The organism is Paraclostridium tenue (assembly GCF_039521565.1).
Classification (GTDB): Bacteria; Bacillota; Clostridia; order Peptostreptococcales; family Peptostreptococcaceae; genus Paraclostridium; species Paraclostridium tenue.
The window spans coordinates 1-46,619 of record NZ_BAAACP010000017.1; the positions used below are offsets into that span (position 1 = coordinate 1).

A 46,619-nucleotide genomic window follows, 5' to 3' on the forward strand; every position below is an offset into this window, starting at 1 on the left:
AAAAAATACTCATAAGTTATAACTTATGAGTATTTTTTATACACTTTAGTTCCTTATTAATTATAAGTATTTTATAAATATATATCATTAAATAATTTTTCTTTTATATTTTCAGTATTATCCAGTATATTTTTCATTCCAAAAAATATACTTCCTTTAACTTCTTTATATTTTCTATTTATATTTATTTGTTTATCTATTTGATTTACTATATCTATATTACTTATATTTTGACCTATATACAGCTTAACATTTGTACATTTTACTACATCTGACCACCATTTTACTAAAACTTCATATGGACTATTCTTATCTTTTATAGTCCAGTAAATTTGTGGCGCTATATAATCTACAATCCCTTCCTTTATCCAACTCAAAGTATCTGCATATAAACTATAGTAACTTTCTAAGTTGTTAGTTTCTGATCCCTTAATATCACTACTTTTATTTTTCCATACTCCAAAAGGACTTATTCCAAATAAAACGCATGGCTTTGTTGATTTTATAACTTTATTTACTAATCTAATCATATTATTTACAGCTTCACGTCTAGAATTTGCAAGTACTCCATCCCTATCTTCTCCTTGTGGTAATGGATAGTTATATGGATAAAAATAGTCATCAAAGTGAATCCCATCTATATTGTAATTTGATATTATTTCAAAAATAGTTGTAGCTATATAATTTATGACTTCTAAATTTTTAGGATCATAAAAAAGTGAATTATTATATGACAGTACCCAACTTGGATTTAATTTTGCTGGATGATAATTTGATAAATCATCTAAATTTATTCCTTGCGTAGTTATTCTGTATGGGTTTAGCCAAGCATGAAACTTCATATTCCTTTTATGTGTTTCTTTTATAAAAAATTCAAGTGGATCATATCCAGGATTTTTTCCTTGTGTTCCTGTAATATATTTTGACCATGGGTTTATTTTTGATTTATAAAAAGCATCTGATGCAGGTCTAATTTGGACAAATACAGAATCAAATTTTAAACTTTGTAATTTATCTAAAATTTCTATGAATTCTCGTTTTTGAGCATCTATATCATTTTGTGTTTTTGGCCAATCTATACCGTATACTGTCGCTATCCATGCACCTTTAAGTTCACATAATTTATAGTTTTCATTCATTTTATAGCACTCCTATTATATAGTACTTTAAACATTTAATACATATCTTAAACTGTGCTTGTTGTTAAGATTTGTGACTTTGTATTTTCTTCATTTAAGTTTCTAAACGAAGTAGACAGCATCAGTTTAATTCTATTTAATTGGTTAACCTCACTAGCTCCTGGGTCATAATCAATAGGTACTATGTTTATATTAGAATAAACTCTCTTAAGCTCTTTTATTACACCTTTTCCAGTTATATGATTTGGTAAGCAAGCAAAAGGTTGCATACATATAATATTTTTCACATCACTTTCAATAAGTTCCATCATTTCTGCTGTTAAAAGCCATCCTTCTCCTGCTTGATTTCCAAGAGAAATAACTTTTGAAGCTGTTTTACCTAAAGCTTCAATATTTTTGGGCATACTAAATCTTTTACTATTTTTTAAAGCTTTCATATAATGTTTTTGATACATTGCTATAGCATTTATAGTAAGCTTTCCACAAAGTTTTTTATACTTTTTATCTAAATAATTATCGGCTTTATAATAAGTATTAAATGCACAACTTAAAAAGAAATTTATAAGTTCTGGAACAACAGCCTCAGCACCTTCTTTTTCTAATATGTCTACAATATTATTATTTGCTAATGGATGGAATTTAACTAAAATCTCTCCTACTAATCCTACTCTAGGTTTTTTCTCATCTGTTATAGGTAATTCATCAAAATCTTTAACTATATTATATATATTTTCTTTAAATTGAGATAAGCTTCCTTTTTCTAAACTTCTCTTGCAAATATCTAAGTGTTTTTGATAAAGTTTATTAGCACTTCCTTTTTCTACTTCATAAGGTCTTACTCTATATAAAACCTTCATAAGTAAATCACCATAAATAGCTCCCATTAAAACTTTATTTATAAGACTTAATGAAAATACACTATATAAATTGCTTTTTTCATCTCCATTTACTGATAATGATATTACAGGAATATCTTTATAACCAGCATCACTTAATGCTTTTCTTAAAAAACCTATATAATTAGTTGCTCTACAAACTCCACCTGTTTGAGTTATTGCTACAGCAGTTTTGTCTAAATCATATTTTCCACTTTTAAGAGCTTTAATTATTTGGCCTATAACAATTATTGCAGGATAACAAGCATCATTGTTTACATATTTTAATCCTTCTTCAATAGCCCCTTCATAATCTTTAAGTAAAATCATATTATATCCACAAGATTTTACACCATGTTCTACTAATTCAAAATGTATAGGTGACATTTGTGGAACTAAAATATTATAGTTTTCTTTTATTGATTTACTTAAACTTCCTTTTGTATATGTTTTTTTAACTTTTATACCTTCAACATTGTTATTTTCTCTTTCTTTTATAGCTGCTTTTAAAGATCTTAACCTTATTTTTGCTGCACCTAGGTTATTACCTTCATCAATTTTTATGCAAGTGTATATCTTACCTTCGCTATTTAAAATTTCTTGTACTTGATCAGTTGTAACTGCATCTAATCCACACCCAAATGAATTTAATTGTACAAGAGATAAGTCATTTCTAGAACTTACAAAATTTGCTGCTCTATATAATCTTGAATGATATGCCCATTGGTCAACAACTCTTAAAGAATTATCTAATTTTCCTAAATGACATATGCTATCTTCCGTTAAAACAGCCATATCTAAAGAGTTTATAAGATCTGGTATTCCATGATTTATTTCAGGATCGATATGATATGGTCTTCCAGCTAAAACAATTCCTTTTATATTATTTTCTTCAATATGTTTTAAAGTTTTTTCTCCCATTTCTTGCATATCTTTTTTAAACTTATCATACTCTTTAAATCCTAATTCTACACTTTTACTTATTTCTTCCTTACTTATTTCTATAAATTCTTTATCATAATTTTTAATCTTATTTAGTTCTTCATATAATTTTTTCTTTAATGCGTTTTTATTGTTCATAGGTAAAAATGGATTCATAAAGTTAATATTATTTTCTTTTATTTCACTAATATTATTTTTTATGACTTCTGAGTAAGACATAACCACTGGACAGTTAAAATGGTTATCTACATTTTCAAATTCTTTGTGTTCATGTCTTATGCATGGATAAAAAATATTTTTGATACCTTTTTCTATTAAATCATTTATATGACCATGTACCATCTTTGCTGGGTAACAAACTGATTCTGAAGCAATTGAGTCCATTCCTTTTTCATATAATTTTTTAGAAGATTTACTAGAAAGTACTACTCTAAATCCTAAATTTGTAAGTATTGTATGCCATAGTGGATAATCTTCATACATATTTAAGACTCTTGGTATCCCTATTTCTTTTCGTTTTGCTTGATTTGCGTCTAGACTTTCGTAATTGAATACTCTTTTATATTTGTATTTAAATAAATTAATATTTTTCTTTTCTATTTTTTCTAATCCTACGCCTCTTTCACATCTATTTCCTGATATGAATTTATCCCCATTTCCAAAACTATTTATAGTTAATAAACAGTTGTTAGAACATTTTTTACATCTAGTAGTAGTTATTTTTAATTTTATTAAATTAATAGATTCTTTGTTTAATAAAGATGTTTCATATCCTTTTTCATATTTTTCTTTTGCAATAATACTAGCTCCAAAAGCTCCCATTATTCCGGCAATATTAGGTCTTACGACTTCTCTATCAGTTAATATTTCAAACACTCTTAAAACAGCATCATTATAAAAAGTTCCACCTTGTACTACAGGAAATTTACCTATATCTTCTTTTGATTTTACTTTTATAACTTTATATAATGCATTTTTTATAACTGAATAAGAAAGCCCTGCACTTATATCATTTACTGAATTCCCTTCTTTTTGCGCTTGCTTTACTCTTGAGTTCATAAAAACCGTACATCTTGAACCTAAATCTACTGGATTTTTAGAATATAGTGCCTTTTCTGAAAATTCTTTTATGTCTAATTGTAATGATTTTGCAAAAGTTTCTAAAAAAGAGCCACATCCAGAAGAACAAGCTTCATTTAATATTATTGTTTCTATAACTCCATTGTTTATTTTAAGGCACTTCATATCTTGACCACCGATATCTAATATAAAATCTACATTAGGTGAGAAAAATTTAGCCCCTTTATAATGTGCTATTGTTTCTATTTCTCCGATATCGATTTTTAAAGCTTTTTGAAGTAATGATTCACCATAGCCTGTAACTGCAGAGTTAACTATTTTTGCTGTAGGTGGTAATATATCGTATATTTTATTTAAAATGTTTATAGTAGAATCTAGTGGATTACCTTCATTACTTTTATAATCTGAATATAATAAATTTCCATCTTCATCAACTAATGCAACTTTTGTAGTAGTTGATCCTGCATCAATTCCTAAAAAACAATTTCCACTATAATTAGATATATCCTTAGTTTTTACAATATTTTTATCGTGTCTTTCCTTAAAGTCTATGTAATCTTTTTCATTTTCAAATAAAGGATTAAGTCCACTACTATCTTTGCTTTCATCATAATTTGAATTTTTTAATTTTAATATTAAATCACTTAGCATAATAGTTTCATTTTTGCATGATAGCGCGGCTCCTATAGCTATATATAATTGAGCGTCTTTTGGAAATACAACATCTTCATCTTTTAAATTAAGTACATCTATAAATGCTTTTCTTAATTGTGATAAAAAGTATAGTGGTCCTCCTAAAAATGCAACTTTCCCTTGTATCTTTCTTCCGCAAGCTAAAACACTAATTGTTTGAACTACTACAGCGTGGAAAATACTCATTGCTATATCTTCTTTTCTAGCACCTTCATTTATAAGTGGTTGTATATCTGTTTTTGCAAAAACTCCACATCTTGCAGCTATATTGTATATATTTTTATAATTTTTTGATAATTCATTCAATCCACTAGCATCTGTTTTTAAAAGTGTTGCCATTTGATCTATAAATGACCCTGTTCCACCTGCACATATTCCATTCATTCTTTGTTCTATGCCATTTGTTAAATAAATTATCTTTGCATCTTCTCCACCTAATTCTATAACTACATCTGTTTCCGGGTTATAGTTTTCAATAGCTTTTGTGCTAGCTATTACTTCTTGAACAAATTCCACACCTAAATCATTTGCTAAATTCATTCCACCTGACCCAGTTATAACTGTAGATACTCTCTTATTTCCAATAACTTTATAAGTATCATTTAATACTTCTGTAACAGCTTTTTTTATATCTGATAAATGTCTTTTGTATTGTTTAAATACTATGTTTTTATTTTCATCCAATGCAACTACTTTTACTGTAGTTGACCCAACGTCAATGCCTATATTAAAAGTTTCCATCATACTTATCACCCCATTATTTTTTGTTGTATTATTATCTATATTTGTCTTTTTAGATGGATTTTTAGGATTAATTATTATTCCTTGTTATATTTTACCATAAAAGAAATGTATTATCTAATATTAGATAATACATTTCTTTTATGGTAAAATGTAACACACAATATAAAACATCCATTTTTACTAATTATATGCTTTGTATTGTGTATTTTATTATTTATATTTATTTTTTTATGAATTTACCTAACCTTATTTTAATATAATTTTACTTTTTTAAACTTTATAAAAATTTTGTATATAACTATTCCTATAAATGATCCTATAGTATTTAAAATAACATCATCTATATCACATACATTTCCCATTGTAAATATTTGTAGTACTTCTATACTTAAAGATACAAAAAAGCCTATCAATGTAACTTTAACTATTTTATTTAAATTAGGCTTTATTGTAGGTATTAAAAACCCTAAAGGTGTAAAAATCAATATATTTCCTACTATATTTCTTATAGGATTCATTATAGGTATTGAATTATCACTTAAAGTTTCTATAGTTTCTTTAAAAGGTATTATATTTATTAAACCTCTTAAACCTTCTATCTTATACATATATGTGTCAAATGGATTTATAAATTCTAAATATGGGAATTTAAATAATGTAACAAATAATAGTATTAATATATACAAAGTAAATAAAGTAATTTTAACTTCTTTAAAAACTTTTAGACTTCTATTTTTTATAAATTCATAACTCCTACATACAATTAAGCTAGATACAATGAATATTGAAAATACTTTAAAACTTAATGCCATGGTATTATATCTCCTTTATATGCTATACTTTCTAGACCGTTTAAATAATACCATATTATTCCATATAATAATTTACAATATAGTTAAAATTTATATATTATATTTATTGATAATTTAAATTTGAAGTCCATACAAAGTTTATAGGAAATACTGATTCAATAAACTTACTTATATTTTTTAGATTTTTAAGTTCATTTTCAATAACTTCTTTACCTTCTAAAAATAGTTTATTTAATTTATCAATATCTTCTATAACCAATTCTTCATCCTTGTATCTGATAATATACTTTTTATCTATAGTTTTAAATTCAATTTCATCTACAAAATCTTCATCTACATATTGTTTAAAATAACCATTTAAATTTCTGCATAACTTTTCATAATTTATTATCTTTATACTTCCATCTAAATAAGATAATTCTTTTTTATCAAAATTATCAGGTTGATTTATAAAATCTTTTATATGTACACTTTGAACTATATACTCTAAATTATACTTATTTGCAATATATTGGACTACGTCATAATTATATTTAGAATCTATATATATTTCTCTAATCTCTCCAATCAAAATTTCTTCATTTATTATTCTTAAAACTATATATCCAATTAATTTATTTTCTTTTAAAACTACTAACTTTTTATAAGTAAAGTTACCCCAAGGTATTGTTGCACTTCCTAATAAAACTTCAAATTGATTTTTTGTTCTTAAAAACCTAGTGCTATTTTGATTATATATTTCAATCATTTCATTTAAGTAGGTTTCGTCATATTCTTTTACTTCTAAATCAATAACTATGTCTTTAGGATAAGTTGTATACTTGTAGCAGTTTTTAACTAAACTACAATTTCTTCTTGTGTATAAACTTCTTGTCCCTGAAATGCTAACTATATCTACTCCCTCATTAAACATTTTTTCTTCAACATAATCTAAAATAGTAGATGAATATCTATTTCCTTCATAATTTGGATCTGTACATACAGCTCCTATTGCTGCAACTTTTATGTCATTCCCTTGAATAGTTACATCTTGTATAAGATAATTTACATCTGAAACAATCTTATTGTCTTTTGAAATTACTATCATGTTATCTACATTATTTTTATTTAGTAGTAACGGAAACTCTTGTTGCATAGTTGGTTTATGTCCTCTTAAATCTCTAAAGACTTTATTTATAAGATTTATAACACTTTCAAATTCTTCTAGCCTTGCACTTCTTGGATTAACTTTATTGATTAAATTTTTTCTTAAAGTCATATACTCTTCATGGTTTATAGAGTAATTCATTTTAATATCTCTTTCACCTAAAAACTTCATTTCAGATTTTTTTCCTAATAAGCTTTCTATTTCTTTATTTATAACTTCTTTGCCTAATTTAGCTTCCATACTTTTAAGTATTTCAAAGTCTTGTATTCCAAATAATAAATTTCTGCATCTTACAGAATCCATAGGTTTCATATCTTTACCTGGATAAACTAAAAACATATCTCCAGCTTTCCATTTTTCTTTTTTATAAGTGGCATTGTTAAATAAATCGCCTGGCCAAACACCATAAGACCATCTTAAAAATCCATCTAAATTAAAATAATATGTAAACCATCCTTTAAGCCTTGATTCTATCAATTGTGAATCTAAAAATACATTTAACTTATCAGGAAAACAACAAGAATACCAAGTAAAATATCCGCCTCTATCTTCTAATTTCTTTTTAATTTCATCTAACTTATTTATGTTATTTATAAGCTCACAAGTGTTTAAAGATAAGTTTTCTATGTTTATCTCACACTTTTCAAAAAACTCTTGGTGATGTATTGCACATTTATATTTTATATCTTTATTTCCTGAACTTTTCTTTATAAAATCTACATTTTCATTAAATACTTCTATGTTGTCTGGCTCATCTACTATGATTTTGGTTATATCTAGTAAACCTCTAGATTCTAAGTGACTAAATAGCAAATTTAAATATTTAGCAAAATCAGTTTTATCTTTTATATAATCAAAAACTTTTCTATCTTCATCATAATAGTTGATTCTTATAGCATCTTTGTAATCCTCTAGCGGACTTCCAAATTTAAAAGCATCCCAGTTTCCTACAAGTCCAAATAAATTTATTTCTTTATTTATTTTATGCTTAAAGCATAAATCTATATATTTATCTAAATTTGAAAAATCACATATTACCTCTCCATCTTGTTTTGATACTTTAACTATGTTCATTTCAAATAAATTGTTTGCATTCTCATGTACTTCATAACATCTTTGCCCTGCCCATGGGTAATCAGTTACTATTAAGTCTATTACTTTTTGTCCTAAGTCTGAAATTTTTTCTAAGAAGTTATCTAATATAGTAAAATGTTGTTCACTGTAGTATGGTACTTCATAGTAACGAGCCCAGTTACATGGATGTTGCCATAAATCTAAGAAAAATCCACTCTCTTTTACTGGCTTTAACGTGTGATTTAATACTTCTATTTTTACAGTTTCTTCTTTTAATAAAGTTTCTGTTTCATACCCACTTGTATAGTAAGCTTTTACCTTTACTTGTATATAATCTTTGTTGAAATCTTTAGGTATTTTACCATCTATCCATATCATTTGATCTTCTTCTATATACATATAGTTTTGATTTAATATTTGATCACCTATATATTCTTTAGTGTCATTTTGTATATATCCTAGAAAAGAGATTTTAAAATTGTTTTTTAAGCTTTCTTCAATTTCTATAGCTATTCTTATTTTATTATTAAGCCCTAGATAGTGAATGTCGTTTATATTTCCTAACTGGCAAAAGAATTTTTCATCACTTTTTAACATAGCTTGAAATGCAAAGGCCTCTTCTCTTACTACACATAGTTGTGTAGTCCTTTTATATAAATTGTTTTCAATGTTTTTTATATGTTTAAATGAGCTATCGTATATATCTAATTTTAATTTCATCCCTATCTCCCTTTATATTATTTATTTGAACAAATTTTTCCAAATTTTCTTGAATTTATTATATTTTAAATTTATTAAAGTGTAAAATAGATAAAATCTATAGTTGAATTTCCAACTATAGATTTTATAAATAATTTTATTTATCATATTCATCTTTATATAACTCATATATATCTGAAAGTTCTAATTGTATTCTTTGTAAATCAACATGATAATCTTTATGCACTTTTTTATCTTCTTCTTCAACTAATTTATTAGGAAGTAAAACAGTAAACTCTGTACCACTTTTTCCATCACTTTCTAAATATATTTGTCCATCCATTAACTCTACAAGTGACTTAACTAAACTAAGACCTATTCCACTACCTTCTTTTTTCCTTCTCATAGACTTGTCCCCTTGCACAAATCTATCAAATATTTTATCTTGAATATTAAGTGGAATTCCTATTCCATCATCTTTTACTTTTATACCAACCCAAGTTTTATTACTAAAAATTTCAACTAAAATACTTCCACCTTCTTCGCTAAATTTTATAGCATTAGACAGTAAATTTAAAACTATTCTCTCTAGCATATCCGGATCACACTTTATATCAAGTTCTTCTACATCTGTATCAAATAAAACCTCAATGCCTTTTATATTTGCATAGCTTGCAACAGATAAGGTCATATCTTCAACGATTTTTACTATATTGTAATTATCAAATTCTGGATATTTAAATCCTACATCAAGTTTTGTAATATCAACTATATTGTCTATTAATCTAAGCATTCTTTTGCAATTTATATCTAAACAATCTTTATATTTTATATATATATCTTTAAAATTGCTTTTTTGTACACTAACACTTAATAATTGATTGGCTGAATATATTATGTTTAAAGGTGTTTTTAATTCATGACTTATATTTGAGAAAAACTCATTTTTTATTACATCCTCTTGTTTAATTTTTTCATATTCTAATAAAGCTTTTTCTAATTCATATTTTTCTGATACATCTTTTATTGTTAAAACTCTATATTTTTTATTACATATTTCAAATAATTGGATTGAAATATCTAATATCTTATCAATATCTTTAATATATATATCCTTACTATAACATCCAAACTCAGATATTTCACATTCAATCTCATTAATATTTAATTGACCTTTATATACTTTTTCTATATCAAATTTATTGCCTATTGTCATTTCTAAGTTATTAAAATACTTACTTTCTTTCATATCTTTTAAAGTTTTTGTATTTTTATATATTACATTGTAATTATCATCACAAATTATAATATTACTGTGTTTATTTTCATCAATAATTTTTATAAATAGACTTCTCTGTTGATTTAAAATTTTATTTATTTTTATACTTTGACTAAGTTCAATAAATAATCCTAGTATAAAAATTATAAATCCTAAAAATATTGTTGAAGATGATGTTAGAGCTATTTCTTTGCTTGGATTTAATATATAATAAAAGTCATATATAGATTTTATTGAAAACATTAGTGCACTTGATCCAATCACACTATATATATAATCTTTTTTATGTAAACTTTTTGAAAAAAACTTAATTCCTATTATTATATATAATATAGCTAAAAATATATTATAGTACTTATAAAAATTAACTATAACTAAATTATATGGATATATATAATTATACTCTATATACAGAGATACTAAAGTTATTATTATTGTTATTAAAAATGCTTTTACTTTATTATTTATAATAATTCTTTTTAAATTATAAAAATTACTCACTGCTATATACACAACACTTACTCTTATAAAAGATGTTATTATTGCATAATATTCATGTAAATTAGGATATAAATAATTTAATGTATTTGAAATGCATATATCTAAAAAGAACATAGTATACATAAGCGACATTATAAATAATTCTTCTTTTTTATTACTCATATAAGATAACAAACAACTTAAAATACCAAGCATAGATAAAATCGCTATAAATATCCTAATAAAATCAGTATTTGTCAATTCAAATATCGTCTTTGGACCTAAAAGTTCTATAAGTCTTAAAATATATCCTCCAAATACAAATATTGATATTATAAGTATAACTACTATATCAATTCTTTTTTTTTCTTTTATATGTTCTAAAGTATTTGTATGCCCCATATTATTTCCCCTTTATTTGATAATTTATATATTTAAATTATAATGTATAGTTTATTAATTCCCATCATTTAATAGTCTTAAAACACTTAATTTTATTCATTCATTAAACTTCTTTATTTATTTTTAAAAATCTATTTTATTAACGGCTCATATATAAACTTTGGCATAGATGATGCTAGTAATCTAAAATCTTTACTTGTTTTTGGTATTTTAAAATCCTTTATAATAAATCTGTTTACATCGTCTACTACTACTGAAACATCACTTAAATCATTTTTTATGTATCCCATTTTTAGTTTTTGTTTATTAAGTATATATTAACATAAAAAAAGTACTATCTAAAATTTAGATAGTACCTTTAAACTAAATTAATATTCTATTTTACCTCTTACTTTACAGATACTTTTATATTATCATTTTCCTCATCTACTATTATAGTACATCCGTTATATATCTCACCAGCTATTAACTTCTTAGCTATCATAGTCTCCAATACATTGCTTATATATCTTTTTAATGGTCTTGCTCCGTAAATAGGATCGTAACCTTCTTTAACCATTATGTCTTTTGCACTATCCGTAACTTCAACTTTTATATCTTTATCATGTAATCTATTTTTTAAAGACTTCATGAATATATCTATTATTTGCTTGATTCCTTCTTTATCTAATGGTTTAAACATTATAATATCATCAACTCTATTTAAAAACTCTGGCTTAAATCTCATTTTCATTTCATTCATAACTAACTCTTTAGCTTCATCATTTATATTTTCACCAGCTTCTAATAAATATGAACTACCTATATTTGAAGTCATTATTATTATAGTGTTTTTAAAATCTACTGTTTTACCTTTATTGTCAGTAAGTCTTCCATCATCTAATATTTGAAGGAATAAGTTAAATACATCTTCATGTGCTTTTTCTATCTCGTCAAATAATATTACAGAATATGGATTTCTTCTAACAGCTTCTGTTAATTGTCCACCTTCTTCATATCCTATGTATCCTGGAGGTGGTCCTATAAGTCTAGATACTGCATGTTTTTCCATGTATTCAGACATGTCTATTCTTATTATATTCTCTTCACTATCAAATAAGTTGTTAGCTAAAGTTTTTGCAAGTTCTGTTTTACCAACTCCTGTAGGTCCTAAGAATATAAATGAACCTATTGGCTTATTCTCATCTTTAAGTCCTGCACGAGCACGAATTACTGCATTACTTACAGCAGTTACTGCTTCATCTTGACCGATTACTCTTTTGTGAAGCTCATCTTCTAATTTTAATAGTTTTTCTCTTTCTCCTTCTACAAGCTTAGTAACTGGTATTCCTGTCCACTTAGCAACTATTTGAGATATTTCATTTTCAGTAACTTCTTCTTTTAGTAATGCATTTTCATAACTTTCACTAATTTTTTGTTCATGTTCTTTTATTTGCTCTTCTAGCTTTGGTATTATACCGTATTTTAATTCTGCTGCTTTATTAAAATCATATTCTCTTTCATATTTTTCTACATTACCTTTAGCTTCATCAAGCTTAGCTTTTAAATTTCTAATCTCTAATATTTGACTTTTTTCTTTTTCATACTTAGCAGTCATTTCATCGTTCTTAGATTTTAACTCAGCTAATTCTTTGCTTAAGTTTTCAAGTCTTATTTTACTTTTTTCATCATTTTCTTTAAGTAATGCTTCTCTTTCTGTTTCTAATGTTAATAATCTTCTTCTAACAACATCTAATTCTGTTGGAAGAGAATCTATTTCACTTCTTATCATTGCTCCAGCTTCGTCTATTAAATCTATTGCTTTATCTGGTAAGAATCTATCTTGTATATATCTATCTGAAAGTTTTGCTGCTGCAACTATTGCACTATCATGTATTCTTATACCATGATGTATTTCAAATCTTTCTTTAAGACCACGAAGTATTGATATTGTATCACTTACACTAGGTTCTTCAGCCATAACTGGTTGGAAACGTCTTTCAAGTGCTTTATCTTTTTCTATATATTGTCTATATTCATCAAATGTAGTTGCACCTATACAATTTAACTCTCCTCTTGCTAACATTGGTTTTATTAAGTTTCCGGCATCCATGGCACCATCAGTTTTTCCAGCGCCAACTATTGTGTGTATCTCATCTATAAATAGTATTATCTTACCTTCAGAACCTTGAACTTCTTTAAGTACTGCTTTTAATCTTTCTTCAAATTCTCCTCTATATTTAGCTCCTGCAATTAAAGCTCCCATATCTAATGAGAATATTACCTTATCTTTTAATCCTTCAGGAACATCTCCTCTTACTATTCTTTCAGCTAATCCTTCAACTATTGCTGTTTTACCAACTCCAGGTTCTCCTATTAAAACTGGGTTATTTTTAGTTCTTCTTGATAAAATTCTTACAACTCTTCTTATTTCTTCATCTCTTCCTATTACAGGGTCTAATTTATTCTTTTTAGCTAATTCTACTAAGTTAGTAGCATATCTTTCTAATGCTTCATATGTTCCTTCTGGGTCATTAGTTTCAACTCTTTGATTTCCTCTAATCTTTGATAAGACATTTAAAAAATCATTTTTATTTAAATTAAATTGTTTAAATATTTTTCCCACATTAGTTTTAGCTTCTGTCTCCATCATTGCAATCATAATATGTTCTACACTTATGTATGCATCTTTAAATTCCTTAGATATTTCTTCAGCTTTTATTAATACTTCATTTATTTTTCTTGTAGCTGTTACCCCTTGTGAGCTTATTCCTTCACCATGTACTTGTGGTAATTTGTTTAGTTCTGTATTTATACTATTATTTAATGATGCTATAGATATATTCATTTTTTCTAATATATTTGGAATCAGTCCATCTTCTTGATTTACAAGTGCACTTAATAAATGAATTACATCTACTTGTTGATTGTTATTTTTTACTGCTATATCATAAGCTTCGTTTAAGCCTTTTTGTACTCTTACTGTCATTTTCTCTATGTTCATATTAAAATTCCTCCACTATTAAGTTTTATGTTACCTATTTTTTAATAGTAAAATTTAAAATCTATATTTGTTATCACTCTCTTCGGTAGAGTGCTAATAATTTGTTATTAATAATATATACATATATTTACATTTTGTCAATAAAATTTTTAAATTTTTTACTAGTTTTATTAATAGGTATTTAAATTCATTATTTAACTTTTAAATATGATTAATAAGCCAAAAATATTTGAATAGGTTTTCCTCGTGTGGTAAAATAGAAAAAAAAAGGATGTGATTATATGAAGAAGATTTTAGTCCCTATCGATGGTAGTGAAAGAAGTAAAAAATCCTTAGATTTTGTCTTAAGTAAGTATCCAAAAGATAAGTTTAGCATAACACTAATGAGTGTTAATGATGTGAGTCTAACCAATATAACAAATCCAATGCTTATAGATATTAAAATGAAAGAATCTCAAAAGAAAGTAAATTGTCTATTAGAAAGTTTAAAAGATCAGTTAGCAGAATATGAAGTAGAAACATATACAGTATTTGGAGATCCTGGTCCAGAGATTATAAAAAAATCAGTAGATGATGATTTTGATTTAATAATTATGACTAAATCAACAAAAAAACATTTTATAGATTCTATAGGTTCTGTAACTTTATATGTAGTAAAAAAATCTAAATGCACTGTTGTTATAGTTCCTGAATAAATTATTTGTACAATAATAGTTTTAAGAAATAAAATATAGAATAGTTAAAGGAGCATTAATTATTAATGCTCCTTTTTTATTAATATTAATAGACTTCTATATTACCATATGACCCTATTATTATTTACCTATTTTAATACCTAAGTTGTAGGATTCTTCTTTTTATCCTTAGAGCTTATTCCCCCATTTTTTTTAATAAATTCATTATGAACAGTCTTAACAGTTCCAGTAAGAGCTAATAATGCAACTAAGTTAGGAATTACCATAAGTCCATTAAACATATCCGACATTGTCCATACAATAGATACTTCTCCTAATGTTCCAAGTAATACACAAATACATACAAGTACTCCATATATCTTAACAGCCTTTGCTCCAAATAGATATTTTATATTCGCTTCTCCAAAGAAGTACCATCCAATAATAGTAGAAAATGCAAAGAAGAACATACAAATAGCTATAAATATATCTCCAAACTTACCAAATACTGATGAGAACCCTGCTTGAGTAAGTGCAGTACCTATGATAGAACCATCTGGAGTTACTGAACGAGTCGTAATGATAACTAAAGCTGTTAAATTTAATATAACAAAAGTATCTATGAATACTCCCATCATAGCAACAAATCCTTGTTCTGATGGATGATCAACTTTTGCCACTGCATGAGCATGTGGTGTAGAACCCATACCAGCTTCATTTGAAAACAGTCCACGTGCAACACCTTTACTCATAGCCTTTTGGATAGTAGCTCCAATAACACCTCCTGCTATTGATTGAGGTGCAAATGCTCCTACAAATATTTCTTGGAATGCTAAAGGAATATTTCTAAAGTTAACTAAAATAACAATTAAAGATCCTATAATATAAAATAATGCCATTATTGGTACGATTGTTTCTGTAACTTTAGCTATTCTACTAATACCTCCTGAAAACACTACAAAGGATAATGCTGCTAATATGAAACCTATTATAATTGGTTTTATACCAAACGCAGTATCAAATGCAGCTGCAATAGAATTTGATTGTACTGCATTTCCCATAAATCCTAGAGCTAATATAATAAATATTGCAAATAAGCTTGCTAAAATCTTCCCGAATTTACCTTTAAATGCTCCTTCTATATAATAAACTGGACCACCTGTTACTGTTTTATCTTCGCCAACTTGCTTATACTTTTGTGCCATTACAGCTTCTGCATAAATTGTTGCCATACCAAAGAATGCACTAACCCACATCCAAAATATTGCTCCAGGTCCTCCAACTGCAATTGCAGTAGCTGCTCCTGCTAAGTTACCAGTACCAACTTGTGCTGCTATTGCTGTAGCTAGTGACTGAAACTGTGACATTCCGTCTGCACCAGCTTTTTCACTCTTTTTAAATAGGCCTCCAAAAGTTCTTCTGAATCCTTCTCCAAAACCTCTAACTTGAATAAATTTTAATTGAATTGTATACCATATGCCTGTTCCTACAAGTAAAAATAATAGGATATTTTTATCCCATAAGATACCATTTACAGCATCTACAATTTTTGATACTACTTCCATTGCAAACTCCCCCCTCGTTATTGAATTTAGCATGGCTAAGTTTTTCATTTAAATCCACAACCTGACTTATATTTATATCAAAGAATTTTTCAAATATTATTATGGATTTTATATATAACTACTTATGTATGAAAAATTCAGTGATAACATAAAAACTAATATTCTATAACTTAATGGACTTCTTTGACGAGTTTACTTATGAATTATGTCTAAGTTATCTTATCTATAGTTTAACTTAGTGATTGTAATTTGAATTGATATTATTAGAAATAATAAATACTATTTATATCTATATTGTATATATTTTTTTTGATTTTCACAATATAAATATAGTCATTATCAATTTTTATAACATTAAATATAGATCTTATCTATATTTAATGTTATAAAAATATAATTTACATGTGCAAAGTTAAATTTCCTTTTTTAATACTATATACATAAATATAAATAGTATGACTAAATAAAAAAGGTATTGATTATTCATCAAATACCTTTTTTAATTATTTTATTTTTATAAGTTTTATATTTAAAAGCTTGTTTTAATTCTTATCTAATAAAATTAGTTCTTAATCTATCTTCTTTTTCAGGTATATTTATACCATTTGCTTTTCCTAATTCAATACATTTCATTAACCATGCCATGTTATTTCCTAAAACACGCATAGTTTGCATACCTTCTAAATCTTTTCTAACCTCATCTGGATTACTTCCATGAACCATATTCCAATACTGAGAACTTACCACTGGCATATTATTTATTGTAAAATATTTATTAATTTGATCAAAAGTCGCAGTAGTTCCTCCTCTTCTAGCACTTGTTATACATGCTCCTGGTTTATATGCAAGATGTTTTCCTCCACTATAAAATGCTCTATCTAAAAATGAAGTTAATGCACCAGATGCTGCTGCATAGTGAACTGGAGATCCAAATACAAATCCATCTACTTCTTTTGCTTTCTCTGTAAATTCATTTACTACATCATCCATAAAGCATTTTCCATTTTTATAGCATGAACCACATCCTATACATCCACAGATTGGTTTAGTTCCTACTTGAAATATCTCTGTTTTTATTCCATTTTCTTCTAATGATTTAGCTACTTCTGTAAGTGCGGTATAAGTACATCCTTTTAAATGAGGACTTCCATTTACTAATAATACTTTCATGTTTTTCTCTCCCTTTAAAAAATTACTTTTTGGCTTTATACATTACGATTATATCACAAAAGATATTCTTTAAATTATATAAAAATACCTTATTTAGGTATTTTTAATCCAAAAAAGATATTGACATAAAATCATGCCAATATCTTTTCTTAGATTTTAATGATGGGTAAAAAGTTTGATTTTTAAAATCCATAAAATATAATTTAGTTGCTCTTTATTTATTTTCAGACTTTTCTCTTCTTCCAATTAAACTCCAGTATAATACAAATGCTACTGCAGAAATGATTGCTAATACAATTAAAACATTACTATATTGTATACATATTGCATTATTAAAAAGACCAGTAATATTTTTTCCTAAAGGCTTAGCTTCCATAAGTACTGCTACATATGTTATACCAATTGATGTAGCTATATTTAAACAAAAATTATAAAAACCAATAGCAGTTCCTGAGTTTTCTTTAGGTATTGTTTTTATTAATGTATCAATCATAGGTGCATACATAAATGCAAATGAACTAGAAAATAGTATCATTACAAATACAAATACGTATACTGATGTTTGTATAAATAAACTACCAAAAATAAGACTTATTATTATACCTATTATAGCCATTTGAATACATTGCTTGCTTCCAAATCTTTTTGCAACATTTCCAGACATCGCTCCTACAATAGCTGCTAAAACATAAGATGGAACTAAAAGTAGTGAAACTTGATCTAATCTATAATTATATATATATTCAATTAAGAATGGGAACATAAATATAAATGCAAGTTGAACACTATATATAACAAAAGCTACAATTAGTACTGATATAAAATTTCTGTTTTTGAAAAATTCAATACTGATAAAAGCTTTTTTATTTTTACTTATATATGTAATAAATAATACAAGCGCAATTATTAAAGCTACTAAATAAATCCATTCAAATCCTGAAACAAAAAGCATTAATGATGCTGAAACTGCTGAAACTAATATAAATCCTACAAAATCAATTCCTTTGCCTGTAGATTTTTCTTTAGGAATATACTTTAATATAAAAGGTAGTATTAATAAAGTTAATAATGGAATTAAAAATAATACTGTCCAATGTAAGTATGTTGATATATATCCACCTGTAAGAGTACCAATTACTTGTGATATAGCAAAACTACTTGTACTAAACCCTAAATACTTCTTTTGTTCACTATCTTTAAAGTATTTTGCAACAAATATTACATATAAAGTTTCCGCACTTCCTAGTCCTGCTGCTTGAATTATTCTTGAAATGATTATCATAAAAAATGATTTTTGAAAAATAAATCCTAATAATGATCCAATACAAATTAAGAAAACTCCTAGTGTTAGTAAATTTCTAATGCTTATTGAATCTGCTAAAGAAGCATATACAATTGCTCCAATACCAATAACCAATCCAGCTAAAGTTACCTGCCAACTAACAGCAGTAGCAGATAAATTAAAAGCACTTGCTAAATCTGCAGAAATAATTTTAAATGAATTGTCTATAACTAGCGCAAAAATCATTAAAGCCAGTACTGCAGGCACTGCTTTTTTTATTTGTACCTCCTCCATCTCTTTTGAAGTACTAAGTGAATTTTCCATGTTGACACCTCTTTTATTCTTTTTTCATCTTAGTCTTTTTCAAAATCGTTTTCAGATTCGCTATTAATAATCTGTTTATTTTGATTCGACATTTTTAGACGAAATTAATATTAACATATATTTTTCTCAATTGCAATACTTAGTTAAACTGCATATTTTACTAGATTTTAAGTCTTTATTTTGATTTTTATATAATAAGCTTTAAAAAATTATTTTATATTTTAAAAATATTTTAAATTTAGTTTAAATTTTATATTTTAAAAATATAAAAGACCATATTGAATATTTATCAACATGATCTTTTAAAATTTATTATAAAATTGGTGCTTGATTGTTCATTGAGTAACCATCACTTCTAACATCACTCATATCTAATGTATCTTCTTTTATTTTAACCTTACTAAGTTTTTTAACTGCTCCATAAGGCTCTCTTAATGAAAGTTTATCTCCTCTTCCAGAGATAACCCATAAAATTTTATATCCTCTAGGTGTTACTTGTAACTTATCTTCACCTTTACCATCCGTAAAATATACCAATAAATTAATCTTTTTATTATTAGCATATTCAAAAACTGGACTAAATTTAGTTGAACCTCTTCTTTTAAGTCTTTCTTTTATATCCTTTATAGATTTGACTTTATACACACGTCTAATTTCATTATCACATTCTATAATAGTGATTTCATGGTTATAATTTTTTACTATATTAAGTACTTCTTTAATAGCTTGTTTAAATTCTTCATCACTAATACTTCCACTTATATCAATTGCAACCGCTATTTCTGCTTTATGAGACCTTAGCTGACCTCTTAAATCTAATCTATTTGGTTGTCTTCTATTTCTTCTTGTTATAGTCTTCTTTTTATTACTTTCAACTGTTCCCATTAATCTACTTAAGTATAAGTTCCAAGGTAATTCTCCTTTACTATTTTTAAGTGATGCTATCATACCATCTAAATATTCTGGAATTTTACCTTTTTGAGAATTGTTAATAGCTTTTTCTGTAAACTCTTTAAGAGTTTTTTCATCTATATCACTAGAATCTTCCCAAATATCATGAGTTTTTTCTGGATTGTACTCAGTTTCTATATTATCAGATTGACGAGTATCATCTTCTTCGCCTTCTTCATCTTTTTCTTGTAAATCTAATTCAGTTTGGATTTTTTCTACATAATATTCAAAAGGTTCATAAGGCTCAAGTTTTAAATTATATGCTACATTTACATTTTCTAAAGTAGTAGCATATGGTGGTAAATTGTTTAAATATTTATTTACTACTATATCCATTGCCATGTTAATAGCTAAGGTACTGTATTTACCTTTTAATCCTTTTGCTCTTACTAAATGCATAGATATTACATGAAGAATTTCATGCTTGATTGTACTTTCCATTTGTCTCATGTTAAGGTCTAGAAAAATTATTGGATTAAAGTATATAACATACTTAGCACCTTTAAAGTTTATAGCTGTAGGACTACTTATATCAAATCTTATTTCTCTTGATGTTTGAAATAGAAAATATCCATAAAAGTTATCTTTATCTTCCATAAGACTTAAATTAACTTTATCTACTAAACTAAAAAACTCATTTTTGAAATCTTGTGGTATATCTATTTCAAATTTCTCACCCTTGCGATTTGCTTTTAACATAGCATAAGTGTTAATAATTTTTTCTGATTTGTCATAAAGTTCTCTTTTTTGTTTATCAAAATAAGTTTCCATATACTATCCCCTTATCAAACTATAAGATTCAAAGTAAGCTTTGACAAATTCTTCATTTTCTATGGCTTTTTCATATACTTTTTTATAACTATTTTTAATATCCTTCATAATTCCTACCATTAAATCTATAGGATATTCTTTTAAAAATTGTACAAATCTATTTATATAAAAATTTGAATCATAGCTATCATTTTTAATATTTAATTCTAAATCTCTTAAAATATTCATTGCTGCTAAATAAAGTCTTGTATGACTTTCAGTTTTTACTTTTTCTATAACAGATTCACTTAAAGTTTCTCCAGAAAAAACATCTTCATAAGATATTAATGGACTATAATCTGCTTCAATAAAGCTTATAAATTCTTCTGCAATAACTTTTCCTACATTTCCTTTTATAACATTTAAAAATACAGCTTTTGGTATTGATTCTTTTTGTTCTTTGTATACTTTATAACTTTTAGAAACTCTTTCATAACTTCTTGGAGTCGCAGATACATCTTCTTCATTTATTTTGTGTAAGTATTCTGGGAAAGTAGATATAAACTCTATAACTTTTTGTTCAAGTCCTTTATCTATTGACCATTTTATCCATTGATTATGATCTGGTTCCATGTTCAACCAAACAAATCTATTTTCTTGAGCTGCATCCATATCTACAACTTGATAATCAAAATCTGAACCATACTTACTTGATGGATTCATTGCAGCTAATATCTTTACTTCATCACTTAACTTATATCCGTTTATTTCTCTATTTAATATTAAGTTCATAAGTTCTTGTTGTACTGTATGTTCACAACGGTTTATTTCATCTATAAATAAAAGAACCTCTCTTTTTTTAGATAATTCTTCATCAATTTCTCTTAATTTATTATGAACGGCATATACTGTTGTTTTCTTTACTGTTTCTTCACCATTAGAATTACTTATTACATAAGACTCTACAGTTGGTAAACCTCCAATTTCTCCTTCTTTTAGTAAGTTTCCATCAATAACAATTAAACTCCAATCATTTTCATAAGCTAATTTTTTTGCTAATGCAGTTTTTCCTATTCCACTTTCTCCAACTACTAAAGGCACTTCCCCAGTAGCTAGTACTAAGTCAATGCTTTTTAATGTCTCTATAAAATTCATTTTCTCTCTCCTATATCATCTTTAGTTTTTCATCTACAGCTATTTTTTTAGCTTTTTTACTTCCATATTTATAAATAAACATTACCTTATCTATTGGCATAGTATCACTGTTTCTATCTATGATACTACAATTTAAAAAGTCTCTTACGTATTTTTCATCAACATCTTCTTTTGATAAAACTTCTTTTAAAACTTTTTCTAAATCTTCTTTAGTTATTTTTTGTATAATATATTTAATTACTAAAATATTTTCTTTTAAAAACGCTAGCATTTTTTCTTTATCTAATTCATCTATAAAAGTTATAGCTTTTTCATTATTTTTAATAGCTATAAGTTCTGTTTTTAATTTTGGTGAATTTATATCTCTTAATGCCCTATAATTTATTTTTACAGCTTCTTCTTGTACACTTTCATAAGGCTCTTTTATATATTTTATTGCATCGTAATTTTTTCTTACTGCTAATAATTGTAATTCTTCACTTGGATTTTTAGCATATTGTATAGCCCATCCAGATTGATTTATAGCTAATTTTATTACCTTTTCTGTTGGATTTTTTATATATTCTAATAAACTCCATCCAGAGTTTACAGCTTTTATCATCATATCTTCTGTAGGGTTTTTTATATATTTAATTGCTCTAACATTATTGTTCATTGCTAACTCTTGCATCTTTGTAGTTGGATTTTTTATATATTCTAATACAAGTCCATTTTTTTCAAGAGCTAATAATTTCATTTCTTCTGTTGGATTATTTATAGTTGATATAATATTAGGATTATTTGATATCATTTTAATAATTTTCGCTTCTTCCATAATATTCCTTTCCTTTTGTTATTACTTTTCTTTGAATCTAATTTTCCTTATTATATTAATATACTTTTTTTATAAGTTTAAACATAATAATTATTCCAATATATAAAAAAAATGCCTAAAACTATAATAGCATTAAGCATTTTTATGCAAATTATTTAATTTTTATAATTTTTTAACTAATATTAATTGTTAATTTAATAAAATAAAAAATCTTGAAATTAATTATATCATTTTATTTATATATTCTTTTGAGTATTTACTTATTTTGTATATATGAGTTAACGCCATATTTATTAAAGTATTTAACTAAGGTGCTTCCATTTATAAGGGTTATATTGTTATCTGATGCAAATTTTTCGCATTGTGTACTAAAGTTGCTTGTTGATATAAATAAACCCTTCATGGCATCAGAGTTTCTAAGTACAGATTCAAATTCCCTAAGCTTTGATATATCAATATTATTTTTATATCGTTTTACTTGTCCAATAACTTTTCCACCTAAAATAGGATCATTATAATTTAATAAACAATCAATTCCTCCATCATGAGATTTTTTAGTTTCTTCAACTGTATAGCCCATATTTCTAAACAAAATAGTTACTAAACTTTCTAGCTCATAAGGATCAACTTCTAATAAGTTAATACTTTCGTTATTTATAATAGAATTATTTAAATAATCATAATTACATATAGGAACAATACTTTTAAGTTCAAAGTTTGAGTCAATATTTATCCTACTTTGCATAGCTTCCTTCAAACACTTCAACTTATCTACTCTTGTTAAATCTATTTTTCTAAAATCATATTTATCTATCATTGATGATATTATATAAGGATTTATATCTTGCCCTGTAGATAAATCTATATCTTCTATGTATCCATTAAATACAATAGTATATATATTATCATATATATCAGCCTTAAAAACTTCATTCATAGATCTAAGAACTATTGAATATATTGCTTGATTGTATATATCATTTATATCTTTATTTTTTCTCGGAACTTGTCTTATCTCGTCTAGTTTAAGCATATACTTATAACTATGAACATTTTGGACTATATCTTTTTTTGGTAATAAGTAATTTATTACTAACTTTTTAGTATCTTTGCAATATCCAATATTTATATTTTTATTAAATTCAAATGGATAATTTGAATTATTTAATAAGTCTTTTTTATAAGAAGTTATTATACCTATATCTCCATTTATATATAAATCCTTCTTAATAGCTATTATTTCACTGACTTTTAATTCATGAGATTTTTTTAAGTTTTTAATTTCAATTTTTCTTTTTAGCTCATTTTCTTCATACAATTTATATTCTTTTTCATAATTAGTTTCTAGTTCATTTACATAATTATTATATTTTAATTTATGAACTTTAAATAACTTTTCAAATATATTAGCTTTTCTTATTATAGGTTTAATTGGCTTTTCATACTCTAAATTTAGTTCTTCTGGTATTTTAAATTCTTGTATATCTTTTTTTATAAACTCATTTATAGGCGTAGGCTTATAGTTATTGATTCCATTTATGATTAAGTTATTTAAATTATCTAATTCATTGTTTATTGATAAATTTAATTTATTTACTTTTTCATATCTACTTTTTATATAATCTTCTCTTTGTTGTTTTTCTAATTCTTTTTTATATCTTTTTTCTAGTTTTTCGGCTTCTTTAGTTTTTCTTTTTTGTTCTTTTATTGCCATAATTTATGCTCCTTATTTTATTTCTCACTTTAAAATTATTTACATAAATTTAGCATTTTATAATAAAAGATACATAATGAAATTAAAAAAACCATATACATTATAATTTATACTTCTTTTTCATTATCATATCTAATTATCACAAGAAAGATTTTCATTACTCCAATGTATCATATTTTTCATAATAGGAAGTAATTTTAATCCTGATTCACTTAAGTAGTAAGTAGATTCTACTGTGTTTTTATATGTTTTCTTATCATTTATTACAATATTTTGATTAATTAACAAGTCTAGCTGTTGAATTAACATTTTTTTCGTACATCCTTCTACAGCTCTTTGTAATTCTCCAAATCTCATTTTGTTATTTTGAAGTTCCCATATTATTATAGCAACCCATTTTTTACCTAGTATAGTTGATAGAGCCTCTACTGGACAGTCATATATGATTTCATCTATGTTATACATTTTTTCAACTCCTAATTTTATAATTATTTGATTATAAATTATAACATATTGCTTGTAAAAAAATAAATTAAATAAATTGTTGTTGATGAGACAAAATATATTTATGACTACAGTTAAATATAATTTATAAATTAGCTTATTCATTATGTATTAAAAAAGAGATTAAACATATATTGCTTAATCTCTATCTTTATAAAAATTTATATAATTTTAATCATTTTCATCTAACCATTTAGTTAAAACTTCTATATACTTATCATTTTCTTCAACAAATGGCATATGTCTTGAATATTCAAATAACTCCCATTTACTATTAGGAATTCTATCATACATAGTTTTTGCAATATATGGAGAACATAAATCTATTGCCCCACTAGTTATCAAACAAGGTTCTTTTATTTCATGTAACCTATCTGTAAACTCATATCCAGAGAGAGTACCTGTAGGAGAAAATTCATTTTGTCCCCATCCTACAATATAGGCTTCAGTACCTGATTTTTTAGGTCTTTTTAAACATTCTGGAGAATCTTCAGTTATTTTACCTGCACAGTACATTTCCATAAATTTATTTAATGCATCACTGTATTCTTTACTAGAATAATCTCCAGTATTTACTGCATCAAGTAAAGCCTTTTGATCAGCTTCATCCATATATGATATTCTTCTTTTTTGCTCTTTTTCCCAAAGTTTCGCTGAAGACAGAGTAGATGAAAGAATATATGACTTAATACCCTTTGGTTTGTGCTCAATAGCATACCAAATAGCTTGCATTCCTCCCCAAGACTGACCTAATAGATGAATTTCTTCAAGCCCTAGATATTTTCTTAGTTCAATAAGTTCTTTTATCCAAGTGTCAGCATTAAATAATTCAGGATGACCTTCTACAAATGAATTACCACAACCAATTTGGTCATACATTATTACTTGTCTACCACTTTGTGCTATTTTATCTAATACTTCAAAATAGTTATGTGTAGAACCTGGTCCTCCGTGAAGTAGTACTAATGGTTTCTTTCCTTCTGTTTTATCACCTACTATACGGTAATAAGTTTTAAAACCTTCAAAAGGCATGTATCCTTCAGTGATCTTCATGTTTATTCCCTCCAATTTTTATCATAGAAACAGTAAATAATTCCTTGATAAGATTGTTTAAAACTTCCCTTATAAATAGTATAACATAAAAGTAAAAAATCTTCACACCAACTATCCCTCAATTAATCTAAATATACATTTTAAATTGCAATAAAAAAAGCACTGATTTGATAGACTATGCTTTCAAATTCAGTGCTTTTTTAAGGAGTAATATTGATTACATCCTTACCCTCTATGACTATTATTAAATATAGTTTGCAAGCTAGCTTGAACTCTAACCTTTGGGTATTAGACAAAAGCTATTTGCACTCTAGTAGATCGAGGATATCTAGTAGATTCATTATATTTAATATGATATTTTTTCAAATATCTAGTCCCAATCACTTCCAAAGATACTATCAAAAGGTTAGATATAATCTAGCTTTTGCCTAGTAAGTGTTGGTAGATAATTAACTTTCATTAACTATCTGATTATATATTAACCATTCTTATAAATAATATGTATATAATTTAAATTTAACTAAATATTTATATATTTAGTCTATAGCTTTGATATTAATTTTAAAATATTATTTTTTATTTTGATTAAAATAACTGTAAAAATTTAAATAAAACTTGTAAGTCATTAATTTTAGATGCTAAATCAAACTTTGCATTTCTTATAGCTGTAACATTTTTTCCATCAGTTTCTTTTTGCTGAGATGCTTTTTCATAATTATCCCTACTAGTAATTCTTACTTTATCTATTTCCTTATATACTAAATCAAATTGTTTATTTAATTTTTCTAGTTCACTTTTATTTGTAGAATTTTCATTTATAGACTTTTGTATTTTTTCTAGTCTTTTTATAAAAATCACATAATCTTCGTCTAGTGCAACTTCATCTTTCTCCGTAATTGATATTAGGTATCTACTCATTGAATCTATTTCCTCAGCAACTTGAAAACTAACTGAATCAAATTTCTTAGGTTCATATTTAGAATTTTTCTGTGGTTTACTTCCTGCTATAATTTCATTTGAACAAGTCTTTGTTAACTCTTGCATACATATTCTAGCTCTGCCTTTATAATCTAAATATAATGCGTAATTCTTATTATCTAAATTATTTTCTAACTCTTTCATAGCATTTATTGTACTTTCAAAATATGTATCCAGTATACAAACTTTATCTTTATAATTGGATTTTTTACCTAATTCTTGTAATATTATTAATTTATTTATAATCAAATCTAAAAACTCTTTATCTAATTTAGTTTCTTCTATCTGACCCATAGAAGTATATGCATATAAAAACTTAGCATATATTGCATATAGTGTCTTGTCATAATCCTCTAAACTTAGCTTAGATTCTTTGTTTAAACTATTAATTAATCTACAATCATAATCGCTTTCATAAAATTTTTTATTGTCTTCAAGGTATTCTTTCATAGCTTCATTTTTTTCTATATGGTATATAGGTTCATAACCTATCCCTTCATAACCTTTAAAACTATTATTTTCTACTTTTTTTTGATTTTGATTACAACCCACTATTCCAAGTGCAATTATAACTCCTCCCATGATTAAAATACTTTTCTTTTTTAAAATATTCATTTTTTATATTTCTCCTATAAAGTTGTTTACAGAGTATATTGATAATTATCAATTTAATATTTACCATAATATACTAATAACTTTATTATTATATAAAATTTAAAATAAAAATAAAAGCTAATTATATAATTAGCTTTTATTTTTATACAAATTAATATATTTAGTCTATAGAAAAAAGAGTTTGAGATTCTTAATAATCTCATTTAAAATAATCCTCATTGATAAAAGTAACATTATTTTGTAAGAAAAGATTGTATTGATTGGGGATAATAAAATAAATTATATGGATCATATTTTGCTTTTACAAGTTTTAACCAAAATACATTATTACCAAAATAATTATACAAGTAATTTGGTATATTAATATCACAATAATTAAGATATCCAAATCCTGCATATGGAAGTAAGGATTTTCTTAAGCTATTTACCCATCTAATTGTATCATTAGCATACATACTATACTTAGGTAACCACTGAGCATCAATTTGTATTAATACTTTAGCATCTCTATGGGGATAAGCATTAGGTAATTTTTTATTTTCTTTAATTTTTCCTCCCAATAGTAAAAAGCCAATTTGTATAGTTGGCTGTATATTCGGTGAATTATCTAAATAATCAAATATTATTTGACAAGGTTCTTTTCCTAATATTTTATATGCAAGTAATCCTGTAGTTTTAAATCCTGTTGGTGTAGCTACATATTCTGGACACTTCTGTACAGACTCCTTAAAGTCAATATACTTTGTTGTATAATTCATTTTATCAGGAACTTTTAATAAAATACTTAAAGATTTTTCCATTTCTTTTTCTGTGCTTCTTAAACCTATCCCATATAGTTCAATAGAATCTTTAGCCATAGAAATTTTAATCGTATACCTATTATCTAAATATTGCCCTAATTTTTGAAATGCTTGAATTACTTCATACCTACTATTTTTAGGCCATTTAGAAGTCATTACTACTACTTTATCAATTGGATATACTTTAAAAGTAAGGGATACTACTACTCCAAAATTATTACTACCTGCTCCCCTTAATGCATAAAGTAAATCTTGATTTTGATATGAATTAGCAGTTATTATTCTTCCAAATGCATCTACTATTTGTGCTTCTACTAAATTATCACATACTAGACCATATTCCCTTTGTAAGTAGCCAACCCCTCCTCCTAAAGTAATTCCTGAAACACCAATAGATCCACAACTTCCTCCAACAAATGCAAATCCATATTTAGCTATTTTAGGATAAAGTTGCTCTTGGGTATATCCTGCTCCTATTTTTACATAACCTTTATTAGTATCTATTTCAAAATCAAGTAAATTAGAAACATCTATCACAACAGCGTCATTTGCCACAGAAAATGATTCATAATTATGACCACCACTTCTACAACGTACATTTAAACCTCGATTTCTTGCCCAATTTACTGCATTAACTACATCTTTTATATTATTAGGATATACAATTACCCTTGGGTAGTAACTAAAATATAAATTTGCATTTCTACGAACAATATTATAAATATTATCATCTTTAGTTATAACAAGTCCTGTTAATCCCTCTGTCATATTATCCTCCAATCTTATTAGCTATATATTATAACTTTAAGCATAATGTTATATAATATGGTAATAACTTAGAGGCTGTTCTTAATATATTCAATCCAAATTTTCATATTTTAATATTCTATTAAAATTTAAAATCAAAGAATAATTTTCCATAATTTAACTAAAACTAAATTGTAAATAAATGCTGTTGTATAAGGAGGATATATTATTGAAAGCTATTGTATATGAAGGAATAAAAAATGTAAATGTACGTGATGTAGCAGATCCCAAAATAGAAAAAAGTGATGATATTATTATTAAAGTCACATCTACAGCTATATGTGGTTCCGATCTTCATTTAATTCATGGAATGATTCCAAATCTTAAAAAAAATTCAATTTTAGGTCACGAAACAATGGGAATAATTGAAGAAATAGGTAAAGATGTTACTAAATTTAAAAAAGGTGATAGAGTTGTTGTTCCATTTCCCATATCTTGTGGACATTGTTTCTATTGTGAACATGAGTTATATAGCCAATGTGATAACTCTAATGACTATGGTTCATGTGGTGGTATATTTGGTTATAGTGATACTTTTGGTGGATATGATGGAGGTCAAGCAGAATATTTAAGGGTTCCATATGCTAATGTAGGACCTATAAAAATTCCTGAAGAATTATCAGATGATCAAGTTCTTTTTCTTACTGATGTTTTGCCAACCTCTTACTGGGGTGTTGATAATGCAGATGTTAAAAAAGGTGATACAGTTGTTGTACTTGGTTGTGGACCTATAGGTCTTTCTGTTATAAAATGGCTTATATTAAAAAATGTAGGAAGAATTATTGCAGTAGATAGGGTTTCATACAGACTTAAGCATGCAACTTCCTACAAAGGTATTGAAACAGTTAACTTTGAAGATCATGATGATACAGGTGAATACATAAAAGAAATTACTCATGGTGGTGCGGATGTTGTTATAGACTGTGTTGGAATGGATGGTGTAATGTCAAACTTTGAAAAAGTTGAAACTCTCCTAAAACTCCAAGGAGGTTCCAAATCAGCAATTGAAATTTCATCTAGAGCTGTTAGAAAAGGAGGAACTGTTATGATGGTTGGTGTTTATGGTGCAAGATATAATCTGTTTCCATTAGGTGATTTCTTTTCTAGAAACATTACATTAAAAATGGGACAATGCCCTGCTCAAGCTTATATGCCTAAAATTTTAGATATAATAAAAAAAGGTGAGTATGATCCCACTGATATTATTACTCATAAGTTGTCCTTATCTGAAGGAAAACATGCTTATGATATTTTTGATAGTAAATTAGATAATTGTATAAAAGTTGTATTAAAACCATAAATATAAAAAAGCACTGATTTGATAATCTAATACTTCAAATTCAGTGCATTTTTTAAAAGTAGTATTATTAAGTTTTAATGTTTTTTCAATATATATCTGATAAATACTCTACATTTTATTATTATCAAGGGATAAATAATAATCTGTTAAATCTTTATATACTATGTTTCCGTCAGCTTCATAAAGTATACTTAACTTTCCATTATTAAAAGATAAACAAGAATATCCTCCACCACTTGGATTTCCATCTTCAGGATATGGAATACATAATTCTTTAACCCCTTTAGATAAATCATCAAAATCAATCATATAAACAGTTATATTATCTCTAATATATCCACCTTTTGTATTTTTAGGTGCTGAAATAAATCCTAATCTATGTCCATCTTTAGCAGTAACTTTAATAAATGAACCTTGGCATCCTGATCCATTACCAGTTAATATTTTGCCATGTAAAGGCTCATATACTTCCCATGTAGATCCTAAATCATAAGATATATATGATGCTCTATAATTATTTCCATCATTTCTAGAACTCATAATTAAAGCTCCATCTAATTCAATTACCATATTTTCAGAAGTTTTTGAATTAGGTACTTTGTTTCCCATAGTCCACGTTTCACCATTATCTTTTGAATATATAACTGATGAATAGTAGTTATTAGCATTGTTTTCTCTTAGTGCAATTTGTATTGGCATTACTATTGTTCCATCAGACATTACAGTACCAGCTCCAACACCGCCTAACCATCCAATAGTATTACTTGGTTGATTTTTTATTCTTGCTGTATTTGTAGTTAAATCAATTTTGTCAGACCATGTTAATCCATTATCATCAGAATAAACCATTTGAACAGACCAGTCACTTCTCAATGAAGTTGTACTACTTGCCCAGTTTCCATTTTTATTCCATGATCCTGCAATTAATATTATTCTACCTGTGTCTGTAACAACAGTTGTTGAATCCATTACACGAGAATAAGTTGGATCAACACGATCATTTTCCATTACTGTTTTATAATCCCATGTTTTTCCCCCATCAGTACTTCTAGCAGCTCCAATATCTATATATGCATGATCTTGAGCTCCATTATAACGAATATCTGAAAATGCTAGCATTGTACCATCAGGTAACGTTTGCAAACTAGGTATTCTAAAATACTTTGCATTCCACATGTTATCACTTTTATTAAATACAGTTGTTTTATAGGGCTCATTAGTTGTGTTTAAATTACTTGCAAAGACACCATTGATACTACATAATGACAAAACAATTGCCATACTTAATACTTTTAAATTTTTAATAATTTTTTTCATAAGTTTCCCCCTTAATTTAAACTTTTCCTTATATATCTCTTTACATATTAAGTATAGCATAATTTTGTTTATTTTTTATCATAATAAATATTTCATATTTATATTTTTTATATTTTTATTTAAAATATCATATGAAGATTAATATGTTTATAATTTGCCACTTTAATTTTGTGTAACCCCACATAAACATCAACCTTCTATTAACTTAAAATTTTACCATCTTTAATAGTTATAATTCTATCTGCCATATTAGCTATCTCGTCATTATGAGTTATCATAACTAGAGTTTGATTAAACTCCTTAACACACATTTTTAAAATATCCATTACTTCATCTGTAGTCTTTGAATCAAGATTTCCAGTAGGTTCATCTGCAAATATTACTGATGGTTTATTTGCAAGTGCACGAGCAATTGCTACCCTTTGTTGTTGTCCCCCTGATAATTCATTTGGAAATTTCTTAATTTGTGATTTAAGACCTAATTTAATTATTAAATCTTCTATATACTTTTTATCTACCTTTTTACCACTAAGTGAAATAGGTAATACTATATTATCATAAACATTTATAACAGGTATTAGATTAAAGCTTTGAAATATAAATCCAAATTCATCTCTTCTTATCTTAGATAACTTATCATCATTTAAAGTATATAAATCTAAATCATCTATAAACACTTTGCCTAAGGTCGGTTTATCAAGTCCTGCCATACAGTGAAGTAATGTACTTTTTCCTGAACCACTTTGTCCAATTATAGCTGTAAACTTATGAGGTTCTATTTCTAAAGTTATTCCATCAATAGCTTTAACCTCGCTATCACCTTTCCCGTATGTTTTTCTTAAATCTATAGTTTTTAAAGTTTTCATAACTTAACCTCCCAAATTAATCATTATCTTTTATTCCCTCAATAATACTCATATTTTTTAACTCCCTACTGCTTGTAGTTATTGCTATAATACACACAGTAACTGATAAAGCAAAGAATACTATTGATTCTTTAACTGGAAATGTAAAATCCATAAAGTGCTCTATTCCGAAATTTGTATAAGCGTTGTTATTCCAATTTACAAATTTAATTAAGTTTATCATTGATGGAATCAAAGCTATTATGTTGCTTAAAATTGCATATGTTAATGCTTCATAAAGAACCATTTTCTTCATATTTTTAATGCTCAATCCTATTGCCCTAAATGTTGAAATTTCTTTTTTTCTCATTAACAAATTTGTTCTTATTGTACAGAATACATTAATTCCTGCTATTATTAAAACTAATGCTATTGTTGATATTTGAGACTTATAATACTCTCTACTAGAATCTATCCCTCTTTCTCTAAAATTAAATCTACTGTCGAATCTAGATAAATGAATATTATTAGAAATTTTTTCTATTTTCTTATTTACATTCTCATCATATGAATCTTTTAAATTTATACCTATTTTAGTATATTTATCTTTACCTGTAAGAGCTATAGCATGATTTTGAGATGTTATAATCTCAATACTATTACCACCATCTCCAGTAGACATCCAATTTGGTTTTAAAGTTGCACACACTCTTACCTTATTTTCTTTATATACAGTTTCACCATTCTCTGTAGTTTGAACTTTTACTGTTATGATGTCCCCTATCTTTAAATTTTTATAAACTTCTTTGTAGGTATGATCTGTAACTATATCATAAAAATAATTATATATTGCTACATTTGGATAACCATCGGTTGCTTTTCCAATGTCTTCTAAACTTCCATCTTGTATAAAATCTTTTATATTTTTATTTAAATCACTATTGTCATATAATTTTAAAGTAAACTCAGCTTCCATATTATCTTGTTCTTTTACTCCAAAGTATTTTGGAAATTCTTTATTTACTTCATTCTTTTTAAAATCAAACAACCCACTTACTATTTGCATAGATTCTATGCTTTTTACTCCATCTATATTTTTTATCTTATTTATATCACTATCCATATATTCTAAATTATCCACATCTGAAATTGATGGAATAAACTGCATTGTTATATCATATTTATTGTATATATCTTCAATTTTATTATTTACCTCAAACTGCATACTTGAAAATGTAGTTAAATATACATATCCTCCTAGTGCAATTGATAACATAGATATAACTGCTCTAGTTTTATTTCTTCCAATATTTTTAATCCCCATATACCCATAAAATCCAAATATTTTATTTAGAATCTTACTTAATTTATAACTCTTGCCACTACTTTTCATCTTGTCTGTTGTCTTTGTAGATTCAATAAGTGATATATTTCCAATCTTTATAATAGGTATAATACATGAGATAAGTACAGAAATTATACCTGTTATTATAGACGTCATAATAATTTCTTTACTTACATATAAATTTGGTTTAATTAATGCTTCTTGATATAGTGAAAAATTGTATTTGCTAATTCCTACATATGAATATATAACCCCAAATACTAATCCAAGTGTTATACCTAAAGCCATTATAAATAAGCCTTGATATATTATAATACCTCTTACACTTTTTTTACTTGAACCTATTAATCTAAGTAATGCAGTTTCTTTTATTGTTTCATTTAGAGTAATATTAAAGATATTAAATATTAAAATAGCTGATGTAAGTACAATTAAAATTTGAGTTTGAATAACTTGAGGATTATCAAGTCTTTGTTCTACCTCCATTGTATTTTGCATAAGTACAATGTTTGGTGTATAGCTATTTTTCCCTAAGTCATTTCTTTTCGTAATAGTTTTAATCTGACCATTAATATTTCTCCATCCACTTTTTAAAGTTACTATACAATCATAACTAATTGTATCTTCTGGTATAATATTGTTATTTTCGCCATCTCCATAAGTAAATGCTTCAAGAGTTAAGTTCATATCATAAAATTTTTGTGGCTTTTCTGTAATTCCTACAAGTTTAAATTTTTTATCTTCAGTGTATATGTTTTGATTTCCTTGTGAGTCTTTATATTTCTTTTTTATTTTTAAATCTATATTAGAATTTAACTTATCAGATATACCCATCGCTTTTAAAGCTTTCTTTTCAAGTACTATCTCATCGTTATTTTTAGGAAGCTTTCCATTTATTAATTTATTTAACTTACCTTTTACATAGTTTTCATCTACTGATTTTAACTGAAATGAATTTCCTTTTTTATCTAATACATTACCTAAATTTTGTACTGTACTAGTTTTTAAAACACCCTTGTCGTTTTTTAATTTTCCAACTTCCTCATAATTTAAATCATTAAATTCTACATGATATCCTCCATAAAGTTTATTTACGGCATTTAAATCATTTTTAGTTTGAGATTCTCTTACTGTACATGTCTCAAATATTAAAGCTACTCCTAACGCTACTGCTAATATTAAAAGTCCCGTTCTAAGTTTATTTTTTCTTAAATATGCTATTGATAATTTTAAGTATATTCCCATAAAATCCCCCTCTTTTTTATAATTTATTTAAATATATTGGAGGATACTTTACCTTTTTTAAATCCTCTCTTTCTAATCGCTTATTATCATTTAAATTATAAATTTTTAATACAACTTTATTTATTTTATCTAAAGCATAAATTTCATCGCTATAAAAATATTGATATTCATGCTCCGAATCAGCTTTATAAATTACCTTATAAAGAATTCCATTATAACTTTCTAATTTTGATTTTTCTTTTGTAACTTCACTTATATCACCTTTTGAAACTCCTTGTTTTACCATATATTTATTAATATTTTCCTCAGCTTCCTTCCAAGGCTTAGAATAATTATTATATATAAATAACCCTGTAAGTCCTATAATTACTATAATTAATGCTAATAAAATAGCTTTATATTTTTTCATATAAACCTCCTTATTTTAATATAAATTCATCATTAAATCTTAACTCTAAAATCTTAGTTTTCTTATCAATTTCTTTCACTGAAATATGTATATCACCCATATCAGGAAGTTCTACAATACCTTCACCTTTATTAACTACATTTTTAACTTCATTAAAAAATTCCTTTTCAGTTAAATTAGTATCGGTTAAAGACTTAAATATGTTATAAATTGCCTTAACAAACTTATCATCTTTTGATAATTTTTCATCCTTTAAGTAGTCCTTAACACAATGAATAAATAGTATTTCCTTATCTTTTTTCTTATCTAAGGTCACAGAATAATTTAAAACTTGCTTAGGTTGTTCTTTAGAATATTCTAAATTACCTAAAGATAACACAAAACTCCCATCTGGTTTTTCTTCAGCAACTCGAAGACCACTATCTTTTATAGCTTTTGAAATCTTCTTTGATAAATCTTTTTTAATCTTTGATACTTCTGTTGTTGTATAAGCTTCTTTATCCATATCAATTGTAGAAGATTCACAACCCATCATAAAAGCTAAACTTATACTTGTAGCTAATAATATAGCTAGTATAATTTTTTTTACTTTCATATACATTTTCCTCCATTATTTAAATTTCATAAATTTATTAATTACCTTTGTATTTCAAAGCTTTATAGCCATTTAATCATAAAAAATAAGGACATTACCTTTTTCTATTAAAAGATAACATCCTTATTTTTTAGACTCAATACATATGCCCCAACTAGCACCTTAATCGACCCAACTGTCAGTATTTTGATTAAGTGGTATGCATATATTTATTATAAATTTATCTTTCTCATCTTCAAATAATAATTCTCCATTATATTTTTCTAAAGATGATTTAATACTTTGAGTTCCTATTCCATGTACAAACTTGTCCATTTTATCTGTTATTAATTTATTTTTCTTAAACTTAATATTATTAACTTTACTGTTTTCACATTTAATTACAAAATATGTTTTTGATATAGTTCCCTTAATTCTAATATACTTTTCAATATTTTCATCATGTATTTTATCACAAGCTTCTATTGCATTATCTAAAACATTAGCAAATATACTTGATATATCTATTGGTTTTATAAAATTAACTTTTGAAAAGTTTATATCACAAATAAACTTAATTCCTTTTTTACTGCATATATCACTTTTTTCATTTATTATAATATCTAGTATCATATTCCCTGTATTATAATTATCTTTAAAAGATTTAATTTCATCTTTTAAATTACTTATGTATTCACTAACTTCTTTATTATTATTTTTAAGATTATCTATACAGCAAATATGATTATTTATATAATGATAAAGCTTTTTAACCTTCATATGAGAATCTTGAATACTTAGATAATGTTCATATTGCATATCTAATTTATTTTTCATAAGTTCATATTGAGTTTTTTTCTTATTTTCTTTTACTATTTGTCTAAATAATAATATAAGAACTATACTACTAGCCACTACTAACTTTGGAGTTAAAAGAAAATCAAATACATAACGTTCTGAATATAAACTTACAAATCTCTCAAGTTTGTAAAATATATAATTTCCAACTATACTAATTGAATTAACCATTAAAGCAAATATCAAATATATATAATTTCTTTTTTCGCTATTAAGTAATTGTAACCGCTTATTAAAAAAAGCAAATATCAAATATATAAATAAAATAACCAAGTTAGTGTATATATCAACTTTTAATTGTTCAAAATTAGATACTAAAAGCGCTTCTTTTGATGATATAATATACCCTGTAATTAAAAAAAACAAAATTCTCTCTAATAGATAGCTTTTAATCAAATCGTAATATACATTAAATAAACAAAAGAAGGTTATATATTTAATATATCTTATCTTATAAAAATACTTGTAGTAACCTCCAAAAGCTATAAGTACTAAAGCATTAAATAAATAATTTCCATTTTTAAAATAAATATAACTCACTTCTATGTTAGACAATAGAGCTATAATATAAATTAAAAATAATAAAATATAAAATACAGTTTTTCTATAGTCCTTTCCATCTTTTTTATAAACTAATATGCTATTAAATATAGTAAAGCGTATAACTATTGATAAAGCTAATAATAAATTAGTCATAAAATTTAACATATTGAATCACCAAGAAATTTTAAAAACTTCTCCTTAACATCTTTATATCTATATCTACTAACAGGTACTTCTTCTCCACTTTCTAAAATTGCAGTGTTTAACTTTATATTCTCTACATAACTTAGATTTATCAAAAAACTTTTATGACATCTTACAAATTTGCCTAGCTTTAAGTCTTTTTCTATTTTTTCTAGGCTATACCTTACATCAAAAGTCTTATTTATTGTATGTATTAACATATTCTTTTTTTGAACTTCTATATACTTTATTTCATTTGATTGAATCTTGTATGTATTAGACTTATTTTTTATTAATATATAATTGTTTTTGTTTTCAATCTCTTTGATACATGTTAATACATGTTTTTTTAATTCCTCTAATTCTATAGGTTTTAATAAATATCTATAAGCTCTTACTTCATATCCATCTTGAACATAATCTATTAAAGAAGTTATAAAAATTATCTCCATTTTATTATCTACTTCTCTAATTTTTCTTGCAGTATCCATTCCATTAATTTGTCCCATTTGTATATCTAAAAGTAATATATCTATTTCTTTTAAATTACTTTCAAGTAACTCTTCTCCTAAGCTATATTTTTGTATTTCATATTCTATATTTATATTTTTTAATATATTGTGAAGATAGTTTTCTATTAGACTTTGTGTTTCTTTTTCATCTTCACAAATCGCTATCCTAATCATAAGTTCCCCCCCTATACCTATTAGTTGATATATTCAAATATGACTTTATACCTTATGTTTTAGGATAACATTTCCAAACTATTTTTATCAATACTTAAATCTAATTTATGCTTTTTAACTCTTTAAATAAAAAAAATCAGTATATTATCTTTTGAAGTTAAAAGATAACACCCTGATTTTTTAGTTTCAAATTCTATTGCTTTTCTTTAAAAGCAACTATACACTTAAATAATGCTATTATAGAAATTATACATAATATTCCTAAATTCACTAATTCCATTAAAAGCCATATATCCCCACCAACCAATTTCATAAGAGACATATTATAACTATCAGCTAAAAACTTATAGTGAAAAAATAATCTGCTTGATAACATTAAACTCGTTAAACTTAATAAAAATATAACAACTGAACTTGCTTTTTTCATATCACATACTCCTTATCATCGATTTTTAAATTTTAGTATTTATTATAATAATGGGTGTTACCTTTACAAAAGTAACACCCATGTGCTTTATGTTCAATATATACAGTGTAAGTGGTATTTATATAAGCGCAACTGTCATATTTTTATTACTTAATCTTTAGTGGTATATATATTTTTAATGTAAATTTATTTTTTTCATCTATAATTTCCATATCTCCATCATACTTTTTTAGAGATTCTTTTATACTCGAAAGACCTATGCCATGAAGAAATGAATCCTTTTTACTACTAATTATTTTTTTATTTTTTATTTTGATTTCATTTGACTTGCTATTTTCACACTTTATCACATAATAAGATTTAACTATAGTTCCTCTTATATTTATATATCTATTATTTTCAACTTTTTTACATGCTTCTATTGCATTATCTATCATATTTGCAAATATAGCTGATACATCTATCATCTCTATAAAATCACATTTTTCAAAGTTTATATCACAAAACAAATCTATATTGTTTTTTATACATTCTGAATGTTTGTCACTTAAAATTATATCTAATATTCTGTTTCCACTATCAAATGTACTCTCAAAGCCCTTAAGCTCTTTTTTTATACTGTCTATGTACTCATTTATATCTTCATTTTCAATTTGCCTAATACAAGATATATGGTTATTAATATCATGATACAATTTTCTTACTTTCATTTGAGATTCTTGCATATTTAAATAATAGTTATATTGCATATCTAACTTATCATTGATAGCTTTTAGCTCTGATTTAGATTTCATACTTTTTATTAACTTATTTACAACTTTTACTAAAAATATATTGCAAAATATCATAATTACTGGTACTGTATTTTGAATTACCTTTATAAAACTAGATAATCCAAAATTCACCTTATAGTTTGTGTAATTTGGCAAATTATTTGCAATAATGTTATATAAATCTAAAATAAGATTTCCACCCACAAATATAAAAAATATACTTGTAGTATTTATAATTATGATTAAGCCAATATACAAATAGTATTTTTTATTTATATCTAAGTTTACAATTTTATTAAAATGTTTGATAAATATTATCAATATAGTATTTACTACTAAAAACTTAGCTAACTTATACCTTAATGCAGTATAGGTTATTATTAAGTCAAATACTCCTTCTAGTAATAAAAAACTTACCACATTCTCAAGTATAATATATCCAAATGAAAATACCATACTATAAATCAAAGAATCTTTTATGGAAATTTTAAATAAACTTTTGCATAATAAAGATAGTATTACGCCTTGAAAAATACAATACTCTATTTTTATAAATTCAATCTTTGGAAGTAGCAATATTAATATTATAAGTATTGATACTAGTATGTACTCCCACTTTTTTATAAGGTGTTTCCTATCTGTTAATTTATTTATCATTAGATAAAATATTCCAAGGTAAAGTATAGAGTTTATAATATATATTATTGATAAAATCAAAACTTCCCCCATTATAATACACTTCCTATATAGCTTAAAAATCTGACTTTTGTTTCTTTGAATCTATGACGACTTATAGGTACTTCATCTTTATTTTCAAGGATTGCTATATATTGTTTTATATTTTCAATATAACTAATATTAACTAAAAAACTTTTATGACATCTGAAAAAATTATATATACTTAACTCTTTTTCTATTTTATCTATACTCATTTTTATATTATAATCTTTATCTATAGTATGTATTGTCATATCTTTATTTTGAATTTCTATATATGTAATATGACTTATATTTATTTTGTAAACATCATTTTTTCCATTTACCACTATGTAGTTCTCTTTCTTCTCGTTTATTTCTTTTATACATGATGTCAAATGTTTTTTCAAATCATCAAACTTTATTGGTTTTAGTAAATATCTATATGCCCTTACCTCATACCCATCTTGAATATATTTTACTAGTGATGTTGTAAATATTATTTCCACTTCTTTTTTGTCTATTTCTCTAATTTTTTTAGCTATTTCCATTCCATTTAGTTTGTCCATTTTTATGTCTAGTAAAAATATATCTACATTTTCAGGATAGTTTTCAAGTAACTCTTCTCCTGAGATAAATGTTAGTATTTCATAGTCCTTTGTTATTTCTGTTAATATTTTATCTATGTATTGTTCTAATATTTCTTGTTGTTTTACTTCGTCTTCACATATTGCTATTTTTAACATTATGTCCTCCCCCAATTGTTATCTGCTACTTACTAAAGTTAATTATATATCAAAAATACAATATAATTCTAGTCGTATAGCTTTATAAATTATAATTTGAATGAGTTTTTATTAACGTAAAAAAGACATTGATTTTTTAATCAATGTCTTTTTGTGTATTTAAATAATGACTTATATAAATTTTTTTAGTTTTTATTTAAAAAATCTAAGGCAAATTGAACATGTAGTGCTGTACCATACTTAAAACAGTCTTCATCTATTTTAAACTTTTCGTGATGTGGATAGTAAATACTATCTTTCTCCTTATTATTATATCCAAGATATGCATATACTCCTTTTGCATATTTTAAGTAATAAGGGAAATCCTCTGATCCCATTAGTTTAGGTCCAGATACAGTTTTTCCTTCACCTAGTACTTTTTTAGCTGAATTCTTTGCAATAATAGATAATTCTTCATCATTATAAAGACTTATTGCACTTTCTTCTATATTTACATCAACCTTAATTTCATAAGCCTCTGCAATTGCTTTTGCATGTCTTTTTATACTTTGGTGAATAATTTCTCTAACTTTAGGGTCAAAATATCTCATTGATATATCAATATTTGTATATTTAGGAATTATATTAGCTTTAGTTCCTCCTATAAACTTTCCTACTGTAAGAACTACTGGCTCTTGTGGATCAATATTTTTAGTTGCTATTGCTTGTAATCCTGAAACAAAGGCACAAGCTGGATAAATAGTATCTTTTGCAAGATGTGGAGAAGATCCATGACCTGATACTCCTTCAAATTTAACATAAATAGTATCACAACCTGCCATTTTATATCCTGAATCAATATTTACATATCCAGTTTCAAGATCAGGCATACAATGTAATCCAAAGCAGGCATCTACTCCATCCATTCCTCCACCTTTTATGATTTCTTTTGCTCCTGTAAAAGTTTCTTCTCCTTCTTGGAAAAAGAATTTAATATTTCCATTTATCTCATTTTTCATTTCAGACAGTATTTTTGCTGCTCCAAGAATCATTGCAGTGTGAGCATCATGACCACAAGCATGCATTAATCCAGAATTTTTTGATGAAAATTCAACACCTGACTCTTCTATTATAGGAAGTGCATCCATATCTGCTCTTAAAGCTATAGTTTTTCCATCTTTTTTTCCATTTAACATAGCTACAACTGATGTATTTCCTACCTTTTTATAAGATATTCCCATCTTTTCAAGCTCTTTAATAACTATTTCCTGAGTTTTAAATTCTTTTCTACTTAATTCAGGATATTTGTGAAATTCTCGTCTTAAATTAATTACATATCCTTCAATATCTTTAGCTTTGTTTAATATTTCAGACATTTAAACACCTCTTTAACTTATTATCATTTTTTAACATTATTTTCTTTGATTTAATATTATCAGTTAAAATAAACTTGCATCAACGTAAATACTTTCCTTATATTTAACAGATATTATACAAATGAATAAATTTTCATTTTGCTATAATGATTAAGAAAATTTTTTCATACTATATTTATAAAAAAATAAGATATCCGCATATATTACGAATATCTTATAATAATTTTTATTTATGTTCTTATTTAATAAAATAATTTGAGTAAAATTTCTAATTTCAACCTATTCATAGGATCTTCTAAATCTATCTTTAGTAAATAAGTAATATCTTCTATTCTTTTTCGAACAGTATTTATATGTAAATATAAATTTTTAGCAGTAAGACTGAAGTTCATCTTACATTCTAAATACACTTTTAGTGTGTGTATATATTCTTTATATTTCTCATTATCTAATAAAACTCTAATATCTTTTAACATAATGTTAACTTCATCATCTTTTATATCCATCCAAGCAAAAGCTCCTAAATCTGAATAAGAACAAAAATCTTCTTTACTATATAAAAGTTTTCCAATATTAATAGCTTTCTCTGCTCTTTTGTAGCTTTTCTTTGTTTCATAAATAAAGTCTGGAATATCTGATATGCCAAAACTTAATTCTAAATTATCTATCTCTAATTCCAAGCGTTTTTTTAAATTAGATAACTTCTCTTTTATAAGATTAATATTTTGTTTTTCTAAAAGCTCACTATTTTCTTTAATTAAAAATAAACAACTATTATCTTCCACAAAGGCCATTTTATAATCTTCAAATCCAAATGCATTTCTTGTACAAATTTTTAAAGTTTCTCTTAGCCCTGACAAAATAATTTTCTCATTGGTTTGATTCATTACAATAATATAAAATTTGTTGTTTATACTTATATTAAGCTCATTAGCTATATTTATTATATTATCTTTGTCTTCTAGTTTGCCATTTAAAATATTTTCTATGAATTTTTCAAATTCACTATCTTCCATAATTTGTTTAACAAAAATTTGTTCGTACAACTCTTGTATTAATAAAAATCCTATTCTTAAAGAAAATTGGTCAAAATAATCAATAAGACCTGTAGCCTCAATAACAACAAAGTATGCTTTTACTTTATTATCTATAGTTATAGGAACTGTTATCCAACTAAATGGAGCTTCATATTTACTATCATAAAATCTATATCTTGACATTTTTATATCTTTGCACAAAATCTCTTTACTATAATCAAAGGAAGGTCTCCAAAAGTCTTCTATATTTAAATCCTTAGAAACTTCTTTAAATTTATTTGAACTATAATAGGCCTTATTGTTTGATAAATCATAAAGCATTGCGGAAAAATTCATTTCATATTCAACTGCATTTAAAATTTTATTAATTTTTCTAACTTGATACGATAAATCTAAAGACTTGTTAGAATTTATTTCTTTAATATTAAAACGATTTATGTTTTTATTCATTACTGTAACATTTAAGGCATTCATTATATCCATCCAAGAATCTTTGTATGGAATATCTATTAAAGGTATTTTATGTTTATTAAAATGTTCAATAATATTTTCAGGTATCTTTTTTAAAAATCTCCCCACTTTAATTCCAAAACAAGCTGTTCCCTTAAAGTGTTCAGAATTGATGTATTCTTCAAGCAGATTTGGATTTTGCATAAAAATATATCCTGAACTAATTACAAACTCTTTTTCTCTTGACCAATGAAATCCATCATCTGCATCAAGTACAGTTACGCCTTGAATTTGATTGTTTAAACCATTTTTGCCTGCTAAAATTTTGTATTCTTTAAAAAACTCTGCCTCAAGCATTTCTTTAACTGATATACCCATACTTCACCAACCTTAGACATTTAAAATAATATTAACTAAAAGTATAGTCCTTTTATATATTGATTATATACTAAATTAAGATAATTTTATTAAAATTTAAAAATACTACTATAATTTTATAGTAGTATTTTTCGTGTATTTCAATTGTGGAGACGAGTCGTGGGAATAATATCTACGATTAAATCTATCTATTTTTTTACTCTACTTAACATAGAAATTGCTTCTGCTCTGGTTATATTTCCTTTAGCTCTAATAGTTTTATCTTCATACCCATTTAAGTATCCTGATTCTATTGCACCTTCTACAGAAGATTTAGCCCATTCATCTGTTTGATGTCCATCTTTAAATAAATTTAACTTATCCAAGTTACTATCTTTATTATTCATTATGTTTGTTAATATCATAGCAACTTCTTGTCTAGTAATATTATCATTAGGAGCAAATTTATCTTTTGACTTACCTTTTATATATCCTATATTAATTCCTATACAAATATCTGAGTAGAACCAATCACTTTCGTTTACATCATCAAATTGTTCTGTACCCATTTGGTTATATCCAAAGACCTTATTTACTACTTTTACAAATTCAGCTCTTGTCATACTATTATCAGGTTTAAATGTTTTATCTTCATATCCATTTATGAAACCTTTCTCTACAAATAGCTTAATAGTTTTTTCTGCCCAATGTCCTTCTACATCATTAAACTCTATTTTATCTTCAACTGTTACAGCTATAGTTTTACTAGCTATAGCTCCGTGGCTATCTGTTACTTTATATACTACTTTGTATACTCCAACCTTTGATGTATCTACTGTATTTTCTATTACTTCTATCTTGTCACTTATATCTCCATCTTCATGGTCTTTTGCAGCTGCTAACTTCTTAGCATCAAACTTTTCTCCTACTTTAATTTTTACATCACTTGCAGTTATTTCTGGTACTCTGTTCATTCCTACTAATCCTTGTACCACATTTACTTTTATTTCTTTTTTTACACTTGCTCCTTGGCTATCTGTTACTTTATATACTACTTTGTATACTCCAGCCTTTGATGTATCTACTGTATTTTCTATTACTTCTATCTTATCTGTTATATCTCCATCTTCATGGTCCTTCGCAGTTGCTAACTTCTTAGCATCGAACTTTTCTCCTACCTTGATTTCTATATCACTTGCAGTTATTTCTGGTACTTTATTTATTGGTACTATAGGCATTTGATCATTATCAACATCGTAAGTTTTTGTTATTGTATTACCAAATACAGTTTTAAATTCTATAGTTACTTTATTCTTAGTTCCTATATTTACACCTTTTACATCAAATCTGCCTTTGTAATCTAAATCTACTTTCTTACCCTCTATATACATATCCGCTATATCAACTGTTGCACCCTTTATATCTATTTTTCCATCTGTTGCTACTAAAGGAGCATTATCTATTCTAACTGGTATATCTTGTACTGGATAATTAGACATACTCATAGACCCTATGGAATTTGATCCACTCATAACTATTGTTCCATTATATAATGTTGGATTTCCTCCCCAAGACATTTTAGTTCCATATAGTGTTTTGTTTATTGTTAATCCTCCATTAATTTTAAGCGCACCCAATACATATACATTTCCAGTAACTGTTACGTTGCCACTTACTGTAAGAACTGCTTCTGGACCTATGTATAAATCCCCATTTATTGTTTTATTTGACCAAATTTCATTTTTATTTACTACTGATACTCCTTGTATAGGTTTACTAGTATTAGTATATTCTGAAACATTAAAATCTCCAGCACTTAAATCCTCTTTCACACCCCCATAATTACTAATATGTATATTACGTACATAAACAGTATTATCATAGCTATCCTTAAGAGTTATATATTCTATCTTCCATTCTCCTTCTTCAGTCTTATCATCTATATCTATATATCCTTCATACAATTTT

The 46,619-nt window shown here is 25.6% G+C and carries 33 protein-coding genes; 2 read left to right on the top strand and 31 right to left on the bottom strand.

Going from position 1 to position 46,619, the window contains the following annotated elements; genetic code table 11:
• Nucleotides 1–71 precede the first annotated feature (71 nt).
• From ABFX13_RS12000 to clpB, 7 genes are all read right to left on the bottom strand, one after another.
• Nucleotides 72–1,139 (bottom strand): glycoside hydrolase family 10-like protein, encoded by a 1,068-nt coding sequence (locus ABFX13_RS12000; protein WP_346046325.1) that lies wholly within the window; start codon nucleotides 1,137–1,139, stop codon nucleotides 72–74.
• Between the two features lie 47 nt (nucleotides 1,140–1,186).
• Complete coding sequence (locus tag ABFX13_RS12005; RefSeq protein ID WP_346046327.1) at nucleotides 1,187–5,473, bottom strand: acyl-CoA dehydratase activase-related protein; 4,287 nt, start codon at nucleotides 5,471–5,473, stop codon at nucleotides 1,187–1,189.
• A 251-nt stretch (nucleotides 5,474–5,724) separates the two neighbouring features.
• Nucleotides 5,725–6,285: a VanZ family protein gene (locus ABFX13_RS12010; RefSeq protein WP_346046329.1), complete on the bottom strand. Its 561-nt coding sequence runs from the start codon at nucleotides 6,283–6,285 to the stop codon at nucleotides 5,725–5,727.
• Between the two features lie 103 nt (nucleotides 6,286–6,388).
• Nucleotides 6,389–9,226: a GNAT family N-acetyltransferase gene (locus ABFX13_RS12015; RefSeq protein ID WP_346046331.1), complete on the bottom strand. Its 2,838-nt coding sequence runs from the start codon at nucleotides 9,224–9,226 to the stop codon at nucleotides 6,389–6,391.
• Between the two features lie 136 nt (nucleotides 9,227–9,362).
• Nucleotides 9,363–11,366 carry a sensor histidine kinase gene (locus ABFX13_RS12020; RefSeq protein ID WP_346046333.1) on the bottom strand — a complete coding sequence of 668 codons (2,004 nt, stop codon included), beginning with the start codon at nucleotides 11,364–11,366 and terminating at the stop codon, nucleotides 9,363–9,365.
• Between the two features lie 131 nt (nucleotides 11,367–11,497).
• On the bottom strand, nucleotides 11,498–11,656 hold the full coding sequence (locus ABFX13_RS12025) for a hypothetical protein (RefSeq protein WP_346046335.1): 159 nt from the start codon (nucleotides 11,654–11,656) through the stop codon (nucleotides 11,498–11,500).
• Nucleotides 11,657–11,754: 98 nt separating this feature from the next.
• On the bottom strand, nucleotides 11,755–14,349 hold the full coding sequence (clpB, locus tag ABFX13_RS12030; RefSeq protein WP_346046337.1) for an ATP-dependent chaperone ClpB: 2,595 nt from the start codon (nucleotides 14,347–14,349) through the stop codon (nucleotides 11,755–11,757).
• Nucleotides 14,350–14,630: 281 nt separating this feature from the next.
• Here clpB and ABFX13_RS12035 point away from each other — a divergent pair, with 281 nt between their 5' ends.
• Nucleotides 14,631–15,044 carry a universal stress protein gene (locus ABFX13_RS12035; protein ID WP_346046339.1) on the top strand — a complete coding sequence of 138 codons (414 nt, stop codon included), beginning with the start codon at nucleotides 14,631–14,633 and terminating at the stop codon, nucleotides 15,042–15,044.
• A gap of 140 nt (nucleotides 15,045–15,184) precedes the next feature.
• On the opposite strand, the gene ABFX13_RS12040 is transcribed toward ABFX13_RS12035, so the two are convergent.
• The 11 genes from ABFX13_RS12040 to ABFX13_RS12090 all read right to left on the bottom strand — a co-directional run bounded on the left by ABFX13_RS12040 (nucleotide 15,185) and on the right by ABFX13_RS12090 (nucleotide 29,466).
• Nucleotides 15,185–16,588: an alanine/glycine:cation symporter family protein gene (locus ABFX13_RS12040; RefSeq protein ID WP_346046341.1), complete on the bottom strand. Its 1,404-nt coding sequence runs from the start codon at nucleotides 16,586–16,588 to the stop codon at nucleotides 15,185–15,187.
• A gap of 549 nt (nucleotides 16,589–17,137) precedes the next feature.
• Nucleotides 17,138–17,758, bottom strand: a complete 621-nt coding sequence (locus tag ABFX13_RS12045) for a flavodoxin family protein (RefSeq protein WP_346046343.1) — start codon at nucleotides 17,756–17,758, stop codon at nucleotides 17,138–17,140.
• 214 nt (nucleotides 17,759–17,972) lie between these two features.
• Nucleotides 17,973–19,334, bottom strand: coding sequence for an MFS transporter (locus tag ABFX13_RS12050; protein WP_428833879.1), 1,362 nt, complete (start codon nucleotides 19,332–19,334; stop codon nucleotides 17,973–17,975).
• Nucleotides 19,335–19,676: 342 nt separating this feature from the next.
• The gene (locus tag ABFX13_RS12055; RefSeq protein WP_346046347.1) at nucleotides 19,677–21,086 is read right to left on the bottom strand and encodes a vWA domain-containing protein; all 1,410 of its coding nucleotides are present in this window, start codon (nucleotides 21,084–21,086) and stop codon (nucleotides 19,677–19,679) included.
• 3 nt (nucleotides 21,087–21,089) lie between these two features.
• Nucleotides 21,090–22,220 carry an ATP-binding protein gene (locus ABFX13_RS12060; RefSeq protein ID WP_346046349.1) on the bottom strand — a complete coding sequence of 377 codons (1,131 nt, stop codon included), beginning with the start codon at nucleotides 22,218–22,220 and terminating at the stop codon, nucleotides 21,090–21,092.
• Nucleotides 22,221–22,230: 10 nt separating this feature from the next.
• A complete protein-coding gene (locus tag ABFX13_RS12065; RefSeq protein ID WP_346046351.1) occupies nucleotides 22,231–23,034 on the bottom strand; it encodes a hypothetical protein in 804 nt (267 codons plus the stop codon).
• Nucleotides 23,035–23,290: 256 nt separating this feature from the next.
• Complete coding sequence (locus ABFX13_RS12070; protein ID WP_346046353.1) at nucleotides 23,291–24,748, bottom strand: restriction endonuclease; 1,458 nt, start codon at nucleotides 24,746–24,748, stop codon at nucleotides 23,291–23,293.
• 132 nt (nucleotides 24,749–24,880) lie between these two features.
• On the bottom strand, nucleotides 24,881–25,213 hold the full coding sequence (locus ABFX13_RS12075; RefSeq protein ID WP_346046356.1) for a winged helix-turn-helix transcriptional regulator: 333 nt from the start codon (nucleotides 25,211–25,213) through the stop codon (nucleotides 24,881–24,883).
• A gap of 210 nt (nucleotides 25,214–25,423) precedes the next feature.
• Nucleotides 25,424–26,305, bottom strand: a complete 882-nt coding sequence (gene pepI / locus ABFX13_RS12080) for a proline iminopeptidase (protein ID WP_346046358.1) — start codon at nucleotides 26,303–26,305, stop codon at nucleotides 25,424–25,426.
• Between the two features lie 585 nt (nucleotides 26,306–26,890).
• The gene (locus ABFX13_RS12085; protein WP_346046360.1) at nucleotides 26,891–27,898 is read right to left on the bottom strand and encodes a hypothetical protein; all 1,008 of its coding nucleotides are present in this window, start codon (nucleotides 27,896–27,898) and stop codon (nucleotides 26,891–26,893) included.
• A gap of 233 nt (nucleotides 27,899–28,131) precedes the next feature.
• Nucleotides 28,132–29,466 carry an FAD-dependent oxidoreductase gene (locus ABFX13_RS12090; protein WP_346046362.1) on the bottom strand — a complete coding sequence of 445 codons (1,335 nt, stop codon included), beginning with the start codon at nucleotides 29,464–29,466 and terminating at the stop codon, nucleotides 28,132–28,134.
• A 208-nt stretch (nucleotides 29,467–29,674) separates the two neighbouring features.
• Here ABFX13_RS12090 and ABFX13_RS12095 point away from each other — a divergent pair, with 208 nt between their 5' ends.
• On the top strand, nucleotides 29,675–30,805 hold the full coding sequence (locus ABFX13_RS12095) for a zinc-dependent alcohol dehydrogenase (protein WP_346046364.1): 1,131 nt from the start codon (nucleotides 29,675–29,677) through the stop codon (nucleotides 30,803–30,805).
• Between the two features lie 108 nt (nucleotides 30,806–30,913).
• On the opposite strand, the gene ABFX13_RS12100 is transcribed toward ABFX13_RS12095, so the two are convergent.
• From ABFX13_RS12100 to ABFX13_RS12160, 13 genes are all read right to left on the bottom strand, one after another.
• Nucleotides 30,914–32,122 (bottom strand): sialidase family protein, encoded by a 1,209-nt coding sequence (locus tag ABFX13_RS12100; RefSeq protein WP_346046366.1) that lies wholly within the window; start codon nucleotides 32,120–32,122, stop codon nucleotides 30,914–30,916.
• A 200-nt stretch (nucleotides 32,123–32,322) separates the two neighbouring features.
• Nucleotides 32,323–32,988 carry an ABC transporter ATP-binding protein gene (locus ABFX13_RS12105; RefSeq protein WP_346046368.1) on the bottom strand — a complete coding sequence of 222 codons (666 nt, stop codon included), beginning with the start codon at nucleotides 32,986–32,988 and terminating at the stop codon, nucleotides 32,323–32,325.
• 16 nt (nucleotides 32,989–33,004) lie between these two features.
• Nucleotides 33,005–35,557, bottom strand: a complete 2,553-nt coding sequence (locus tag ABFX13_RS12110; RefSeq protein ID WP_346046370.1) for an ABC transporter permease — start codon at nucleotides 35,555–35,557, stop codon at nucleotides 33,005–33,007.
• Nucleotides 35,558–35,573: 16 nt separating this feature from the next.
• Nucleotides 35,574–35,966, bottom strand: a complete 393-nt coding sequence (locus ABFX13_RS12115; protein WP_346046372.1) for a DUF3139 domain-containing protein — start codon at nucleotides 35,964–35,966, stop codon at nucleotides 35,574–35,576.
• Nucleotides 35,967–35,976: 10 nt separating this feature from the next.
• Entirely contained in the window at nucleotides 35,977–36,561 is a 585-nt protein-coding gene (locus ABFX13_RS12120) for a hypothetical protein (RefSeq protein ID WP_346046374.1), read from the bottom strand.
• 162 nt (nucleotides 36,562–36,723) lie between these two features.
• A complete protein-coding gene (locus tag ABFX13_RS12125) occupies nucleotides 36,724–37,569 on the bottom strand; it encodes an ATP-binding protein (RefSeq protein WP_346046376.1) in 846 nt (281 codons plus the stop codon).
• 530 nt (nucleotides 37,570–38,099) lie between these two features.
• Nucleotides 38,100–38,810 carry a LytR/AlgR family response regulator transcription factor gene (locus ABFX13_RS12130; protein WP_346046378.1) on the bottom strand — a complete coding sequence of 237 codons (711 nt, stop codon included), beginning with the start codon at nucleotides 38,808–38,810 and terminating at the stop codon, nucleotides 38,100–38,102.
• Nucleotides 38,811–39,003: 193 nt separating this feature from the next.
• Entirely contained in the window at nucleotides 39,004–39,237 is a 234-nt protein-coding gene (locus tag ABFX13_RS12135) for a hypothetical protein (protein ID WP_346046380.1), read from the bottom strand.
• A 146-nt stretch (nucleotides 39,238–39,383) separates the two neighbouring features.
• Nucleotides 39,384–40,667 carry a GHKL domain-containing protein gene (locus ABFX13_RS12140; protein WP_346046382.1) on the bottom strand — a complete coding sequence of 428 codons (1,284 nt, stop codon included), beginning with the start codon at nucleotides 40,665–40,667 and terminating at the stop codon, nucleotides 39,384–39,386.
• A 71-nt stretch (nucleotides 40,668–40,738) separates the two neighbouring features.
• A complete protein-coding gene (locus tag ABFX13_RS12145) occupies nucleotides 40,739–41,452 on the bottom strand; it encodes a LytR/AlgR family response regulator transcription factor (protein WP_346046384.1) in 714 nt (237 codons plus the stop codon).
• Nucleotides 41,453–41,637: 185 nt separating this feature from the next.
• Nucleotides 41,638–42,807: an amidohydrolase gene (locus tag ABFX13_RS12150; RefSeq protein WP_346046387.1), complete on the bottom strand. Its 1,170-nt coding sequence runs from the start codon at nucleotides 42,805–42,807 to the stop codon at nucleotides 41,638–41,640.
• 242 nt (nucleotides 42,808–43,049) lie between these two features.
• Nucleotides 43,050–44,672, bottom strand: coding sequence for a PucR family transcriptional regulator (locus ABFX13_RS12155; protein ID WP_346046389.1), 1,623 nt, complete (start codon nucleotides 44,670–44,672; stop codon nucleotides 43,050–43,052).
• A 188-nt stretch (nucleotides 44,673–44,860) separates the two neighbouring features.
• Nucleotides 44,861–46,619, bottom strand: a 1,759-nt coding sequence (locus ABFX13_RS12160; RefSeq protein ID WP_346046391.1) for an S-layer homology domain-containing protein, incomplete at its 5' end; no start/stop codon positions are given.

Bases quoted from the DNA above. Each gene is read 5' to 3' on its own strand.
- ABFX13_RS12000 (WP_346046325.1), bottom strand. From the start codon at position 1,139: ATGAATGAAAACTATAAATTATGTGAACTTAAAGGTGCATGGATAGCG.
- ABFX13_RS12005 (WP_346046327.1), bottom strand. From the start codon at position 5,473: ATGATGGAAACTTTTAATATAGGCATTGACGTTGGGTCAACTACAGTA.
- ABFX13_RS12010 (WP_346046329.1), bottom strand. From the start codon at position 6,285: ATGGCATTAAGTTTTAAAGTATTTTCAATATTCATTGTATCTAGCTTA.
- ABFX13_RS12015 (WP_346046331.1), bottom strand. From the start codon at position 9,226: ATGAAATTAAAATTAGATATATACGATAGCTCATTTAAACATATAAAA.
- ABFX13_RS12020 (WP_346046333.1), bottom strand. From the start codon at position 11,366: ATGGGGCATACAAATACTTTAGAACATATAAAAGAAAAAAAAAGAATT.
- ABFX13_RS12025 (WP_346046335.1), bottom strand. From the start codon at position 11,656: ATGGGATACATAAAAAATGATTTAAGTGATGTTTCAGTAGTAGTAGAC.
- clpB (WP_346046337.1), bottom strand. From the start codon at position 14,349: ATGAACATAGAGAAAATGACAGTAAGAGTACAAAAAGGCTTAAACGAA.
- ABFX13_RS12035 (WP_346046339.1), top strand. From the start codon at position 14,631: ATGAAGAAGATTTTAGTCCCTATCGATGGTAGTGAAAGAAGTAAAAAA.
- ABFX13_RS12040 (WP_346046341.1), bottom strand. From the start codon at position 16,588: ATGGAAGTAGTATCAAAAATTGTAGATGCTGTAAATGGTATCTTATGG.
- ABFX13_RS12045 (WP_346046343.1), bottom strand. From the start codon at position 17,758: ATGAAAGTATTATTAGTAAATGGAAGTCCTCATTTAAAAGGATGTACT.
- ABFX13_RS12050 (WP_428833879.1), bottom strand. From the start codon at position 19,334: ATGGAGGAGGTACAAATAAAAAAAGCAGTGCCTGCAGTACTGGCTTTA.
- ABFX13_RS12055 (WP_346046347.1), bottom strand. From the start codon at position 21,086: ATGGAAACTTATTTTGATAAACAAAAAAGAGAACTTTATGACAAATCA.
- ABFX13_RS12060 (WP_346046349.1), bottom strand. From the start codon at position 22,220: ATGAATTTTATAGAGACATTAAAAAGCATTGACTTAGTACTAGCTACT.
- ABFX13_RS12065 (WP_346046351.1), bottom strand. From the start codon at position 23,034: ATGGAAGAAGCGAAAATTATTAAAATGATATCAAATAATCCTAATATT.
- ABFX13_RS12070 (WP_346046353.1), bottom strand. From the start codon at position 24,748: ATGGCAATAAAAGAACAAAAAAGAAAAACTAAAGAAGCCGAAAAACTA.
- ABFX13_RS12075 (WP_346046356.1), bottom strand. From the start codon at position 25,213: ATGTATAACATAGATGAAATCATATATGACTGTCCAGTAGAGGCTCTA.
- pepI (WP_346046358.1), bottom strand. From the start codon at position 26,305: ATGAAGATCACTGAAGGATACATGCCTTTTGAAGGTTTTAAAACTTAT.
- ABFX13_RS12085 (WP_346046360.1), bottom strand. From the start codon at position 27,898: ATGAATATTTTAAAAAAGAAAAGTATTTTAATCATGGGAGGAGTTATA.
- ABFX13_RS12090 (WP_346046362.1), bottom strand. From the start codon at position 29,466: ATGACAGAGGGATTAACAGGACTTGTTATAACTAAAGATGATAATATT.
- ABFX13_RS12100 (WP_346046366.1), bottom strand. From the start codon at position 32,122: ATGAAAAAAATTATTAAAAATTTAAAAGTATTAAGTATGGCAATTGTT.
- ABFX13_RS12105 (WP_346046368.1), bottom strand. From the start codon at position 32,988: ATGAAAACTTTAAAAACTATAGATTTAAGAAAAACATACGGGAAAGGT.
- ABFX13_RS12110 (WP_346046370.1), bottom strand. From the start codon at position 35,557: ATGGGAATATACTTAAAATTATCAATAGCATATTTAAGAAAAAATAAA.
- ABFX13_RS12115 (WP_346046372.1), bottom strand. From the start codon at position 35,966: ATGAAAAAATATAAAGCTATTTTATTAGCATTAATTATAGTAATTATA.
- ABFX13_RS12120 (WP_346046374.1), bottom strand. From the start codon at position 36,561: ATGAAAGTAAAAAAAATTATACTAGCTATATTATTAGCTACAAGTATA.
- ABFX13_RS12125 (WP_346046376.1), bottom strand. From the start codon at position 37,569: ATGGTTAATTCAATTAGTATAGTTGGAAATTATATATTTTACAAACTT.
- ABFX13_RS12130 (WP_346046378.1), bottom strand. From the start codon at position 38,810: ATGATTAGGATAGCGATTTGTGAAGATGAAAAAGAAACACAAAGTCTA.
- ABFX13_RS12135 (WP_346046380.1), bottom strand. From the start codon at position 39,237: ATGAAAAAAGCAAGTTCAGTTGTTATATTTTTATTAAGTTTAACGAGT.
- ABFX13_RS12140 (WP_346046382.1), bottom strand. From the start codon at position 40,667: ATGATAAATAAATTAACAGATAGGAAACACCTTATAAAAAAGTGGGAG.
- ABFX13_RS12145 (WP_346046384.1), bottom strand. From the start codon at position 41,452: ATGTTAAAAATAGCAATATGTGAAGACGAAGTAAAACAACAAGAAATA.
- ABFX13_RS12150 (WP_346046387.1), bottom strand. From the start codon at position 42,807: ATGTCTGAAATATTAAACAAAGCTAAAGATATTGAAGGATATGTAATT.
- ABFX13_RS12155 (WP_346046389.1), bottom strand. From the start codon at position 44,672: ATGGGTATATCAGTTAAAGAAATGCTTGAGGCAGAGTTTTTTAAAGAA.